Annotated in this window: 48 protein-coding genes, 2 rRNA genes and 1 pseudogene (2 of these 51 running past the window's edge); 16 read left to right on the top strand and 35 right to left on the bottom strand. The window is 59.1% G+C overall.

The window, feature by feature from the left end:
* Positions 1 to 291, bottom strand: the 5' portion of a protein-coding gene (pgeF, locus tag MME58_RS03310; RefSeq protein WP_055005189.1) for a peptidoglycan editing factor PgeF. The gene continues 438 nt to the left of window position 1, outside the view; 291 of the gene's 729 nt are visible here — the first part of the coding sequence; it begins with the start codon at positions 289 to 291; its stop codon lies off the left edge, out of view.
* Positions 288 to 1,250 carry a 23S rRNA pseudouridine(1911/1915/1917) synthase RluD gene (gene rluD, locus MME58_RS03305; protein WP_054987670.1) on the bottom strand — a complete coding sequence of 321 codons (963 nt, stop codon included), beginning with the start codon at positions 1,248 to 1,250 and terminating at the stop codon, positions 288 to 290. The genes pgeF and rluD overlap by 4 nt, the downstream gene beginning before the upstream one ends.
* 149 nt (positions 1,251 to 1,399) lie before the next feature.
* On the opposite strand from rluD, the gene MME58_RS03300 reads away from it, so the two are divergent.
* The 4 genes from MME58_RS03300 (at position 1,400) to MME58_RS03285 (ending at position 5,713) form a co-directional block, all read left to right on the top strand.
* Positions 1,400 to 2,422 carry an outer membrane protein assembly factor BamD gene (locus MME58_RS03300; RefSeq protein WP_054987671.1) on the top strand — a complete coding sequence of 341 codons (1,023 nt, stop codon included), beginning with the start codon at positions 1,400 to 1,402 and terminating at the stop codon, positions 2,420 to 2,422.
* A gap of 129 nt (positions 2,423 to 2,551) precedes the next feature.
* Positions 2,552 to 2,791 carry a PP0621 family protein gene (locus MME58_RS03295; protein ID WP_055005191.1) on the top strand — a complete coding sequence of 80 codons (240 nt, stop codon included), beginning with the start codon at positions 2,552 to 2,554 and terminating at the stop codon, positions 2,789 to 2,791.
* On the top strand, positions 2,781 to 4,373 hold the full coding sequence (locus MME58_RS03290) for a sensor histidine kinase (protein WP_055005188.1): 1,593 nt from the start codon (positions 2,781 to 2,783) through the stop codon (positions 4,371 to 4,373). The genes MME58_RS03295 and MME58_RS03290 overlap by 11 nt, the downstream gene beginning before the upstream one ends.
* 2 nt (positions 4,374 to 4,375) lie before the next feature.
* On the top strand, positions 4,376 to 5,713 hold the full coding sequence (locus MME58_RS03285) for a sigma-54-dependent transcriptional regulator (protein WP_055005187.1): 1,338 nt from the start codon (positions 4,376 to 4,378) through the stop codon (positions 5,711 to 5,713).
* 128 nt (positions 5,714 to 5,841) lie between these two features.
* Here MME58_RS03285 and thiO read toward each other — a convergent pair whose 3' ends face one another.
* Genes thiO through MME58_RS03250 form a run of 7 tightly spaced genes read right to left on the bottom strand, consistent with a single transcriptional unit; the run spans position 5,842 to position 12,782 of the window.
* Positions 5,842 to 6,945, bottom strand: coding sequence for a glycine oxidase ThiO (thiO, locus tag MME58_RS03280; RefSeq protein WP_055005186.1), 1,104 nt, complete (start codon positions 6,943 to 6,945; stop codon positions 5,842 to 5,844).
* Between the two features lie 27 nt (positions 6,946 to 6,972).
* Positions 6,973 to 7,377, bottom strand: a complete 405-nt coding sequence (locus tag MME58_RS03275) for a type IV pilin protein (RefSeq protein ID WP_054987675.1) — start codon at positions 7,375 to 7,377, stop codon at positions 6,973 to 6,975.
* 11 nt (positions 7,378 to 7,388) lie between these two features.
* Complete coding sequence (locus MME58_RS03270) at positions 7,389 to 10,595, bottom strand: pilus assembly protein (protein WP_054987676.1); 3,207 nt, start codon at positions 10,593 to 10,595, stop codon at positions 7,389 to 7,391.
* The gene (locus MME58_RS03265) at positions 10,579 to 11,085 is read right to left on the bottom strand and encodes a pilus assembly PilX family protein (RefSeq protein WP_055005185.1); all 507 of its coding nucleotides are present in this window, start codon (positions 11,083 to 11,085) and stop codon (positions 10,579 to 10,581) included. Before MME58_RS03265 ends, MME58_RS03270 begins: the two co-directional genes overlap by 17 nt.
* Positions 11,086 to 11,096: 11 nt before the next feature.
* Positions 11,097 to 11,804 (bottom strand): prepilin-type N-terminal cleavage/methylation domain-containing protein, encoded by a 708-nt coding sequence (locus tag MME58_RS03260; RefSeq protein ID WP_055005184.1) that lies wholly within the window; start codon positions 11,802 to 11,804, stop codon positions 11,097 to 11,099.
* Entirely contained in the window at positions 11,801 to 12,316 is a 516-nt protein-coding gene (pilV, locus tag MME58_RS03255; protein WP_055005183.1) for a type IV pilus modification protein PilV, read from the bottom strand. Before pilV ends, MME58_RS03260 begins: the two co-directional genes overlap by 4 nt.
* On the bottom strand, positions 12,306 to 12,782 hold the full coding sequence (locus MME58_RS03250) for a GspH/FimT family pseudopilin (protein ID WP_055005182.1): 477 nt from the start codon (positions 12,780 to 12,782) through the stop codon (positions 12,306 to 12,308). The genes pilV and MME58_RS03250 overlap by 11 nt, the downstream gene beginning before the upstream one ends.
* A gap of 131 nt (positions 12,783 to 12,913) precedes the next feature.
* Between MME58_RS03250 and MME58_RS03245 the strand changes: the two genes are divergently transcribed.
* Positions 12,914 to 13,414, top strand: coding sequence for a GspH/FimT family pseudopilin (locus tag MME58_RS03245; RefSeq protein WP_054987681.1), 501 nt, complete (start codon positions 12,914 to 12,916; stop codon positions 13,412 to 13,414).
* A gap of 6 nt (positions 13,415 to 13,420) precedes the next feature.
* On the opposite strand, the gene ispH is transcribed toward MME58_RS03245, so the two are convergent.
* The 6 genes from ispH to murJ all read right to left on the bottom strand — a co-directional run bounded on the left by ispH (position 13,421) and on the right by murJ (position 20,845).
* Positions 13,421 to 14,368, bottom strand: coding sequence for a 4-hydroxy-3-methylbut-2-enyl diphosphate reductase (ispH, locus tag MME58_RS03240; RefSeq protein ID WP_054987682.1), 948 nt, complete (start codon positions 14,366 to 14,368; stop codon positions 13,421 to 13,423).
* 59 nt (positions 14,369 to 14,427) lie between these two features.
* Complete coding sequence (locus tag MME58_RS03235; protein ID WP_002551981.1) at positions 14,428 to 14,904, bottom strand: FKBP-type peptidyl-prolyl cis-trans isomerase; 477 nt, start codon at positions 14,902 to 14,904, stop codon at positions 14,428 to 14,430.
* Complete coding sequence (gene lspA / locus MME58_RS03230; RefSeq protein ID WP_054987683.1) at positions 14,897 to 15,403, bottom strand: signal peptidase II; 507 nt, start codon at positions 15,401 to 15,403, stop codon at positions 14,897 to 14,899. Before lspA ends, MME58_RS03235 begins: the two co-directional genes overlap by 8 nt.
* Entirely contained in the window at positions 15,396 to 18,227 is a 2,832-nt protein-coding gene (ileS, locus tag MME58_RS03225; protein WP_055005181.1) for an isoleucine--tRNA ligase, read from the bottom strand. The genes lspA and ileS overlap by 8 nt, the downstream gene beginning before the upstream one ends.
* Before the next feature lie 20 nt (positions 18,228 to 18,247).
* Positions 18,248 to 19,174 (bottom strand): bifunctional riboflavin kinase/FAD synthetase, encoded by a 927-nt coding sequence (gene ribF, locus MME58_RS03220; RefSeq protein ID WP_054987685.1) that lies wholly within the window; start codon positions 19,172 to 19,174, stop codon positions 18,248 to 18,250.
* A gap of 132 nt (positions 19,175 to 19,306) precedes the next feature.
* On the bottom strand, positions 19,307 to 20,845 hold the full coding sequence (murJ, locus tag MME58_RS03215; RefSeq protein ID WP_054987686.1) for a murein biosynthesis integral membrane protein MurJ: 1,539 nt from the start codon (positions 20,843 to 20,845) through the stop codon (positions 19,307 to 19,309).
* Positions 20,846 to 21,095: 250 nt separating this feature from the next.
* Here murJ and rpsT point away from each other — a divergent pair, with 250 nt between their 5' ends.
* Positions 21,096 to 21,374, top strand: a complete 279-nt coding sequence (rpsT, locus tag MME58_RS03210; protein ID WP_003344603.1) for a 30S ribosomal protein S20 — start codon at positions 21,096 to 21,098, stop codon at positions 21,372 to 21,374.
* A 213-nt stretch (positions 21,375 to 21,587) separates the two neighbouring features.
* Here rpsT and MME58_RS03205 read toward each other — a convergent pair whose 3' ends face one another.
* The 5 genes from MME58_RS03205 to rplU form a co-directional block, all read right to left on the bottom strand.
* Positions 21,588 to 22,058, bottom strand: coding sequence for a CreA family protein (locus MME58_RS03205; RefSeq protein WP_054987687.1), 471 nt, complete (start codon positions 22,056 to 22,058; stop codon positions 21,588 to 21,590).
* Positions 22,059 to 22,083: 25 nt separating this feature from the next.
* Positions 22,084 to 23,202, bottom strand: coding sequence for a glutamate 5-kinase (proB, locus tag MME58_RS03200; protein ID WP_054987688.1), 1,119 nt, complete (start codon positions 23,200 to 23,202; stop codon positions 22,084 to 22,086).
* A gap of 90 nt (positions 23,203 to 23,292) precedes the next feature.
* Positions 23,293 to 24,516: an Obg family GTPase CgtA gene (gene cgtA, locus MME58_RS03195; RefSeq protein ID WP_002551973.1), complete on the bottom strand. Its 1,224-nt coding sequence runs from the start codon at positions 24,514 to 24,516 to the stop codon at positions 23,293 to 23,295.
* A 216-nt stretch (positions 24,517 to 24,732) separates the two neighbouring features.
* Positions 24,733 to 25,008 carry a 50S ribosomal protein L27 gene (gene rpmA / locus MME58_RS03190; RefSeq protein WP_002551972.1) on the bottom strand — a complete coding sequence of 92 codons (276 nt, stop codon included), beginning with the start codon at positions 25,006 to 25,008 and terminating at the stop codon, positions 24,733 to 24,735.
* Positions 25,009 to 25,040: 32 nt separating this feature from the next.
* Positions 25,041 to 25,352 carry a 50S ribosomal protein L21 gene (rplU, locus tag MME58_RS03185; protein ID WP_002551971.1) on the bottom strand — a complete coding sequence of 104 codons (312 nt, stop codon included), beginning with the start codon at positions 25,350 to 25,352 and terminating at the stop codon, positions 25,041 to 25,043.
* Between the two features lie 239 nt (positions 25,353 to 25,591).
* On the opposite strand from rplU, the gene MME58_RS03180 reads away from it, so the two are divergent.
* Entirely contained in the window at positions 25,592 to 26,560 is a 969-nt protein-coding gene (locus tag MME58_RS03180; protein WP_054987689.1) for a polyprenyl synthetase family protein, read from the top strand.
* A 93-nt stretch (positions 26,561 to 26,653) separates the two neighbouring features.
* Here the strand turns inward: MME58_RS03180 and MME58_RS03175 are convergent, their stop codons facing one another.
* The 5 genes from MME58_RS03175 to selD form a co-directional block, all read right to left on the bottom strand.
* Positions 26,654 to 27,550, bottom strand: a complete 897-nt coding sequence (locus MME58_RS03175; protein ID WP_055005180.1) for a LysR family transcriptional regulator — start codon at positions 27,548 to 27,550, stop codon at positions 26,654 to 26,656.
* 74 nt (positions 27,551 to 27,624) lie between these two features.
* Entirely contained in the window at positions 27,625 to 28,212 is a 588-nt protein-coding gene (gene mdaB / locus MME58_RS03170) for an NADPH:quinone oxidoreductase MdaB (RefSeq protein WP_054987691.1), read from the bottom strand.
* Positions 28,213 to 28,409: 197 nt separating this feature from the next.
* Positions 28,410 to 29,174 carry a sulfite exporter TauE/SafE family protein gene (locus tag MME58_RS03165; RefSeq protein WP_054987692.1) on the bottom strand — a complete coding sequence of 255 codons (765 nt, stop codon included), beginning with the start codon at positions 29,172 to 29,174 and terminating at the stop codon, positions 28,410 to 28,412.
* 35 nt (positions 29,175 to 29,209) lie between these two features.
* Positions 29,210 to 30,310 carry a tRNA 2-selenouridine(34) synthase MnmH gene (gene mnmH / locus MME58_RS03160; protein WP_055005179.1) on the bottom strand — a complete coding sequence of 367 codons (1,101 nt, stop codon included), beginning with the start codon at positions 30,308 to 30,310 and terminating at the stop codon, positions 29,210 to 29,212.
* A complete protein-coding gene (selD, locus tag MME58_RS03155) occupies positions 30,310 to 31,344 on the bottom strand; it encodes a selenide, water dikinase SelD (RefSeq protein ID WP_054987694.1) in 1,035 nt (344 codons plus the stop codon). Before selD ends, mnmH begins: the two co-directional genes overlap by 1 nt.
* A 235-nt stretch (positions 31,345 to 31,579) precedes the next feature.
* Between selD and MME58_RS03150 the strand changes: the two genes are divergently transcribed.
* The 4 genes from MME58_RS03150 to phnE are packed head-to-tail and all read left to right on the top strand — an operon-like array spanning position 31,580 to position 34,810.
* The gene (locus MME58_RS03150; protein WP_055005178.1) at positions 31,580 to 32,431 is read left to right on the top strand and encodes a putative selenate ABC transporter substrate-binding protein; all 852 of its coding nucleotides are present in this window, start codon (positions 31,580 to 31,582) and stop codon (positions 32,429 to 32,431) included.
* Complete coding sequence (locus MME58_RS03145) at positions 32,428 to 33,225, top strand: phosphonate ABC transporter ATP-binding protein (protein WP_055005177.1); 798 nt, start codon at positions 32,428 to 32,430, stop codon at positions 33,223 to 33,225. The genes MME58_RS03150 and MME58_RS03145 overlap by 4 nt, the downstream gene beginning before the upstream one ends.
* Positions 33,219 to 34,046 (top strand): PhnE/PtxC family ABC transporter permease, encoded by an 828-nt coding sequence (locus MME58_RS03140; protein WP_055005176.1) that lies wholly within the window; start codon positions 33,219 to 33,221, stop codon positions 34,044 to 34,046. The genes MME58_RS03145 and MME58_RS03140 overlap by 7 nt, the downstream gene beginning before the upstream one ends.
* Complete coding sequence (gene phnE / locus MME58_RS03135; RefSeq protein ID WP_055005175.1) at positions 34,043 to 34,810, top strand: phosphonate ABC transporter, permease protein PhnE; 768 nt, start codon at positions 34,043 to 34,045, stop codon at positions 34,808 to 34,810. The genes MME58_RS03140 and phnE overlap by 4 nt, the downstream gene beginning before the upstream one ends.
* A 67-nt stretch (positions 34,811 to 34,877) precedes the next feature.
* Here the strand turns inward: phnE and ggt are convergent, their stop codons facing one another.
* Positions 34,878 to 36,605: a gamma-glutamyltransferase gene (gene ggt, locus MME58_RS03130; protein WP_055005174.1), complete on the bottom strand. Its 1,728-nt coding sequence runs from the start codon at positions 36,603 to 36,605 to the stop codon at positions 34,878 to 34,880.
* Between the two features lie 292 nt (positions 36,606 to 36,897).
* Here ggt and MME58_RS03125 point away from each other — a divergent pair, with 292 nt between their 5' ends.
* On the top strand, positions 36,898 to 37,662 hold the full coding sequence (locus MME58_RS03125) for a response regulator transcription factor (protein ID WP_055005173.1): 765 nt from the start codon (positions 36,898 to 36,900) through the stop codon (positions 37,660 to 37,662).
* Positions 37,663 to 37,691: 29 nt separating this feature from the next.
* Positions 37,692 to 39,026: an ATP-binding protein gene (locus MME58_RS03120; protein ID WP_055005172.1), complete on the top strand. Its 1,335-nt coding sequence runs from the start codon at positions 37,692 to 37,694 to the stop codon at positions 39,024 to 39,026.
* Positions 39,027 to 39,178: 152 nt separating this feature from the next.
* Here MME58_RS03120 and MME58_RS03115 read toward each other — a convergent pair whose 3' ends face one another.
* From MME58_RS03115 to MME58_RS03105, 3 genes are all read right to left on the bottom strand, one after another.
* A complete protein-coding gene (locus MME58_RS03115; protein ID WP_055005171.1) occupies positions 39,179 to 41,149 on the bottom strand; it encodes a TonB-dependent receptor domain-containing protein in 1,971 nt (656 codons plus the stop codon).
* A 114-nt stretch (positions 41,150 to 41,263) separates the two neighbouring features.
* On the bottom strand, positions 41,264 to 42,154 hold the full coding sequence (mmsB, locus tag MME58_RS03110; protein ID WP_055005170.1) for a 3-hydroxyisobutyrate dehydrogenase: 891 nt from the start codon (positions 42,152 to 42,154) through the stop codon (positions 41,264 to 41,266).
* 29 nt (positions 42,155 to 42,183) lie between these two features.
* Positions 42,184 to 43,710 (bottom strand): CoA-acylating methylmalonate-semialdehyde dehydrogenase, encoded by a 1,527-nt coding sequence (locus tag MME58_RS03105; protein ID WP_055005169.1) that lies wholly within the window; start codon positions 43,708 to 43,710, stop codon positions 42,184 to 42,186.
* Between the two features lie 158 nt (positions 43,711 to 43,868).
* Here MME58_RS03105 and MME58_RS03100 point away from each other — a divergent pair, with 158 nt between their 5' ends.
* From MME58_RS03100 to MME58_RS03090, 3 genes are all read left to right on the top strand, one after another.
* Complete coding sequence (locus MME58_RS03100) at positions 43,869 to 44,813, top strand: LysR family transcriptional regulator (protein ID WP_055005168.1); 945 nt, start codon at positions 43,869 to 43,871, stop codon at positions 44,811 to 44,813.
* A 247-nt stretch (positions 44,814 to 45,060) separates the two neighbouring features.
* Positions 45,061 to 46,230 (top strand): polymorphic toxin type 44 domain-containing protein, encoded by a 1,170-nt coding sequence (locus tag MME58_RS03095; RefSeq protein ID WP_055005167.1) that lies wholly within the window; start codon positions 45,061 to 45,063, stop codon positions 46,228 to 46,230.
* Entirely contained in the window at positions 46,205 to 46,633 is a 429-nt protein-coding gene (locus MME58_RS03090) for a hypothetical protein (RefSeq protein WP_233590916.1), read from the top strand. Before MME58_RS03095 ends, MME58_RS03090 begins: the two co-directional genes overlap by 26 nt.
* Positions 46,634 to 46,828: 195 nt before the next feature.
* Here MME58_RS03090 and MME58_RS03085 read toward each other — a convergent pair.
* From MME58_RS03085 to MME58_RS03060, 6 genes and pseudogenes are all read right to left on the bottom strand, one after another.
* Positions 46,829 to 47,083: pseudogene (locus tag MME58_RS03085) on the bottom strand (NUDIX hydrolase); the annotation flags it as partial.
* Positions 47,084 to 47,223: 140 nt separating this feature from the next.
* The gene (gene recD, locus MME58_RS03080) at positions 47,224 to 49,317 is read right to left on the bottom strand and encodes an exodeoxyribonuclease V subunit alpha (protein ID WP_055005166.1); all 2,094 of its coding nucleotides are present in this window, start codon (positions 49,315 to 49,317) and stop codon (positions 47,224 to 47,226) included.
* Entirely contained in the window at positions 49,314 to 53,006 is a 3,693-nt protein-coding gene (gene recB / locus MME58_RS03075; protein WP_055005165.1) for an exodeoxyribonuclease V subunit beta, read from the bottom strand. The genes recD and recB overlap by 4 nt, the downstream gene beginning before the upstream one ends.
* Positions 53,003 to 56,479 (bottom strand): exodeoxyribonuclease V subunit gamma, encoded by a 3,477-nt coding sequence (gene recC / locus MME58_RS03070; RefSeq protein WP_055005164.1) that lies wholly within the window; start codon positions 56,477 to 56,479, stop codon positions 53,003 to 53,005. The genes recB and recC overlap by 4 nt, the downstream gene beginning before the upstream one ends.
* Positions 56,480 to 56,674: 195 nt before the next feature.
* Positions 56,675 to 56,790 (bottom strand): 5S ribosomal RNA (gene rrf, locus MME58_RS03065).
* Between the two features lie 149 nt (positions 56,791 to 56,939).
* Positions 56,940 to 57,671, bottom strand: a 23S ribosomal RNA gene (locus MME58_RS03060); it runs 2,162 nt beyond the window's last position.

The raw sequence follows: 57,671 nt of genomic DNA, 5'->3' as shown, positions 1-57,671 counted from the left end.
GGTGCAGGCGACGCCGTGGTTGCCGGTCCAGCTGGCATCCGCTTCGACAACCCGGGACGGGTCGGCAGGCACGACGCCTATGCCGTGCACCTGCTTCAGCCATGCAGGTTGAACATTGAGGCTGGAGGTCAGGCGCAGGCGATTGGTCGCCACGGCCTCGGGGCTGTCGTCGACGTGATCGCCCAGATTGAAGCTCTCGAACGGAGCCAGGCTGACCCCGCCCGAGCGAGTGGTAACGCAAGACTTGATCTGTGCTGGCGCAGGCCAGTCAGGTATCAGCCAGTCATTCACCCGATGAACGCCTCGCGATCCTGCTTGAGCAACGACAGCAGCCAGACAAAATCATCCGGCAGTGGCGACTCCCAGCTCATGCGCTTGCCGGTGACCGGATGGTCGAGCTCCAGGAAGCGGGCATGCAGCGCCTGGCGCGGAAAGGTCTTGAGCGAATCGACCATGGTCAGGCTGGCCGCTGGCGGAATGCGGAAACGACCGCCATAGGCCGGATCGCCGACCAACGGGTAGTTGATGTGCGCCATGTGCACGCGGATCTGGTGCGTCCGGCCGGTTTCCAGCTTGACGCGTACATGGGTGTGCGAACGGAAGCGTTCCAGCACGCGGTAATGACTGACGGCCTGCTTGCCGCCCTCCATGACGGCCATGCGTTGACGCTGCTGGCCGTGACGACCGATCGGTGCGTCGATCTTGCCGCCAGCAGTCACCACGCCGATCACGATGCACTCGTAGATGCGGCTGACACTGCGACTCTGCAACTGTGTCACCAGTTGCGTCTGTGCCTGGATGGTCTTGGCGACCACCATCAGACCGGTGGTGTCCTTGTCCAGGCGATGCACGATACCCGCACGCGGAACATTGATGATGTCCGGCACGTGGTGCAGCAAGGCATTGAGCAGCGTGCCGTCGGCATGACCGGCAGCCGGATGCACCACAAGCCCCGCAGGTTTGTTGATGACGAGGATCTGGTCGTCTTCGTAGATGATGTCGAGCTCGATATCCTGAGCGACCCATTCACCCTGGGCCTCCTGCTCGGCAATCAGTTCGAGAACAGCGCCACCATGCACGATGTCGCGAGGGCGCAGTACGCCTCCGTCCACAGTCAGGCGGCCGTCCTTGATCCAGGCGGAAAGGCGCGAGCGCGAGTGCTCAGCGAATAATTGTGCGGCGACTTGATCGAGGCGTTGACCGCCCAATTCGGACGGCACCTCTGCGCGGAGTTCTATATTTTCGGACATGACCAGACTAGGTGGCGGCTAGCCTTTGGTTTCGGCAGCGCGCTTGTGGTTAAATACGGCGTCTTTTGTCCCGCCGGTATCGCGGGGCGCTCATCATAACAGGACGGCCCCGCCCAAGACAGCAGGCCGTTATAGGGACGCAAGCCGCCATGCAAGTGAAACACCTGCTGCTGATCGCCATCCTCGCATTGACTGCGGCCTGTTCGTCGAAGGAAGTCATCGACGAAAACCTCAGCGAAGTCGAGCTGTACCAGCAGGCGCAGGCCGACCTGGGAAATAACAGCTATAACAGTGCCACCGAGAAGCTCAAGGCGCTGGAATCACGCTACCCGTTCGGTCGCTACGCCGATCAGGCCCAGCTCGAGTTGATCTACTCGAACTACAAGAACGGTGAACCCGAAGCAGCCAAATCCGCTGCCGAACGCTTCATCCGCCTGCATCCGCAGCACCCGAACGTCGATTACGCGTATTACATGAAGGGCCTGACCTCCTTCGACCAGGACGTAGGCCTGCTGGCGCGTTTCCTGCCGCTGGACCAGACCAAACGTGACCCGGGGGCTGCCCGCGACTCGTTCAACGAGTTCGCTCAGTTGACCAGCCGCTTCCCGAACAGCCGCTATTCGCCTGATGCCAAACAGCGCATGATCTACCTGCGCAACCTGCTGGCCTCCTACGAAATCCACGTGGCCGATTACTACCTGACTCGTCAGGCCTATGTTGCCGCCGCCAATCGTGGCCGCTATGTAGTGGAAAACTTCCAGGAGACGCCATCGGTCGGTGACGGTCTGGCCGTGATGGTCGAATCCTATCAGCGCCTGCACCTTGACGACCTGGCAGCCACCAGCCTTGAAGTGCTCAAGACCAACTACCCGAACCACCCGCAGTTGGCTGACGGCAAGTTCACACCGCGTCAGGCCGAAGCCGACAACCGCTCGTGGCTGTCGAAAGCGACGTTGGGGCTGATCGACGGTAGCGCACCGCTGCCACCGGGCCAGACCCGCGCCGATCAGGACATGAAGAAGCAGTATCAGGACGCCAAGGACGCCATCCCGAAAGAGCTGCTGCCGGAAAATCAGGCAGAGCTGGACGAACAGGCAGAAAAAGAAGCCGAAGCGAAAGGCACCAAGAGCCGTTCATGGTTCAGCTACATGACGCTGGGTCTGTTCGACTGATCTGCACTGCATGAACAAAGAGGCCTGCGGGCCTCTTTTTTTATGCATCACATTTATGAGCAGCAGCCTCTGTGCGCCCGCCTGTGGCTTGGCTACACTGCGCCATCGTCAATCACCAAGCTGGTAATCATGATTCGCCTATTAATGTGGGTCGCGTTGATCGCGGCGGTGATCTGGTTCATCAAGCGCCTGATCAATCCTCCTAAACCGAAATCCCGCGCCGAGCCGCCGGAAATAGCAGCTACCCCGATGGTGCGTTGCGCACACTGCGGCGTTCATCTGCCTCAGGATCGTGCGTTGAGCCAGGCGCAGCAATGGTATTGCAGCGAGGCACATCGCCTGGAAGGCCCCGCGGCACGTGACCGCTGATACGCCCTCCCTTGCCAGCCCGCAGGCGCAGCGGATTCTGCGGCTGTACCACCTTTACCGACTGACCATTGGCGTCGTACTGGTCTTGCTGATCTCCAGCAGCCTGGAAACCGAACTGCTGCAACTGGCCAACCCGAATCTGTTCCGTTCGGGCTGCTGGTTGTATCTGGTGTTCAACATTCTGGTGGTGGTGCTGCTGGAACGCCCGAGCCGTCAGGCACAGCTGTTCAGCCTGGCAATGACCGACGCAATCATGCTTTCCGCGCTGTTCTACGCAGCGGGCGGCCCTTCCAGCGGCATCGGCAATCTGCTGATTGCTTCAGTGGCGATCAGCAATGTGCTGCTGCGTGGCCGTATCGGTCTGCTGATCGCCGCTGTTTCTGCCATTGGCATCATCTACCTGACGTTCTACATCAGCTTCGGCACACCGTCGGTCTCCAATGACTACGTGCAGGCCGGCTCGCTGGGTGCCCTGTGCTTCGCCGCAGCATTGCTGGTGCAGGCTCTGACGGCACGCATGCAGGTCAGTGAAGTGCTGGCCGAACAGCGCGCTGCGGATGTCGACAGCCTTGAAGAACTCAACGCACTGATCCTGCAACGCATGCGCACCGGGATTCTGGTACTGGATGCCCGCCGCCAGGTATTGCTGGCCAATCAGGGTGCCCTGACCCTGCTGGGCCACGAGCGACTGGTCGGGCAAATTATCGACGCCTACTCGCCGCAACTGGTAGAACGTCTGCGCCAGTGGCTCGTCAATCCGATCATGGTACCGCGCAGCATCACGACTTCCCCCATCGGGCCCGTGCTGCAACCGAGCTTTGTCGCACTCAATCGTGGTGATCAACGCCAGACGCTGATCTTTCTCGAAGACCTGTCGCAGATTGCCCATCAGGCGCAGCAGCTCAAACTCGCCGCACTGGGACGCCTGACCGCCGGGATTGCCCATGAGATACGCAACCCACTGGGCGCGGTCAGTCATGCTGCACAACTGCTCAACGAGTCGGAAGAGCTCAGCACGGAAGATAGACGCCTCGGGCAGATCATCCATGAGCAGTCTGGACGAATTGATCAGGTCATTGAAAACGTTCTGCAACTGTCACGTCGGCGCGAGGCGCAACCCGAGCTGCTGGATCTGAAAACCTGGCTGGAACAGTTTGTGACCGAGTTTCGCAGCGCCGCCTCGGCCAATCAGTCGATTCATGTCGATATCAGCCCCGGCACGCTGACGACGCGCATGGATTCTGGACAACTGACCCAAATCATGACCAACCTGTTACAGAACGGCCTGCGCTACAGCGGCAAACATCATCCATCAGCGCAGGTCTGGCTGAAGCTGCATCACGACCGGAAAAGCGATTTACCCATCCTGGAAGTACTGGACGACGGGCCGGGGGTCAGCGAACAACACCTGAGCAAGATGTTCGAGCCGTTTTTCACCACAGAGAGCAAAGGCACCGGTCTTGGTCTATATCTGTCACGCGAGCTGTGCGAAAGCAATCAGGCGCACCTGGAATATGTCCCGCGACAAGGTGGCGGCAGTTGCTTGCGCATCACCTTCGCCCACCCGTTCAAAACGAGCTGAGCATGAGCCAACGGCAAAAAATCCTGATAGTCGATGATGAGCCGGATATTCGTGAGCTTCTGGAGATCACGCTGGGGCGCATGAAACTCGATACTCGCAGCGCCCGTAACGTTGCCGAGGCGCACGAATTGCTGGCCCGCGAGCCGTTCGACATGTGCCTGACCGACATGCGTCTGCCCGACGGTAACGGCCTGGAACTGGTACAACACATCCAGCACGGTTACCCCCAGGTGCCGGTGGCAATGATAACCGCCCACGGCAATCTGGATACCGCAATTAACGCACTCAAGGCCGGGGCTTTCGATTTTGTGACCAAACCGGTCGACCTCGGCAGGCTGCGCGAGCTGGTCAACAGCGCGCTGAGCCTGCCTTGCGCCCAGCCAGCACGTAGCATCGACAGCCGTCTGCTGGGCGATTCGCTGGCGATGCGCACCTTGCGCAATCAGATCGGCAAACTGGCGCGCAGTCAGGCCCCCATCTATATCAGCGGCGAGTCGGGCAGCGGCAAGGAGCTTGTCGCACGGTTGATCCACGAACAGGGCCCGCGTATTGACAGGCCGTTCATACCGGTCAACTGCGGGGCAATTCCTTCCGAACTGATGGAGAGCGAATTCTTTGGTCACCGCAAAGGCAGTTTCAGCGGTGCCCACGAAGACAAGCCCGGTCTGTTTCAGGCGGCGCATACCGGGACGCTGTTTCTCGACGAGGTCGCCGACCTGCCGCTGGCGATGCAGGTGAAACTGCTACGAGCCATCCAGGAAAAGTCCATCCGCAGCGTCGGCGGCCAGCAAGAACAGGTCGTGGACGTGCGCATTCTGTGTGCCACCCACAAGAACCTGAATACCGAGGTTGTAGAAGGTCGCTTCCGTCAGGACCTGTATTACCGCCTGAACGTGATCGAAGTGCGCGTGCCCTCATTGCGCGAGCGGCGTGAGGATATCGATCAACTGGCAGCCAGCGTTCTCAAGCGCCTTGCAGGAAACGGCGCACAACCCGCCGCGCGCCTGAACGCGCAGGCGCTGGAAACGCTGAAGAGCTACCGCTTCCCCGGTAACGTGCGCGAACTGGAAAACATGCTGGAGCGCGCTTACACGCTTTGTGAAAACGATGAAATCCACGCCAGCGACCTGCGCCTGACAGAATCCGCCAGCCCTCAGGAGGGCGACGGCCCGAGCCTGGCCGACATCGACAACCTTGAAGATTACCTCGAAAGCATCGAGCGCAAGCTCATCCTGCAGGCACTGGAAGAAACCCGCTGGAACCGCACCGCAGCGGCAGAAAGACTCAGTTTGTCCTTCAGGTCACTGCGCTACCGGCTGAAGAAGCTGGGCCTGGATTGAATGCGTTGCGTGGCAAAAAACGTGTGACGCAGAGCGTCACGAAAGACATTCCCACGCTGGAGCGTGCAAAACGTCAGGTGCGCGTGAGTACACATCGCGCCCTACGCTCCGCGTGACCGTGAGAATGGCTAGCCTGTCAGACGCCCAGTCGGCGCGTAAGGTGCCGGGTCGATGATCGGCTCGCGGTCCAGCAGCAGGTCAGTGATTAACTGGCAGGAAGCAGGCGCAAGCACCAGTCCATTGCGGTAGTGACCACAGTTGAGCCAGAGCCCGTCAAAACCGTCCAGCGCTCCGATAAAAGGGATGCCCTCAGGCGAACCAGGGCGCAAACCTGCCCACTGGGCGACCGGCTCTAGATGGGCCAATTGCGGAAGCAATTCGACGGCCGACGCCTTCAAACTCTCCAATGCAGCCTGCGTGGTGGTTTTGTCGAAACCTTCATGCTCAAGGGTGCTGCCAATCAGGATATGCCCGTCACGACGCGGTATCGCATAACGCCCTTTCGCCAGCACCATGCTCGACAGAAAGTCCGATGCACACTTGTAGAGAATCATCTGGCCTTTTACCGGCTCGACCGGCAATTCCAGACCCAGGGTCTTGAGCAGTTCACCGCTCCATGCGCCTGCCGCCAGGATGATCCGATCACCGGTGATGTTCCCTGACGGTGTCTGCACACCCGAAATCCTGCCGCCCTCATGCACAAAGCCGCTCACTTCACACTGCTCGCGAATCTCGACATCGGGCATTGCCAGCAAGGCCGCCTTGAGCGATTTGACCAGCCGAGGATTGCGTACATTGGCCACATCGGCCATGTAGATCGCCCGCGAATAGCCCTCCCCCAGCACCGGCACGGCATCATTCACCGCCGAGATATCCACGCGGTTCAACGAGCGTTTTTGGCGCACCGCCCATTCAAGCGCAGCCGGTTCGTCGTCAAGGTCGAGCCAGTACAGGCCCGTCCTGTGGACTTCGGGATCGATACCGCTCAGTGTGAGCAAACGCTCGGCAAGGTGTGGGTAAAAATCCTGCGACCAGTGCGCCAGCGCGGTGACTGCCGGGCTGTAGCGCCACGGATAAAGCGGCGAGACAATTCCGCCGCCCGCCCAGGAGGACTCCTGGCCAACGCCCGAACGGTCCAGCAACACTACGCTGACCTGCTCGGACGCCAGATTGAAGGCGGTCAGCAGCCCTATGACGCCACCGCCGACAATGACTGTTTTTTGCTTGGACATCTCGGTCTCAGGACAAGAAAAGCGGTTTTAGCGGCCCCAACAGTCTTTGGCCGTTACGCCGCCTGTCGTGCCCGTATTGGTACGCGCCCCGGTGTTAGTGATCACGAAGCTGCCGCACTTGTCGCCAGCCATCAGCGTACCTGCAATAGGGTCAGCTTTCAGGGTGAAGTCGGTGGCGGTAAGGGTCGGCGTTATATTGTAGTACGTATTGCCGCCGCTCACGGTGGCCCCCATGTAGGTGGGCTGGTTTGCTCGTGAATAAAAGCGCTCCAGCGCCTGGCTCTGCTCCGACAACAGGCTGGCAATTGCCGACCGTTGGGTGCGCTTCACGTATTCGGTGTAACTGGGGTACGCGATGGCGGCCAGAATACCGACAATCGCCACGACGATCATGAGTTCGATCAGCGTAAAGCCCCTGGATGTCGCTCGCATGATTAGTTTCCCTATTGGATTTGTCGCCACATGATGCGTTGGTTTGCACCTTTTTCCGGCAAGACCTGCTTATTGCCAGTCGAGTTATTTACAATTTTATTTTCGACGCCGCCGCTGCCTGGAGAGCCGCTGAAAATAGCAGATATGACCGGCATACCTGATCCGTCAGCAAAGCCTGCGACAGACAGATCGGTATTATTGATGCTGTTATCGCCATTGGTGTCGAGCACCTTGTAGTTGAGCATGCTTCCAGTGGCAGCGTTGAGTTCGAATACTCGTCCGGTTCCCGTGCTTTCGCAGGGGTCAGTCGAGTTCAAGGAGCCGGTGGAAAAAATTATCCGGTCACTGCTTGTCTGGGCAGGGTAGACAATTCGCTCTCCCAGATAAGGCGATGTTGTGGCGAGCGGCATGAACCAGCCCTTCTTGACGGACCAATCCACATCGTTGGTTGTCGACGTGAAGTAAGTGGTTCCGTTACTGATGACACTGCCATTGACCGCTTGAGCCTGCAAGTTCGCCTCAACGATACTGCCTGATCCGCTATCGGCATCCCATATGGCGTAGAAGTCCTGCTGAGCGGTTGTTTGCTTGTCTGCCACTTCAAGGAATTTACCGGTTCCGAAATAGACAATCTTACCGTTGAGAGGGTGATTCAGCACAAAGGGCTGCACCGTTATCGGCTGATTAGCGCCACGGGGAGCGGTAAATAAAGGCGCGCCACCAAATGCCAACTTCCAGCTGGAGGCGGCAGCGCCACTCATATCGAACTTCCAGAGCCGCCCTTTCAGGTCGCCAGCGTAAGCGGCCTGAACCACATTCTGGGAGTTGACGCGCAACTTGACCGACGACAGCCCGTTGTCGGTTTCGTTATTGAGGACAGGCGTCTGAATTTCGGCAATGAACGCCCCGGTATTGGCATTCAGTACATAAAGCGACGCCCTGCCGGTAAAACTGCCATAACCGTTACCGACCACCACGATCCCGGTACCGTCGGCCATCCGCGCGACATCCGGCTCTGAATAGGTATACCCAAGGTTGTTGAATTTATTATTGGCGTCAGAGGTATCAGGTGCCTTGACTTCCCACAACGCACTGATGGTATTGCTGGCACCTTCAAACAGCTTTATCGCAAAGAATGCTTTGCCACCGGCTCCAGTCCCCCCATAAGCGACAGTACGCCATGCCGACCCAGCGGACACCTGTGTGTCGAACACCGCAATCTGTCCATCTACGGTGAATTTATGAACGCCTGATCCATAAGTGGTCGATGCGATCGTCGCCAGCGAGGTCAGAGCAGTCGATGGCATATAGGCATATCGCCTGGAACCGTCAGCAGGATTGACTACATTAAAAAAACCATCGTTGGCATTGGCCAGGATGTTGTAATTCATGCTGCTCAATTTGTTGGAAAGATAGGTAATGTAGCTGGTATCCCCCAACAGACTGACCGCTGTTTTTTGTGTCGGCAACGCCACGGCAAGCGATGAGTTGACGATATCGCCCAACAACCGCGTGCGTGTTCTGAGTTTCGTATTGGAACCGCCTTTGGCCCAGGCAATAATCTCTGCTCCGGTAATATTGGTCGGCAATGTGGCATTCAACGCACTTTGCTGGGCAGCGCTGAAATTTGCATAATCCAGGGCGATTTTAACTGGCGTGGACGCAGTGCTCCACGACTCGAATACCGGCGCGGCTGATCCACTGACTATAGCCGTGTCAGTACTCCAGACAGGCGCACTCAGGATCCGAGTTGTCGGATCCAGGTTGAAAGCGGTGATGGTGCCGTGCCAGTCGGTCGGATCGTAAAATGCCTGGTAAAACTGCGCTCCTACCTGAAGCGCCGAGGCGTTCCCGGCCCCGGCCGCACCTGAACCTACTCTGGAGTAGATATCGCTAAGCGCCAGATTCAACGCCGTGTTCAATCCTGAGCTGTCGTTGGCCTGGAAGTATTTGCCATGACCGTGATTACCGTCGGCCGCATCGATCAGCATCTGATTTGAAAGCGTAAAACCAACGGTGTAGGTACTTATATTCTGCTTGGCGAAGCCTGCCGTATCCCAACTCTTGCCGGTCAGATCCCCGCCGCTGGTCACTGCGTCCCGACGCAGGTCGATGTCGTAGGCGAACTTGGCAAGATCGTCCAGATAAAGCGTATCTCCCTCACCGTCGCCAGCGAGATTGTCACCATCATTGGCTGCATTCAAATCCCAATTGGGTAACGAGCGGGTAGTGTCCAGAACATCATCGGGATCAGTCGTTGGAAAGGTTCGATCATACGTTGGCAAGCCGTCGGTAATCACGACGCCATAATTTCTCTGGCAACGGTACTGGATCGGGCTGACATAGGTCGAACCGGTTTGATAGAACGGCGTCATGCCGCGAAAGTATCGGGTAATCTCGTAATAGGTTTCAGCAAGCGGCGTATTGGTAGAGGGCGTCAGGTTGGCAATTGCCTGTTTCAGAGCATTGACGTTGGCCGTTGCCTGCGCTTGGGTAACACCTGTGGGCTGATAAGTGGTGGCCGTCACGGGAGAAAGATCCGTAACCGCCCGTGCAATTCTCCCCCCAGGACCTGGATCGCCGTTAACAGGCTCGTTGTAGGAAGCCAGTCCGATCCTGAGTGTCAGGTTATTGGAAACCAGGCTGGTCGCCACGGTTTTCGCAACGTTCATCCGGTAATCGTTGGGTATGACACCGTTGGTGTAGTTGCGAACCCCAAACAGATTGGGGCTGACCAGGTCGATCAGATAGGAAAGATAACTAGCGGTGTAACGCGTGAGTCCGTTCCCGGCAGGATCGGGCAGGTTGAGGCAATACTGGATGCCGTTGCGAAAAACCGCGCGTCCGCCGAACAAACACATTAATGACAGATTGACCACGCTGGTAGAGTTGATATCGCCCAGCGTCAGGGTATCGTCTCCTGAAATCGTGCTCATGAAAGGGCAAACAACGGTAATCAGGCCACTCAGGCATTGAGTGGAGTAATAACCGATGCTGGGACGATTGACCGTCGAGTCAAAACCCGACGCCCAGATAATGTTGTACATGCTCCCGGAGTTATCGACGAGCAGCATGAGGTTCGGCGGCACGGCAGAGGCACTGAGCAATGGCACTTGCGCCGGCGTAAAGGCATAGGCAGGCGCGGTCAGATACAGCGCAAGAAAAATGCCGTAGAGGTATTTCGAGAGAGAGCGGAACGCCTTAGCAACCGGTAACATAAATGCTCTCCAGAACGGTCCGCGAAGGGCCTTGAATGGCGACCGCTGTCACCCGGTACACAGTCATCTTGCTTAAATCCGGATTGACACACTTGGTAAGGGGGCCGTAAGGACGCCCCAGATTCTGTATGCCATACAACGCAACGGGCGTTCCAATCCATTTCACACCGGAAGCGCCTGTACCGGCAGCCACCACCGTGGTGGACTCTGCAGGCGGAGCGCAGCTCGAAGGAGTACTGCAGGCCGCAAGCGAAAACCCGGAAAGCATGATCGACGACTCCCCTTGGCGCAGCAGAGCTTCGGCCGACTGAAATGACTGATTTCGAACGGTTACGCTACCTGCCATCTTTTCCTGCAACGTGGCATTTTGCATTGAAGAGATTCCCAGCAATGTAAGCAGTAGCAGGAATACCAGACTAACCAGCAATACCATGCCGCGCTGCCCGTTCGGGAACGCTTGATTCGAATTGAATAGCACAGTTCTGTTCATGCTCGGCTCGTTCAAAAGCGGTTACGCAAATAGGCGACAACGTTGTATTGCTGATTCTTGACGATGCCATTCTGGCCATCCCGCAGCGTCAAGCCGATACGGACACTGCGAATATCAGCGGCGTTGGCAGCGGTGATTACAGAGGTGTACGACATCGGATTTCCCACTACGCCAAAGGAAACATCAAAGTTCACGACGTTTTGCAGCAGCGGCTGCACATCTCCCGCCGTACCGTATTTGATAGTCAGATCTGTTCCAGTGAGCGTGTAGACCAACTGCCGCAGCGGGAAGGCTGTCTGGGCCGCCGCCGGTGCCTTCGCACCGCTGTAAAGCTGAGTGTCGGTCATGCAATCCGACAAGATTGTCCAGGTAGGTGAACTGCCTGCTGTACCCACATCGCTGGTTATCAAGGTCAGCGTTTTGTTCGCGTTATCCCAGAGGATGGGATTATCAAGCGCGAGAGGCCAGTTGATCGCAGGCGGCGTAGGCGCATAGTCTTTGAAACTCAGGCAACCATACATTCCGGTCATCCTGATTTCCTGAATAAGCTTGCTCAATATGAAACGTGCGTCCTCTTGCATCCGTGCTGCAGCATTCTGGCTTTGATAGGTGCCTCTGGCAGCCGTGAATATCTGCACGATACCGAGGCTGACGACCAGCCCCAGCACCAGCGCCACCATGATTTCGACCAGACCGAAGCCTCTGGAAGGTTTCCTCATGGGTTGACCCCGATCCTGGAGACCAGTTTGAAGCTCTGAGTGGTCGGGCTGCCGGTCGTATTCCCTGTTGCCTGATTGCTCGAGCTCGCAGCGCGCGTGTCGCTCCAGCCAATGATGATGGTCACCTCCGGAGCCTTGCTGACATCAATGCTGCCCGTGCCGCTCGTGCCTGCAAAATTAATGATGTTGTTCTTGAAATCGAACAGATCCTGAACCCTGGCATCGTTCAGGTTGGCAACTTGCGTCGCCGCCAGACTTGCCAGGGCATAGTTGGCCAGGACATTGGTCGACCCATTGGCAGACGAGTTGCCATCAACATTGGCGCGGATACGATCCATCGTGTCGTAGGCAATGAAGCTCGCCTGGCTGGTCATCGCCGAGCTGTCGGTGTACTTGAGCGCGTTGAGCTGGATAGCGGCTGCGCCCAGCAGGCCTATTGCCAGGATGAGTACCGAAACCAGCACCTCGATCAGGGTCATGCCGGTCTGGCGATGTGGGGGATCATTGAGCATTGCAGCTTCCATTGAGAACGATTCGGCCAGTCAGGCAAATACTCATGGTTTTGGTCGTGCTGCCTCGGGTGTAAGTCATGGTCACCGCCGCAGCCGGGGCAATGAGGGCACCCAGGTTGTTGAAATCAATTGCCGTGGCATTGTTGTCTGCCACCAGCGTGCCGCCGCTGCCGATTGCCGCCACTTTACGAAGCGCCTTCTTGTTGGCATCGGAAACCAGATAAACCTGCAGTTCGCTGGTCCAGGCCGTTCCGCTGGTGGGTGCGATGCGCACCGCCACTCCCCTGTTTATCGCCTCAAGTCGCGCATAGTTGAGCGCGCGCTGCAAATCACTGAGCTCGGTGTCGGCCTTGTTGCTCTGAATGGAGCTGGTGAAACTCGGGATAGCGATAGCCGCCAGGATGCCCACCAGGGACACAGTGACTAACAATTCGATGAGGCTGAATCCCTTGGCTATATGACGCATTGAGTGTCTCCTAGACGTTACGACTATAAGGCAGCAATGCCGCTGAAAAATCCATGGCGGGACGTACGGTTGTTTTGCGACGACGAACGTCCGCAAGGTGCTGAAACAGCGGTTTCCAGGGAGGAAGGCATATGAAGCATGCAGGATTCACACTGATCGAATTATTGATCGTCGTTGCACTGATCGGCATTCTCGCCAACATCGCAACACCCTCTTTCAAGGAATTGATCGATTCAAGTCGCGGGCTTGCAACCGCTCGTGAACTGGCCAGCGGCATACGCTCGGCGAGAGCGGCTGCCGTTACACGCAATCAGATCGTTACCATTCACGCCATTGAAGAAGACTGGAGTAACGGCTGGCGGATCATACTCGACGTGGATGGCAAAGGTCCCGACGAAAACGATACGGTACTGATAGAACGCGCCAATGGCGGCACAGCGCGGGTGGTCGATAACCGCAAGCGTGTCGAGGACATCAGTTTCAACGGTTTGGGCACGTTGCGGCGCAGAACCGCCAGGACGTTGCACGTTTGCGCCGCAGACCAGCCGGTCAGCAACTATCGAGTGATAGTCGCACCGGCTGGACGCGTGAGGGTCGAGGACACGAAAATCGATGCAGCGCTGTGTGGCTGAATAGCCTCAGAGCAGCGATTTGACCCGCAGTTCCTTGGGCATGGAGAACGTGATGTTCTCTTCGCGGCCGGCAAGTTCATCTGCGCCGGTAGCGCCCCAAGCCTGCAATTGCTGGATAACACCGCGCACCAGGACCTCAGGGGCGGACGCACCGGCGGTGATGCCGATACGCTCGACACCGTCGAACCAGCCTTGCTGCATGTCTTCGGCACCGTCGATGAGGTACGCCGGAGTCGCCATGCGTTCGGCCAGCTCGCGCAGGCGGTTCGAATTGGAGCTGTTCGGGCTGCCCACCACCAAGACCACATCGCACTCGTCGGCCAGTTGCTTGACCGCGTCCTGACGGTTTTGCGTGGCGTAGCAGATATCGTCCTTGCGCGGCCCGCCAATGGCTGGAAAACGCTTGCGCAAGGCGTCGATCACCCGACTGGTGTCGTCCATGGACAACGTGGTCTGGGTCACGAATGCCAGAGAATCCGGGTTACGCACCTGCAGGCTGGCAACGTCGTCTTCGTCTTCGACCAGATAGATCGCACCGCCATTGCTGGCGTCGTACTGGCCCATGGTGCCTTCGACTTCCGGGTGACCGGCATGGCCGATCAGAATGCACTCGCGACCGTCACGGCTGTAACGGGCAACCTCGATATGCACCTTGGTGACCAGCGGACAGGTGGCATCGAAGACTTTCAGGCCACGACCGGCTGCCTCGGTACGCACCGCCTGAGAAACACCGTGGGCGCTAAATATGACGATGACGTCGTCCGGCACCTGATCCAGCTCTTCGACGAAGATCGCACCACGAGAGCGCAGGTCTTCGACGACGAATTTGTTGTGAACGACTTCATGGCGCACATAAATCGGCGGACCAAACACTTCCAGAGCGCGATTGACGATTTCGATCGCGCGGTCCACTCCGGCACAGAAGCCGCGGGGGTTGGCGAGTTTGATTTGCATGCTGTGCCTCATGGTTGCGTGCGGTGCAGCCCGGCCGAAGCCGGGCTTGATGGCGAATATCAGGAAGCCAGAATCGCCTTCACTTCGAAAATTTCCACTTCGAAGCTCAGTGTCTTGCCTGCCAGCGGGTGATTGAAGTCGATGGTGACCTGATCATCATCGAAAGCCTTCACCACGCCGGGCAATTCGGTATTGGCGGCGTCGTTGAAGATCACCAGCAACCCTTCGGACAGTTCCATTCCCACAAACTGCGAGCGTGGCATGATCTGCACGTTTTGTGGGTTGGGCTGACCAAAGGCGTTTTCCGGCGGAATTTCCACGGTCTTACGATCGCCCGCCTTGAAGCCGAAAATCGCCATTTCGAAACCGGGCAACAGATTGCCGTCACCGACCTTGAAAGTGGCCGGGGCCTTTTCGAAGGTGCTGTCGACGGTATCGCCGTTTTCCAGGCGCAGGGCGAAGTGCAAGGTGACCTGGGTATTCTGACCGATGCGCAGCTCGCCAGACGAGCCTTGAGTCGACGACTGCTCAGTCATTGACGGTTTCTCCGGTTTTCTTGCTCTTGAACATGTCCAGCGCCAGCATGATTGCGCCGACAGTGATTGCACTGTCCGCGACGTTGAACGCCGGAAAATACCAGCGGTTTTCCCAGTGGACCAGAATGAAGTCGATCACATGACCCAGCACGATACGGTCGTACAGGTTGCCCAGCGCGCCGCCGAGCACTAGCGCCAGCGCAACGGCCAGCCACGTATCGTCGCGCCCCAGACGTTTGAGCCAGACGACCAGCACGGCACTGACCACAATGGCGATCAGGGCAAACAACCAGCGCTGCCAGCCGGCACCGTCTGCCAGAAAACTGAAGGCAGCACCGGTGTTATAGGCCAGGGTCCAGCTGAAGAGGTCTGGAATCACAATGATTTGTTGATACAGGCTCAACGTGTTTTCGAAGTAATACTTGCTGGCCTGGTCGATGACCAGAACCAGCACGCTCAACCATAGCCAGGCCAGTCGGCCATATGCGGCGTTAGGCATAATGACGGACCTCGCCGGTGCCGCTGATGTTGTCTACGCAACGGCCGCAGATTTCCGGATGTTCAGGGTTTACACCCACATCCTCGCGGTGGTGCCAGCAACGGGCACACTTGGCGTGGCTAGACTTGAGCACCTTGAGCTTCAAGCCCGCGACCTCGGTAACCACCGCATCAGCCGGAGCCGACACAAGCGGAGCAACGCTGGCCGTCGAGGTGATCAGCACGAAGCGTAGTTCGTTGCTCAGCTTCGACAGGTCGGCGACCAGCGAATCTTCAGCGTACAGAGTCACTTCGGCCTGCAGGTTGCCGCCAATGGCCTTGGCCGCGCGCAGGTTTTCCATTTCCTTGTTGACCGACGTCTTCACCGCCATGATCCGCTCCCAGTAGGCGCGGTCCATGTCGAAATCGGCAGGCATTTCGGTCAGGCCTTCGTACCAGGTGTTGAGCATCACCGATTCGTTGCGCTCGCCCGGCAGGAACTGCCACAGCTCGTCGGCGGTAAAGGCCAGGATCGGAGCGATCCAGCGCACCAGCGCTTCGGAGATGTGGAACAGTGCCGTCTGGCAGGAACGCCGTGCAGTGCTGTCGGCCGCTGTTGTGTACTGACGATCCTTGATGATGTCCAGATAGAAACCACCCAGCTCCTGCACGCAGAAGTTGTGGATCTTGGAGTACACGTTCCAGAAGCGGTATTCGCCGTAATGCTCTTGCAGCTCGCGTTGCAGCAGCAGCGTGCGATCCACGGCCCAACGGTCCAGCGCGAGCATTTCCTCGGCAGGCAGGATGTCGGTCGCCGGGTTGAAACCCGACAGGTTGGAGAGCAGAAAACGGGCCGTGTTGCGGATACGACGATAAGCGTCGGCGCTGCGCTGCAGGATCTGATCGGAAACCGCCATCTCGCCCGAATAATCAGTCGCCGATACCCACAGGCGCATGATGTCCGCGCCCAGTGAATCGTTGACCTTCTGCGGTGCCACGACGTTATTCAGCGACTTGGACATCTTGCGACCGTTCTCGTCGACCACAAACCCGTGAGTCAGCAACTCGCGATACGGCGCGTGATCGTCCAGCATGCAACCGGTCAGCAGCGAAGAATGGAACCAGCCGCGATGCTGGTCGGAACCCTCAAGATACAGGTCGGCACGCGGACCGCTTTCATGGCCCATCGGATGCGAACCGCGCAACACGTGCCAGTGCGTGGTACCCGAGTCGAACCAGACGTCCAGGGTGTCGGAGATCTTGTCGTATTTGGCTGCCTCGTCACCCAGCAGCTCGCTGGCGTCCAGCTTGAACCAGGCTTCGATACCCTCTTTCTCGACACGTAGAGCCACTTCTTCCATCAGTTCGACGGTGCGCGGATGCAGGTCGCCGCTTTCCTTGTGCAGGAAGAACGGAATCGGCACGCCCCAGTTGCGTTGACGCGAGATGCACCAGTCAGGTCGGTTGGCGATCATCGAGTGCAGGCGCGCCTGCCCCCAGGCCGGTACGAACTGCGTATCTTCGATGGCCTTGACCGCACGCTCGCGCAGGGTCTCGCCGCTCTTAGGCTGCTTGTCCATGCCCACGAACCACTGCGCGGTAGCGCGGTAGATCAGTGGTGACTTGTGGCGCCAGCAATGCATGTAGCTGTGGCTGATGGTTTCGGTGTTCATCAGGCTGTCGACTTCGACCAGCTTGTCGATGATGTTCTGATTGGCCTTGAAGATGAACTGGCCACCAAAGAACTCCAGCGACTCGACATACACGCCGTTGCTCTGCACCGGGCTGATAATGTCGTCGTTGCTCAGGCCGTACTGTTTGCAGATGTTGAAGTCATCTACGCCATAGGCAGGCGAGGAGTGAACGATACCCGTGCCCGCCCCCAACTCGACGTAGTCAGCCAGATAGACGGGCGACAGGCGATCATAGAACGGGTGGCGGAAGTTGATCAGCTCCAGCGCCTGTCCGGTGGTGGTAGCGATGACGGTGCCTTCCAGCTTGTAACGGGCCAGGCAGCTTTCGACCAGTTCGGAAGCCAGCACCAGCAGTTTGTCGCCGACATCGACCAGCGCGTACTCGAATTCAGGGTGGACGTTCAGCGCCTGGTTGGCGGGGATCGTCCACGGTGTGGTTGTCCAGATGACGATGGACGCAGGCTTGCCCAGCGAGGAAACGCCGAACGCGGCTGCGAGTTTTGCTTCGTCAGCGATCGGGAACGCGACGTCGATGGTTGAAGACTTCTTGTCCTGATACTCGACTTCGGCTTCAGCCAGTGCCGAGCCGCAGTCGAAGCACCAGTTGACCGGCTTGAGCCCCTTGAAGACGAAACCGCCCTTGACCATCTCGGCCAGCGCGCGGATTTCTCCGGCTTCGTTGGCGAAGTTCATGGTCAGGTACGGATTGCTCCAGTCACCCAGCACACCCAGACGGATGAACTCGGACTTCTGGCCTTCGATCTGCTCGGCTGCATAGGCGCGGCACAGCTCACGCGTACGATCTGCGGAGAGGTTCTTGCCGTGAGTCACTTCGACCTTGTGCTCGATCGGCAGACCGTGGCAATCCCAGCCCGGCACATAAGGCGCGTCGAAACCCGCCAGGGTCTTGGAGCGCAGGATCATGTCCTTGAGAATCTTGTTGACCGCATGACCGATGTGAATATTGCCGTTGGCGTATGGAGGACCGTCGTGCAGGACGAACTTGGGACGATCCTTGCCAATCTCGCGCAGCTTCTGGTACAGGCCAATACTGTCCCAGCGCTGCAGAGTTTGCGGCTCGCGCTGGGGCAGGCCGGCCTTCATAGGGAAGGCGGTGTCCGGAAGGTTTAGCGTGGCTTTATAGTCAGTCATTTCAGGCTCTTGTTTAGCGGTTAGCCATGCCAATGGGCACGGGCGGCGGCGACGTCCGCATTGATCGCCGTCTTGAGCGCCTCCAGTGAGGCGAAACGCTGCTCATCACGCAGCTTGTGGTGGAAAGCCACCGTCAAACGCCGGTCGTAAAGATCGCCGGCAAAATCCAGAAGATGCACTTCAAGGTGGGCACTGCCATCACCCGTTACCGTCGGGCGAACGCCGATGTTGGCGACACCCGGCCAGGCTTTGCCATCGATGTCCGTGCTGACCAGGTAAACCCCGCTCAACGGCACACGACGACGCTTGAGCTGCACGTTGGCGGTAGGTGTACCCAACTGGCGCGCCAGCTTCTGACCATGCAATACCCGTCCGGTTATCTGAAACGGACGACCGAGCATACGCTCGGCCAAGGCAAAGTCCGATGCAGCCAGGGCCTTGCGCACTTTGGTACTGCTGACCCGGATGCCATCTATTTCAACGGTCTGCGCCGCTTCTACGGTAAACCCATACGTCGTACCGGCCTGTTGCAGGAAGTCAAAGTCGCCGACTCGGTCAAAACCGAAACGAAAATCGTCGCCGACCTCAAGGTGCTGAACACCAAGCCCCTCGATCAGAACCGTTTCTACAAAACTTGCCGCGCTGAGCTTGCACAGGCGCTGATTGAAGGACAGGCAAAGTACCCGGTCGACACCCTCGGCGCTCAGCAGCTCAAGCTTGTCACGCAAGCGGGCAAGGCGTGCAGGAGCCGTCTCGGGGGCGAAGAACTCACGCGGCTGAGGTTCGAAAATCACCACACAGCTGGGCACACCCAATTCGACGGCGCGTTCGCGCAGACGCGCCAGGATAGCCTGGTGGCCGCGGTGAACGCCGTCGAAATTGCCAATCGTGGCGACGCAGCCCCGATGCTCGGGGCGCAGGTTGTGAAGGCCTCTAACCAGCTGCATAACGCACTTCTTGCTCATAAAGTGGCCGATTATAACCACACACGGCCGTGGACGACAGGCAACACTCCAAGACCGGATGAAGGTTCTCGGCGTGCGGCGACAAAAAACGGCGGTCAACCCTTGCGATGCACCCTACATAATGGCCTTGCGGGCAAAATCCCTGAGGCGAAAGCCTAATAGCAGAAGCATGGCGAAATAGGTCACGACCCCGGCGGCAACCAGCGCCCCCAGACGCAGAAAACGCTCCAGCATGTGCCCTTCATCCCACGCCGGCATGACCTGCATCAGCCCTAGCAGCACCGCCGACATCACGGCAACGGCGATCACCAGTTTGAACAGGAATTTCGTCCAGCCAGGCTGCGGTTGAAACAGATCCTGTTTGCGCAATTGCCAGAACAGCAACCCGGCATTGATACACGCCCCCACGCTGATGGCCAGTGCCAGACCGGCATGCTGCAAGGGCACGATAAATGCCAGGTTGAGCAGTTGAGTCACTATGAGGGTGAAGATCGCGATTTTCACCGGGGTGCGGATATTTTGTTGCGCATAAAAGCCGGGAGCCAGCACCTTGATCAGAATGATCCCCAGCAAGCCGATCGAATAGGCGACCAGAGCACGCTGGGTCATGGCCGAATCAAGCGCATCGAATTTACCATACTGGAACAGCGAAACGGTCAACGGCTCGGCGAGCAACCCCAGTGCAAGGGTACAGGGCAGGACCAGCACAAAGCACAACCGTAGCCCCCAGTCGAGAATGCGCGAGTACTCCTGACGGTCCCGTTGCGCGTAGGTTTTGGACAGGATCGGCAGCAGGATCGTGCCCAGCGCCACACCCAGCACACCGGAGGGCAACTCCATCAGACGGTCGGCGTAGTACATCCATGACACCGAGCCGGCGACTAGGAACGAGGCAAATATCGTATTGATGATCAGAGATATCTGACTGACAGAGACGCCAAGTATGGCGGGCAGCATCTGCTTCATCACTCGCCAGACGCCGGTATCGCGCAGGTTCAGACGCGGCAGCACCAGCATGCCGATCTTTTTCAGATGGGGCAGTTGGTAAAGCAACTGCAACAGACCGCCGACCAGAACTGCCCAACCCAGCGCCATGACCGGAGGATCGAAATACGGGGTCAGGAACAGCGCGAAAAAGATCATGCTTACGTTGAGCAGCGTCGGCACGAACGCCGGCACCGAGAAACGGTTCCAAGTATTGAGGATCGCTCCGGCCATCGATGACAGAGAGATCAGCAATATATAAGGAAAGGTCACGCGCAGCAGATCCGAGGTCAGCGCGAATTTCTCCGGGGTATCGACGAAGCCGGGCGCAGTGGCCCAGATCACCCAGGGCGCAAAGATCACTCCAAGCAGCGTCACCAGTGCCAGCGCCAGGGTCAGCAGCCCGGTGACATAGGCGACAAACGTCCGAGTCGCCTCCTCCCCCTGCTGGCTCTTGTATTCCGCAAGAATGGGTACAAATGCCTGGGAGAAGGCGCCCTCCGCGAAAATCCTGCGCAGCAGATTGGGCAGCTTGAAGGCGATGAAAAATGCGTCCGTGGCCATTCCGGCTCCGAAAGTGCGCGCGATAATAGTGTCGCGAACAAAGCCCAGAACCCGGGAAACCATGGTGATAGAGCTGACGGCGGCGAGTGACTTGAGTAGATTCATTGAAAGAGTTGTGCGCCATGGCAAAGGATGGGCGATTAAGCAAGCCATTTATGCGATACTTCGCGCCGCAAAAACGCCCGAAGCAAAGGCCGCGAGTTTACAGGTCACAGCCCGGAAATAAATCCTCCGGTCAAATGTAGCAACCACTCGGCGGAACACCTTAACTGCCCTTGACAAGACTTCAACTCATCGGCATGATTCGCGGCCTATTTTGTTTGCTATTTCACAAAGTCTTTCGAGGAGCTCGACGGTGGCCAACACACCTTCCGCCAAAAAACGTGCAAAACAGGCTGAGAAGCGTCGCAGCCACAACGCCAGCCTGCGTTCCATGGTTCGTACCTACATCAAGAATGTAGTTAAAGCCATCGACGCAAAAGACGCAGAAAAAGCGCAAGCCGCTTATGTTCTGGCTGTACCTGTTATCGACCGCATGGCCGACAAAGGTATCATCCACAAGAACAAGGCTGCTCGCCACAAAGGTCGTCTGAACGGCCACATCAAGGCTCTGAGCCTTGCTGCTGCAGCCTAAGCGACAAGCTTGTTAAAAAACCGACCTCAGGGTCGGTTTTTTATTGCCTGCTGGAAAGTAGCGGGGAACGCAAATGTGCGGCGCTGCACAGATCTGTGACGCAGATCGTCACGAAAGGCATTCCCACGCTGGAGCGCTAGGAACGACAGCCCTGTAACTATCGCACCCATGCTGGAGCGTGAGGAACGAGAAGCGTCCGATCCCTCTACAGGCTCAAGGCGCAGGCGCAGTTGTCCAAGGCAGGATCGGAATTGCAGTCACGGCATTCTGCGGACTGCCCTCGATGACCCGGTCGCTGTAAACCAGGTACACCAGCGCATTGCGCTTCTTGTCGAAGAAGCGCACCACTTGCATCGTCTTGAAGACCAGCGAAGTACGCTCCTTGAATACCTCATCACCGTCCTTGAGCGTTTCCTTGAAGCGGATTGGCCCGACCTGACGGCAGGCGATGGACGCCTCGGCACGATCCTCGGCCAACCCCAGGCCACCCCTTACTCCGCCTGTCTTGGCTCGCGAGAGGTAACACGTCACCCCGTCCACCTTGGGATCATCAAACGCCTCGACCACGATGCGATCGTTTGGCCCCACCATCTTGAACACAGTCGACACCTGACCAATCTCTTCCGCCGAGGCCAGCACCGGCAGCAGCAACGCGACGGCCAACACACTTTTCATGAAACGCATCAAATCTTCCTTCTGCAGCCTTGAGTCAGACAAGGATCAGGTTGTCCCGATGAATCAGCTCAGGCTCGGCCATATAGCCTAGCTCGCGCACAATGGATTCGGATGAATGACCAATGATTTTCTGGGCCTCGATAGCACTGTAGTTACTCAGCCCGCGAGCGATTTCGCGACCATCCGGAGCGACACAAACAACCATTTCGCCACGTCGGAAGCTGCCCTGCACCAGCTTGACCCCCACCGGCAGCAAGCTCTTCTGATCCTTGGCCAGCGCCACCACCGCACCATCATCCAGCACCAGCGTGCCACGAGTCTGCAGATGACCTGCAAGCCACTGCTTGCGTGCGGCAAGCATGCCACGCTCGGGAGACAGCAGCGTCCCCAGCCGCTCTCCACCCTTCAGGCGCGCCAGAACACGCTCGATACGCCCACCGACAATAACGGTATGCGCACCGGAGCGCGCTGCCAAACGCGCGGCGCGCAACTTGGTCTGCATACCACCACGCCCCAGAGCACCACCCGTGCCGCCAGCCACCGCATCCAGCGCAGGATCATCGGCACGCGCCTCGTAAATGAGTTGTGCATCCGGATTGTTGCGCGGATCAGCGTCGAACATGCCATCGCGATCGGTCAGGATGACCAGCAGATCGGCCTCGACCAGATTGGCAACCAGCGCCGCCAGCGTGTCGTTGTCGCCGAAACGAATTTCGTCAGTGACCACCGTGTCGTTTTCGTTGATGACCGGGACTACTCCCAGCTCGACCAGCGTACGCAGGGTGCTGCGGGCATTCAGGTAGCGCTTGCGATCCGACAGGTCGTCATGAGTCAGAAGAATCTGCGCGGTATGCCGGCCATGCTCGGCAAAGCTCGACTCCCACGCCTGCACCAACCCCATCTGGCCAATGGCCGCAGCAGCCTGGAGTTCATGCATGGCACTGGGTCGGGACGTCCAGCCAAGACGGCTCATACCGGCAGCCACCGCCCCGGAAGACACCAGCACCAGCTCGACACCTGCTTCATGCAGCGCCACCATCTGCTCCACCCAAACACCCATGGCGTTGCGATCCAGTCCCTTGCCGTCCGCGGTCAGCAAGGCACTGCCAATCTTCACAACCCAGCGCTGGGCGCCCGTCACTTTGCTGCGCATCTTCTTCCAACCTTAGCCAGAGAGTTTTCAAATTCGGGATACAAAAACGCCGCTAACAATCGTAGCGGCGTTCAAGTTTACTTCAAGCGATCAGTCACGGACGTAAATGATTTCCGGACCATCTTCATCGTCCACATCTTCTTCATCCCAGTCATCGTCACCGATGTCATGCACGCTCTTCACGCCACTGCGACGCAGGGCACGCTGATCGTCCAGCGCCTGCAACTGGGCACGGGCTTCGTCTTCGATGCGCTGATCCAGCTCGGCCAGCTCTTCGGCGTAGCCAGGCTCCTCGGCAATGCGCTGACTGCGCTCTTCGAGGTAACGCATGATGTCGCGGGTCAGCTGTTCGGTGCCTTCTTTGGCAATTGCAGAGATCACGTAAACCGGACCGGTCCACTCCAGACGATCAACAATTTCCTGCTTACGCGCCTCCTGCTCTTCTTCAAGAATCTGGTCGCACTTGTTCAGGACCAGCCAGCGATCACGCTCAGCCAGCGACGGGCTGAATTTTTCCAGCTCATTGACGATCACTTCGGCAGCATCCGGAGCGCTGCTTTCATCCAGCGGCGCCATATCAACGAGGTGCAGCAACAGGCGGGTACGCGCCAGATGCTTGAGGAAGCGAATCCCCAGACCAGCACCATCGGACGCACCCTCGATCAGGCCCGGAATGTCGGCAACGACAAAGCTCTTCCAGCGATCGACACTGACCACACCCAGGTTCGGCACCAGCGTGGTGAACGGATAGTCGGCGACTTTTGGCTTGGCAGCCGATACCGAACGAATGAAGGTGCTCTTGCCAGCATTTGGCAAGCCCAGCAGGCCCACATCAGCCAGCACTTTAAGCTCAAGCTTGAGATCACGCTGATCACCCGGCTTGCCCGGCGTGGTCTGACGCGGGGCGCGGTTGGTACTGGATTTGAATCGGGTGTTACCCAGACCGTGCCAGCCGCCCTGGGCGACCATCAGACGCTGACCGTCCTTGGTCAGGTCACCGATGATTTCCTGGGTGGTTGCGTCGATGATGGTGGTGCCGACCGGCACACGCAGCACCAGCTCTTCACCCTTGCGACCCGTGCAGTCGGCGCTGCCGCCATTGGAGCCGCGCTCGGCGTCGAAGTGACGGGTATAACGGTAGTCGACCAGCGTGTTCAGGTTGACGTCGGCAACCATGAAGATCGAACCGCCATCACCACCATCGCCACCGTTGGGACCACCGTTCTCGATGAACTTCTCGCGACGGAAGCTCATGCAACCGTTGCCGCCATCACCGGCCTTTACTCGAATGGATACTTCATCTACAAATTTCATAACGCACGCCTCCCGCCACAGGGACGAGCAGAACCACATAAATTACATAAGACTCTTGCAAAAATGAGCGTTGCGATACCGATCAGAAACCAGCGACCCCAAGGGTCAACATCACAACAGCCCGCACAAACAGTTTTGCAAGAGACTCACCTGCCTCTCTACCTCTACAAACAAAAAAGCCCCGTCGCAAGACAGGGCTTTTAAGCAACTGCGTGATTACGCTGCGGAGACTTCAGTCTTCGGAACGATGCTCACGTAGCGGCGACCGAAGGCGCCCTTGACCTGAAACTTGATCACGCCTTCCACTTTCGCGAACAGGGTGTGATCCTTACCCATGCCAACGCCGTAGCCAGCGTGGAATTGGGTACCGCGCTGACGCACGATGATGTTGCCAGGGATGATAGCCTGGCCGCCATACATCTTCACGCCAAGGCGTTTGGCTTCTGAGTCGCGCCCGTTACGGGTACTACCACCAGCTTTTTTGTGTGCCATGAGTCAATTCTCCAAATGAGGATTAGGCTGAATTAAGCCTGAATACCTGTGATTTTGATCTCGGTGTACCACTGGCGGTGGCCCATACGCTTCATGTGGTGCTTACGACGACGGAACTTGATGATACGAACCTTATCGTGACGACCTTGCGAAACCACTTCAGCCACAACGGTAGCGCCAGCAACAACAGGAGCACCGATATTGACGTCGTCGCCATTGCCAACCAGCAGAACGCGGTCAAACGTGACGGATTCGCCAGTAGCGATTTCCAGTTTTTCAATTTTCAGGTATTCACCTGGGGCGACTTTGTACTGCTTGCCACCGGTAACAATTACTGCGTACATGGTATTTCTCCGAAAATCCTGCTCACCCAGCTCTTTATAAGAAGAGTATCGGCTGGCATGGCTGCATGGGGCTGGAACGGCCCGTTTGCATTGCGTAAGGCAGGTGCTGCCCAGGAAAGTTAGGGTGCGCGATTGTACGCAAGGCATCCGTGTGTTGCAAGAGGCCGCTCGTCATACCTTGACACGCTCTACCCCGCGACCTAGCATGCGGCGCAACCTATCCGGAGCACCTGTCGCTGATGCAACCCCAAGCCTTCTATCGCGCGGTGGCGGACGACTTTAGTGCCGTTGACCTTATCATCAAAAAGCAACTGACGTCGCGCGTACCGCTGGTCTCGAAAATCGGTGATTACATTACGTCGGCAGGCGGCAAACGTCTGCGCCCGTTGCTGGTGCTGTTGTGTGGCAAGGCTCTGGGCCGCGAAGGCGACGACATCCGCCTGCTGGCCGCCACCATCGAATTCCTGCACACCGCGACCCTGCTGCACGACGACGTCGTCGACATGTCCGGCATGCGTCGCGGACGTTCCACCGCCAATGCACTCTGGGGTAACGCGCCCAGCGTGCTGGTGGGTGACTTCCTCTATTCCCGGTCATTCGAAATGATGGTCGAACTGGGCTCGATGGAGGTGATGCAGATCCTCTCCAAGGCGACCCGTATCATTGCCGAAGGCGAAGTGCTGCAGCTCTCGAAGATTCGCGACGCCAGCACCACCGAAGAAACCTACATGGAAGTTATTCGCGGCAAGACGGCCATGTTGTTCGAAGCCTCGACTCACAGTGCTGCGGCCCTGTGCAATGCCTCCGATGTACAGAGCGAGGCATTGCGCACGTTCGGCGACCACCTGGGTGTGGCCTTCCAGCTGGTCGACGACCTGCTGGACTACCGTGGCGATGCAGAGACTCTGGGCAAGAACGTCGGTGACGACCTCGCGGAAGGTAAACCGACCCTGCCGCTTATCTACACCATGCGCGAAGGCAGCCCGGAACAGGCCGCCCTGGTTCGTCAGGCGATCCAGAAGGGTGGCCTGGAAGATCTGGAAAGCATCCGCAATGCCGTAGAAAGCGCTGGAGCCCTGGATTACACTGCGCAGTTGGCCCGCGACTATGCGGCCCGCGCGATTGCTTGCCTGGACGCACTGCCGCCCAGCGAGTATCGAGACGCACTGGTTGAACTGAGCGAATTTGCAGTCGCCCGCACGCACTGACCGCCAGCCTGGTCAAAAGCCCGTCCAGCGCGACGGGCTTTTTATTGTCTGCTTACAGCACCAATCGCCAGCTGCTAACGCACTCAGGTGCCGTCAGTGTGCGTAGTTGGCAAGCTTGTCCTGCATGAAATCCAGAAAGCATTGAATCCTCAACGCCAGTTGGGAATTGCGGTAGTACACCGCATGGATCGGCTGGCGATAACCGCTATTGGCCTCGCGCAACAGACTGACCATCCGCCCCTCACGCAGGTCCTCTCGGGTCATGAAGTCGGACAGGCAGGCAATCCCGACACCCTCAAGCACCAGATGACGCAAGGTGTCTCCGCTGGAGGCCGATATGGCAGGCTTGATCGGCAGGCGATCACCGTCTGCATGGCGCAGGGGCCATTGATTGAGGGCCTCCACCTGCGTGAAACCCACCAACACATGCTGCGCCAGGTCTTCCGCAGTTTTGGGAGCACCATGACGCTTCAGATAGGCCGGGCTGGCGACGATATTCAGCAGGCAACTGCCCAGCGGGCGGGCGTGCAGGGTGGAATCAGGCAGCACACCGATACGAATGGCAATATCCGTGCTCTGCTCGAGCAGGTCGATGAACCAGTCATCGCTGTTGAGCTCCAGCTCGATACCCGGATAACGCTGCCGAAACTCCGCCACATGCGGCACGATGGAATGCAGCATGAACGGTGATGCAGCGTTGATACGCAAGCGTCCGGCGGGCGTCTGTCGGGATGACGAGAGCCTTTCCTCCAGGCTTTCCATCTGCTCGAGGATATGACGGGCCCGCTCCAGAAAGAACCTGCCCTCCTCGGTCAGGTCCATGCGCCGCGTCGTTCGGTTGATCAGCGTGGTTTCAAGCTTGGCTTCCAGACGCGACAAAGTACGGCTGACGCCTGAGGGCGTCTGGCCCATTTTCTCGGCTGCAGCGGAAATCGAACCACTTTCGACGACCGAGACAAACACCTGCAATTCATCGGATCGGGCTTTCACTGTTGTCCCCTGCTCAACACTCAGGGGATATTAGCGCTGTTCAGTGCAAAAGTTCTGCGTACTGCACGTTTTGCTCACTGCACAGCAAACACAGCGCCCAGGTGCGCTTCATAACGCTGTACGTCCGCTTCGATAGTCGGCACTTTCATCACGTCCACGGCAAGAAACGTGGGCAGCCCGGTCATGCCCAGAAACTCGTTGGCCTTGTGAAACGGGAAGTACACCGCATCGACGCCCTTGGCCTCGAAGAAATCGGACGGATCGTCGAAAGCTTTCTGCGGCGCATTCCAGGTTGCGGAGATCATGTACTGCTTGCCGTGCAGCAAGCCGCCACTGCCGTAAGTCTGCGATGCATCCGAACGGGTGCGGCCGTCGTTGGCGTAGAGGCTGCCGTGACCTTCGGTAAACACTTCATCAATGTATTTCTTGACTGTCCAGGGCGCGCCCATCCACCAGCCAGGCATTTGCCAAACGATGACATCGGCCCAAAGAAACTTCTGCACTTCCTCGGCCACGTCGTAGCCACCGTCGATGAAAGTTTGCTGCACATCAAAACCGGCACGGTCCATGAACGCTACACCAGCCTCATGCAGGGTTGCGTTGTAGCGGCCATCGGAATGCGCAAACTGTTTACCGCCGTTGAGGAACAATACTTTTTTCATGGCTGATCTCTCGCTGCTCGCCCCGGCAAATCTTGAAACCGGGGGAAGGTCATTAATGGATGAGCCGAGGATAGAGGGATGTGCATGCATGAGTAAGGTAGCAACGGTCAAAATACTCTTGCTGCCAAGTCACGAATAGCGTTACGACTGTTGAGCCGAACGGATGAACCCTCGCCCAAGCGCACAGCGGATCGAGATCAGCCTTTTATCAGCAGATGCAGCCCCAACAGCCCCATGCCGATGAAAAACACCCGTTTGAACAGCACAGCGCTGATCCGCTGTCGCAGCCATTGTCCGAGCAGCATGCCCAGCAGGGCCGGGATCAGCGCCAGTGTCGACGCGCCCAGTTCTGCGCCGCCCAGCGCACCATTCCACGACAGACCAGCCGCCAGTGCCAGCGTAGAGACGGTAAACGACAACCCCAGCGCCTGAACCAGTTGATCACGCTCAAGCCCCAGCGCCTGGAGATAGGGCACCACGGGAATCACGAACACACCGGTGGCCGAAGCGATAACCCCGGTCACCAGGCCGCACAACGGCCCCAGCCAGCGCTCGGCTGCGGCCGCAACCCTGAAGGTCGGCAGGAACAGTCCGCTCAACGCATACAGAAACAACGCTCCGCCTAATGCTCGCGTCATCGAATGACTGCCGCTCATGCCAAGCCAGAAGGCTCCGGCCAGGGTGCCGATGAAAATCATGCTCAGCATCGGCCATAACCGTTTCAACAGAGGCCGCAGATTCCCCCCCGTCGCCAGTTGCCAGACGTTGGTGAAGGTCGATGGAATAATCAGTAACGCGGCGGCCTGTGCCGGCAGCATGGCCAGTCCCAGCAAACCCATCGCCACGGTGGGCAAACCAAGACCGATGACACCCTTGACGGTACCGGCCAGGAGGAACGTGCCGATCACCAGCGCCGAAAGCTCCCAGCCGAGGGCCTGATAGAAATCGAGGACTGAGTGCATGGCATCCCTGGCCAGATTTATGGGTGGGTTAGGGCTTAGCGTTTGTCAGACCGCTCGCGCAAATAGGCCTGCACGTCCACCTGATTGCCTGCGAATTCGATACGCGCCGCTTTGTGTTCGCGCTGATAAGCGTACATCGGATCGTAATATTCGCCGAGCAGGCCTTCGATCCAGACTCTGTGCAGGTCAACCGTACCGTTACGCTGTTGCGCTTCCAACGCCGTCTGCATCAGGCCCGAAAGTCGCTGATGACGCTCGCCGCCCAGGCGTTTGTGAATATTTGCCAGACTTTGCAGCAAACGCTCAGCGAACAGACCAAACCCCTGCTCTTCTCCCTTGACGCTGATGAACTCGGCGCACAGGTTGACGACATAATCATCCAGAATGCGCTCGACACGGTTCTCGAAGCTGTCTTCCAGCCAGACCATGGCGCAGCCCTGCATTGCCTGGTGCAGTTCCAGAGGTACGTTGCAGCTGCCGACCAGACGGCTTTCATCCTCCACAACGAACTGTTCGATACCGGCTGCACGCTTCTTGAGCAGGTCGATGGCCAGACGATTTTCGAAGTCGATCTGCGCGGGCTGACCGGTTGCACGCTTGCCGAAGCTGGAACCGCGATGATTGGCGATACCTTCCAGATCCAGGCTATTGGGCAACTGTGTCAGTACCTCGGTCTTGCCCGTCCCGGTCATGCCGCCCAGCACGACAAGATCGCACTCGGTCACGGCATCGTGAAGAGTATCCAGCAGGAAGGTGCGCATTGCCTTGTAGCCGCCAAGAATGCGCGGATAGTCGACTCCGGCCTCCTTCAGCCAGCGCTGGACCGTCTGTGAACGCAGACCGCCGCGGAAGCAATACAGGTAGCCGTCCGGGTTCGCTCTGGCAAATTCGATCCACGCGCTGACCCGTGCGTCCTTGACCTGACCGCACACCAGTTGATGCCCGAGCTGGATGGCGGCGTCCTGACCGTGTTGTTTGTAACAGGTGCCGACCTTCTGTCGCTCGATGTCATTCATTAGCGGCAGGTTGATCACTCCGGGAAAAGCGCCCTTGGAAAACTCGACCGGTGCGCGAGCGTCCATCATCGGCACGTCGTCGAGAAAAAGCCTGCGGTAGTCGCTGCTGTTGTCGGCCATCAGAACACCTCGACGGCGTGGGTCTGTCGCTCACGCAGGGTGCCGATAGGATTGAGCAGCAGGCCCAGTTCGGCAGCCACTATCAGAAACTCCGCTTCGCCTTCAGGGCTGACCGCGACCAGCAAACCACCGCTGGTCTGCGGGTCGCACAGCAGGTCGCGTTGCGCATCGCTGAGCGACGCAATCCTGTCGCCATAACTGTCGAAATTGCGCAATGTGCCCCCCGGCACACAGCCCTCGGCAATGTAATGCTCGACGCCGGGCAGCCGCGGTACGGCGGCGTAGTCCAGGCGGGCAGTCAAACCTGCGCCGTCAGCCATTTCCACCAAATGCCCGAGCAGACCGAAACCGGTGACATCGGTCATTGCTGCCACGCCTGCCAGTTTGCCAAAACGGCTACCCGGCTTGTTCAGGGTACACATCCAGTCGCGCGCGAGACCGATGTCTTCATCGCGCAACTTCGACTTTTTTTCGGCGGTCGTGAGGATGCCGATGCCCAGGGGTTTGGTCAGGTAAAGCGTGCACCCCGCCTGCGCAGTGTCGTTGCGTTTCATGTGCTTTTTCTGCACCACGCCCGTTACAGCCAGACCGAAGATCGGCTCCGGCGCATCGATGGAGTGCCCGCCAGCCAGCGGAATACCGGCAGCATCACAGACTGCACGGCCACCGCGAATGACCTCGCGCGCGACTTCGGGGGGCAGCACGTTGACCGGCCAGCCGAGAATGGCGATGGCCATCAGCGGGTCGCCGCCCATCGCGTAGATATCGCTGATGGCGTTGGTGGCAGCGATGCGCCCGAAGTCGAACGGATCATCGACGATGGGCATGAAAAAGTCAGTGGTCGATACCACGCCGCGTTCGTCATCCAGCGCATAGACCGCAGCATCGTCACGCGAGGCGTTGCCAACCCAGAGGTTAGGGTCGAGGTTCTGAGCGCCACTGCCCGCGAGGATCACGTCCAGCACTTTGGGGGAAATCTTGCAGCCACACCCTGCTCCGTGACTGTACTGGGTCAGGCGGATTGGCTCGTTCATCGCAACACTCTCGGTTACCGGGAAACAGGCTGCGGAGTCTAGGGGCTGTGCCCTTATCAGCGCAAACCGCGTCGCCCGCCGGTTGTGCATCCGGGCGAAGAATCTGCCGAACTGGCCTTTCTCGCCATGCCTCTTATAATCCCCGCGCATCACCATCGAATCCTGTGAAGCACCGCCTGCTCATGCTCGCGGGCCTCGCTCAATCCTTTTTCCGCTATTGAACCGGAGAACCTCCATGCTCAAGCGTACCCTGGCGCTCGCCGCCGGCCTTGCCCTGTCCTTCTCCGCACTGACCAGCCATGCTGCCGACACCCTGCGCGTTTCGGCCATTCCCGATGAAGCGCCTACCGAACTGCTGCGCAAGTTCAAACCGCTGGGAGCCTATCTGGAACAGCGCCTGGGCATGAAAGTCGAGTTCGTTCCGGTTGCGGATTACCCGGCAGTGGTCGAGGCACTGGCCACTGACCGGCTCGACATGGCGTGGCTGGGCGGCTTCACCTTCGTCCAGGTCAACCTCAAGACCGGTAATGCGGTGCCACTGGTACAGCGTGAACAGGACGCCAGATTCACCAGCAAATTCATCACTTCCGATCCGAAAGTGAAAACCCTGGCGGACCTCAAAGGCAAGACGTTTGCCTTTGGCTCGGTGTCGTCGACATCCGGCAGCCTGATGCCGCGCTATTTCATGCTCAAGGAAAACATCAAGCCGGAAACATTCTTCAGCCGTGTCGCTTATTCCGGCGCGCATGACGCAACCGCTGCCTGGGTTCAGGCGGGCAAGGTCGATGCAGGCGTGCTCAACGCCAGCGTGTGGGACAAACTGGTTGCCAGCGGTAAGGTCGACACGAGCAAGGTGCACGTTTTTGAAACCACACCGGCTTATTTCGACTACAACTGGACCGTACGTGGCAGCCTCGACCCGGCGCTGGCGGCGAAGATCAAGCAGGCGTTCCTTGACCTCGACCCGGCCAACCCGGAGCAGAAGGCAATTCTTGATCTTCAGGCTGCCAGCCGTTTCATCGAGACCAAACCAGAAAACTACAAAGGCATCGAAGAAGCCGCACGCGCTGCCGACCTGCTGAAATGACCCTGCGTCTGTCCGGCATCGAGCTGCGCCACAACGACGGCACACTGGCGTTGCGCGGCCTGGACCTGAGCATCGCTCGCGGCGAGCGGGTGGCGATCATCGGGCCGTCCGGTGCGGGCAAGACAACGCTGCTCAATCTGCTGGCCAGCGCGCTGCCACCCAGTGCCGGTCAACTTGAGGTGCTGGGGGCAAATCCCTGGCAACTCTCCAGCAAACACCGCCAACGCCTGCGCAGCCGCATTGCGCTGATCCATCAGGCACCGCCGTTGCCTGCGCGTCAGCGGGTCATCACGGCGGTGTCTGCGGGCCGACTGAGTCAATGGGGGCTGGGCAAAAGCCTGCTGAACCTGCTGCATCCACTGGACATCCGCGGTGCCCGCGAGGTGCTGGCACGCCTGGACCTGGCGGACAAACTGTTCGAGCGCTGCCAGCAATTGTCTGGCGGGCAGTTGCAACGCGTCGGCATCGCCCGCGCCTTGTATCAGACGCCTGAACTGCTGCTGGCCGACGAGCCGGTTTCTGCGATGGACCCGCGTCTGGCCGATCACACCCTTGCGCTGTTATGCCAGCACGCCGTCGAGCACAACGTGACGCTGGTCGCCAGCCTGCATGCGGTAGAGCTGGCGCTGGCCCACTTCCCGCGAGTCATAGGGGTGCGTGACGGGAAAATCCACTTTGACCTCACTGCAAACGAGGTCGACAAGCAGCATCTGGACACGCTGTATGCCAATGAACAGCTGAGCCCTCGGCCCGTCATTGATGCGCCTGAAACACACTGGACGCCGCGATGCTGACCCGGGATCAGCGCGATCCGGCAGCAATGCCACGACTGTTGCTGACGCTGTTGGCTGTCGTCCTGCTCTGGCCGGGCATTCGTCTGGCCGAGCTGAACCCGCTGGTCCTGCTGCACGCCGACAATGCCCGGACAATGGGCAGCTTCCTCGCCGGGTTCTGGCCTGCAGCGCACTCAGCAGAATTTCTCGAACTGCTGCTGGATGCGACCTTGCAAACGCTGGCTATCGCCACTGCGGGCATCGCGCTCGCTCTGCTGCTGGCCATACCGGCAGGTCTGCTCGCCAGCAAGGCCTTGTCCCTGTCAGCCGCCTCGCGCGGCGGACGGCCCGGCTGGCTCGGCCAATGCCTGCGCTGGCCGGTGCGCGGCGTGCTGATTTTCCTGCGCAGCGTGCCGGAAATCGTCTGGGCGCTGTTGTTTGTGCGTGCGGTCGGGCTGGGTCCCACCGCAGGCGTGCTGGCCATCGCCATCACCTATGCAGGCATGCTCGGCAAGGTGTACGCCGAGATTTTCGAATCGGTGGACCAACGCCCCGCCCACGCGCTGCTCCAGTCAGGCAGCGGACGGCTGGCCGCGCTCGCCTACGGCATCCTGCCCAATGCGGCCGCAGAGTTGACGTCCTATACCGTGTATCGCTGGGAGTGCGCCGTGCGCGCCTCGGTGGTCATGGGCTTTGTCGGCGCGGGCGGACTGGGTCAGCAGATTGACCTTTCGATGCGCATGTTCGCCGGTGACGAAGTGGCGAGCATGCTGCTGACTTTTCTGCTGCTGGTCCTGCTTGCCGACCAGCTCAGCCGTCTATTGCGCAGGCGCTTCACATGAAGCGCATGGGCAACCTGCTGTTGTTGTTGGCGATGATTGCGGCTGTGGTCGCCTCGTTTGCATATCTCGGCCTGGACCTGTTTACGCTGGGCAGTCATGACAATCTGACGCAGATGAGCCGTTACGCGTCGCGCTTCCTGAACCCGGACCTGAGCAGCGACCACCTGCAGGCGATCGGTAAAGGTGCCCTGGAAACCCTGGCCATGTCTGCGCTTGGCACGTTGCTGGCGGCCATTGCAGGTTTGCTCCTGGCATTGCCCGCTGCCGGGCGCTTCGGTTGGCTCCTGCGCAGCATGAGTCGCCTGCTGCTCAATGCGCTGCGCGCCATTCCGGAACTGGTGTGGGCCGTGTTGATGGTGCTGGCTGCCGGGCTCGGCCCCAATGCCGGCACGCTGGCACTGGCACTGCACACCACGGGCGTTCTGGGCCGCCTGTTTGCCGAGGCACTGGAAAATACCGCGCCGCAACCCGCTGCAGCGATTCGCCTGCAGGGCGGCAGCGCCTGGCAGGCGTTCAGCTATGGCACCCTGCCCAACCTCTGGCCGCAGTTGCTGGCCTACACGCTGTATCGCTGGGAAAACAACATTCGCATGGCCAGCGTGCTGGGTTTTGTCGGGGCGGGAGGCTTGGGCCAGATGCTCTACATCAGTCTCAGCCTGTTCCAGGAAGCACAGGCCAGCACGGTCATTCTGGCGATGCTGATACTGGTGTTTGCCGTCGACGCATTGAGCGGCTGGAGCAGACAGCGCTGGGTGCGCAGTTGAAACCACAGCAGATACAAAAACGCCACAGTCCTGACGTACAGAACCGTGGCGTGATCAGTGGCGTGACTCAGTAACCCAGCGACAAACCGGTGTTACGGCGCGGGTCGTTGGCACCGTAGAAACGGTTGTTACCGACCGGTTTACCAACCAGCGAAGGCGCGCCCACCAGAATTGCCGCCACGTGATTAAGTGGCTGAGGACCGGCGAATTTGTGGCCCCAGCTCTCGAGAATCTTCAGCGTGTCGGGGCTGACCGCAAAGGTGTCGATGTTGGTTGCCTCGGGCTGCCATTGCTGATGGAAACGCGGCGCATCCACCGCTTCCTGAATGTTCATGCCGTAGTCGATGACGTTGAGCATGGTCAGCAGGGTCGCGGTAATGATGCGACTGCCACCCGGCGTGCCGACGACCATGACAGCCTTGCCATCCTTGGTGACGATGGTCGGGCTCATGGACGACAGCGGCGTCTTGCCCGGCGCAATGGCGTTGGCCTCACCCTGCACCAGGCCGTACATATTGGGCACGCCGACCTTGACGGTAAAGTCATCCATTTCGTCGTTGAGAATCACACCGGTCTTGCTGGCCATCACGCCCGCGCCGAACCAATTGTTCAGGGTGTAAGTCACCGAAACCGCATTGCCCCATTTGTCGACAATCGAATAGTGGGTGGTGTTGCTGCCTTCATGAGGCGCGACACCCGGTTTGATCTTGTTCGAATCACCGGCCTTTTGCGGTTCGATGGCGGCACGCAGTTTGGCCGCGTACTTGACGTCCAGCAGATGCTCGACCGGGTTCTTGACGAAATCCGGGTCGCCCAGGTAGCTGTTGCGGTCCGCGTAGGCGTGACGCATGGCTTCGATCTGATAGTGCATACCCTGCGCCGAGCGGAAGCCCAGCTCTTTCATCGGGTAGCCTTCGAGGATGTTCAGAATCTGGCAGATGACCACACCGCCGGAGCTTGGCGGTGGCGCTGACACTACGTGATAGCCACGGTAGTCACATTCGACGGGGGCCAGCTCGCGGGTCTTGTAGTGATCGAGGTCCGCCTGGGTAATGATGCCCTTGCCGGCCTGACTGGAATCGACCAGCGCCTTGGCGACCCAGCCCTTGTAGAAGCCGTCGCTGCCCTTGTCGGAGATTTCCTGAAGGGTCTTGGCGAGGTCTTTCTGCACCAGTTTCTGACCGACCTGCATCGGCTCGCCCTTGTCGAGGAAGATAGAGCCGGAGTCGGCCATGTCTGCCTTGAACACATCCGTGGCGCTCGACAACATGTCCACATCGCCCTGACCCAGCACAAATCCTTCTTCGGCGAGTTTGATTGCCGGTGCGATGACCTCCTGGCGTTTGCGAGTACCGTACTTGCTCAGCGCCATTTCCATGCCGGATACCGTGCCCGGCACGCCAACGGCCAGATGGCCTTTGGCGCTGAGGTCAGGGATGACCTTGCCGTCCTTGTCCAGGTACATGTTGGCGGTGGCTGCCAGCGGTGCTTTCTCACGGAAGTCGAGGAAGGTCTTGCGCCCGTCCGCCAGCTGGATGGTCATGAAACCACCACCACCGAGGTTACCGGCGGCAGGATAGACCACCGCCAGTGCGTAACCGACGGCTACGGCCGCATCGACAGCGTTGCCGCCAGCCTTGAGCACATCGACACCCACATGCGTGGCCAGGTGCTGAGCCGTGACGACCATGCCGTTTTCGGCAGCAACCGGGGCTTGTGACGCAGCGAATGTGGGGGAATACGCGACAATCAGTGCCGTCGCGATCAGCGATCTGGCGAGGGGTTCGAACTTCATGATCGATCTCTTCTTTTTCTGAGTCAGGGACGTTTGATGATGAAAGCATTGCCACCCTGCCGGGGACACCGCACCTCTCATCGAAGCGTACCGGGTATCCCTGCGCCGGTGTGACCGGGTCAAAGTAGCCGGTTCCTGCGCGTTTACCTAGTGTAAAAATCCACAGCCAGGTCGGGTAGCGCCCGTTCGAATAATGGCTTTTCGCCCCCGGCGGCGACTTGCCAGTCACAAATGGGATAAAATCTCAGAAACCAATGAGAATCATCCCCACGCGCAGTCCAGGAACATCATGATGTGCACTACACCCCAGTCTCGCCCTGCTCCGCGCGTGCTTGTCGTGGACGATCACCGCAAGATCCGTGATCCGCTGGCTGTTTACTTGCGTCGCCATTTGTTCGATGTGCGCACCGCTGAAGATGCAGCGGGCATGTGGCAGTTGCTCAGGCAGCAGGCGTTCGATGTGGTGGTGCTGGATGTAATGCTGCCGGACGGTGACGGGTTTGAACTGTGCAGCCGCTTGCATCGCCGCGAGAATATCCCGGTGATCCTGCTGACCGCACGCGACACCCCTGCCGACCGGGTTCACGGGCTGGATATCGGGGCCGACGATTACATCACCAAGCCATTCGAACCGCGGGAACTGGTGGCACGCATCAACAGCGTATTGCGCAGGCGTGGGCCGGGCCGCAGCGAAATCGGCGCTGCACCTGTCAACGATCTGCCCACGGTAACGCAGCGCTATGCGTTCGCGGGTCTGAGTTTCACCACCCGAACCGGGACGCTGCTGCGCAGCGACGGCTCGGAGGTCAGGCTCAGCACCGTGGAAAGCCGCCTGCTGAACGTGTTGCTAAGCCACCCCAATACCATTCTCAGTCGCCAGCGACTGATCGACCTGACGGCGCGACCGGGCAATGAAGTCTATGACCGCGCCATCGACCGGCAGATCAGCCGCTTGCGCCGCAAACTCTGTGACAACCCGGTCGAGCCGGAACTGCTGCGTACCGTCTGGGGTGATGGTTACATGTTGGCGGCCACCGTCGACACGCTCGACGCATGAACAGGTTGAGCCGTTTCTGGCCCAGGCGCATGACCCACCAGCTGGCGCTATTATTGCTGCTGGCTTTGCTGGCCTCCAATGCCATCGCCATGCTCTATCTGCAACGCACCGGCGCGTTGATTCATCCGCTGTCGCGCACGCTGGCCATCGAACGGCTGATCACCGCTTACCACGCTACGCAGGGAATGCCGGCCGAGGACGCTTCGCGCTTGCTGGCCGCGTTGCAGACGTCCGATTCGGAGCTGTGGGTGTCTGCTTATCCCGTCGCCAATACGCTGGACATGCGCGCTGAAGAACACCGGTTGATCGCCGACCTTGGCAAGCGTCTGACGCTGCCCGTCGACACTAGCATCGGCATGCAGCTTGAGCGGATCAGTGGCGGTCCGGCGCGCGAGCATGTGTTCGTTGCCGCCGGGTGGGCACCGTTGCGTCTGCGCACCAGCATCGACCTGCTCAACGGCGCGTACCTCAATGCGATTCAATACCCGGCAGGCGGCTACGAATGGGGGCGCATGCTTGCTTACACACTGCCGGTAACCACCATTCCGGTATTGCTGATCGTGGTGTTTTTCATGCGCCGCATCGTGCAGCCGGTCAAGACACTGGCGAAGGCGACCGAGCGTGTCAGTCGCGGCGAATGGATACCGCCTCTGCCGCTGTCCGGCCCGCAGGAAGCCCGTGATCTGACCATGGCCTTCAACATCATGCAGGAACGCATCGCCCGTCATGTCGAAGGCCGCACGCGCATGCTGGCCGCCATCAGCCATGACCTGAACACACCGATCACCGAATTGCGCCTGCAGATGGAGCTGCTCGAAGACAGCCCGGCACGCGATGACATGCTGGAAAGTCTCGATGAGCTGCGTGCGATGGTGCGCGAGACATTGAATTTCGTACGTGGTGATGCGGTGCAGGAAGCCACTGTCGACATATCGTTGACTGCCCTGCTTGATGATCTGGCGAGGCGTTACGCGGCGATGGGACAACCGATCACCCGCGACAGCGCAGTTGAGGTTCGCTACAGCTGCAGGCCTCTGGCGCTGAAACGTGCGCTGACCAACCTGATCGATAACGCACTGAAGCATGCAGGGGACGCTACGATCAGCCTCGGCAAAGAGCCTGACGGGCAGATCCGGCTGGAGATTCTTGATCACGGCCCAGGCATCGAACAGGCCTGGCTGACTCAGGTATTCGAACCCTTCGTGCAACTGAGCCAGACCGGCGCAGACCACACACAAGGTGGTGGGCTCGGTCTGGGTCTGGCCATCGCCCGCGCCTGCGTACAGGCCCACGGCGGCGAACTCACCCTGGAAAACCGTCCGCCAGCAGGATTGTGTGCCGTGGTGCGATTGCCGGTGGGCTGAGTCTTCGCGATAGGCTGGCTGACGATTAGCGTGGCAATACTCTACGCTCAGCGCTGTGCCTCAGATTTGTGACGCAGAGCGTCAACCAAGGCGCTCACACGCTGGAGCGCAGGGAACGATAATCTCAACGATGACGAACGATAAGTGCTGCCTCAAAACCGTACGGTCGTGCTCGCCCACAGTGTCCGACCGTAATTGACGGTGCCGTAGGTTTCATCATCCAGGCGCTTGTCCGCCACGTTGTACAGGGCGGCGTTGAGCGAGATGTTTTTGCTCAGTTCATACGAGCCGCCGAAGTCGGCTGTGGTGTAGCCCGGCGCGGCCTCGTCGGTGAGGGTGTTGCCGTATTCCTTGCCGTAGTAATTGGTTGAGGCCCACAGCTGGGTGCGGTCATTGAGGGTCCACTCTGCGCGTACATTGGCTTTCTGCTCCGGGGTCAGTGCCAGCGGTGCCCCTGCGTTGGCACCGCTTTTCTGCTCCGAGTCGGTGTAGGTGTAATTGCCCTTGATCGCAACCGCCGATGTGATGTCCCAACGGCCGTTAAGCTCGACGCCCTTGATGACGGCCTTGTCGACATTGACCCTGTCCATGACGATGAAGCCGTTCCACACTTGGGTGGTGGTGACGGTGGAGAGTTTGTCCTGGAAGTCGTTGTAGAACACCGTCGCGCCTGCCGACAGGTCGTTGCGATTGGACCACAGCGCAGACAACTCGTAGTTGGTGCTGGTTTCCGGCTTGAGGTCCGGGTTGCCGAACATCACGAACCGGTTGCGGCGCAGATACGAATAACCCGGCACTACGGCACGAACTTCAGGTGCCTTGAAGCCGCGCGCGACGCCGCCTTTGATGGTCCAGTCATCGGTGGCACGCCAGACGCCATAAACCCTGGGGCTGAAATGCACGCCATACTGTTCGTGATGGTCCATGCGCAGACCGGTAGTCAGCGCGAAGGTGTCGGTCACAGACCATTCGTTTTCAGCGAACAGCGCCTTTTGCACAACCGAGAACTCATAGTCCTTGCGGTCACCCAGCCCCTGATTCCAGTCGGTCACGGTGGTGTCGTTCCACTGCAGCCCGGTGGTGGTGATGTTGCGTTCGGTGGGCATGACCAGTTTGGCGTCGAGCACCTTGTTTTCGACCTCGGGCTTGCGTCCTAGCACGTCGGTCTGTGTCGCACTGGCCTTACCTTCACGACTGGATTTTTCGTACGCAAAAGACACGTCCGAGGTCGCCCAGCCCCAGCGGCCCTGGTGTGAAACCGACCAGTGATCACGGTTGTTTTCCTGTTCGCGAGTCGCCCAGTTGGCGCTCACGCCATCGCCGTTCTTGAGTCGCGTGGCACCGGCTTCCAGCAGGATGTCGTGGTCAATGGTCGGCGTGAACGACAGTCGAGCGGTCAAATCGCGGTGGTCGGCCTTGCTGAAACCGTTGGTTTGCTCGACATTGTCATCTGCCTGCCGGTCCAGATAGCGTCCCCAGACCTGTAGCCCGAGCATGTCTTCCTTGATCGGGCCACCGAGAAAGAACTGGGTCTGACGTGCATTACCCTGATCACTGTGCTGGCGTGCCGAATAATCGTAAGTGACCGAACCGCCCCACTCCGGCGTGACCTTGCGCGTGATGATGTTGATCACCCCGCCGATTGCATCCGAACCGTACAACGACGACATTGGTCCACGAACGACTTCGACACGTTCGATGGCTTCGGCGGGTGGAATAAAGCTCTGTTCGTAACCACTGTTGCCGTTGACCCGTGATTCGCGAGCACTCTGACGTTTGCCATCGACCAGGATCAGCGTGTAGTCGGCAGGCATGCCGCGGATGGAAATGTCGGTTTCATTGGCACCGCCGTTGACGGTCACACCCTCAACGTCGCGCAGCGCATCGGTGAGATCGCGAAACGATTTCTTGCGCAGTTCGTCGCCGGTAATGACCGTCATCGAGGCGGGTGCATCCTCCAGGTTCTGCTCGAAACCGGAAGCCGTCACCACAACGTCGTCGATTGATAGCACGTTGGCGGGCTCGATCACCTGCTCGGCAGCGTAAACCTGACCTGATGCCATGCAGGTCAGCGCGAGTTTGACCATCACAGCTGCAGGCCGCAAACGAAGAGGAGAATGCATGGAACTTCCTTACGATTCACAAGTAAAAGAGAATCGTATGCATCTGCATTCAGGAAGGTTGGACAAGATGTGACAACATTCTGGGGCGGCATTGCCGCCCCGCAAGCGTCGCGATCAAAGTGCCTTGTGGCGATACCCCTCGATAATCGCCGAGAAGTCCTTGCCGCCATCGCCTTGCAGGCTCATGACTTGGTACAACTGTTGCGCCACCGCACCAAGAATCACCGGCTGACCCGCAACGCGTGCAGCCTCGGTTGCCAGCCCCAGGTCCTTGAGCATCAGTTCGGCACCAAAGCCACCGCTGTAGCCTCGCGAAGCGGGCGCGGTTTCGACAACGCCGGGCCAGGGGTTGTACGCCTCGGAACTCCAGCAGCGGCCAGTCGAGGTATTGATGATGCTGGCCAGCACTTCGGTATCGATACCCAGCGCATTGCCCAAGGCCATGGACTCGGCCACACCGATCATGGAGATCGCCAGCAGCATGTTGTTGCAGATCTTGGCGATCTGGCCGGTGCCCACGTCGCCGCAATGCACGATGTTGCGGCCCATCTGCGCCAGCAGCGGTTTGAGCACGGCAAAGTGCTCAACCGAACCGCCGACCATGAAGGTCAACGTCCCGGCCTGCGCACCACCGGTGCCGCCAGACACCGGCGCATCGCCCAACACCACGTCTTGCTGTGCGGCGATAGCCGCGATGTCGCGAATGGTCTGCGGGTCGATAGTGCTGCAATCAACAGCCGGGACGCCGGGTGAGATGCCTTTCAGCACGCCGTCTTCATTCAGGTAAACGCTGCGCACATGCGCCGCAGCGGGCAGCATGGTGATGACCAGCTCACTGCCTTTGGCCGCCTGTGCGGGCGAGTCGCTGACCTGTGCACCCAGCTCGGCGAATTCAGCCAGTACGCTCTTGTTCAGGTCGAACACCTGCAAGGCGTGACCGGCTCTGATCAGATTGCGGGCCATGGGCGCGCCCATATTGCCCAGACCGATAAATGCGATGTTCATTGTTGTTCTCCTGGCCCGGCTGGCCGTGTTCAGCGCAAATTGATCGTAGTGTTCACACCGGTGTTCACGCTGTCGTCATCGAACCAGCGACTGGTCACAGTCTTGGTCTGAGTATAGAACTGCACCACCTGTTTGCCGTACGGCCCCAGATCGCCCAGTTTGGAACCCCGCGAGCCGGTAAAACTGAAAAACGGCACCGGCACAGGAATCGGAATATTGATCCCGACCTGCCCGACATCAATCTCGCTTTGAAACTTGCGTGCCGCCGCGCCGCTCTGGGTGAACAGCCCGGTGCCGTTGCCGAACGGGTTGGCATTGACCAGTGCGATAGCCTCATCCAGGGTATCGACCTCCAGCACCACGAGCACCGGACCGAAAATTTCCTGAGTGTAGATCTGCATGTCGGTGGTCACGCCCGAGAACAGCGTCGGCCCTACGAAGTTACCTCCCTCGTAACCCGGCACCGAAACCTCTCGACCGTCCAGCTCAAGCGTCGCGCCTTCACGCACACCGCTCTCGATCAGGTCCAGAATGCGCTGCTTTGCTTTTCTGGAAATCACCGGGCCGATATCGGTATCCGGTTCCTGACCGGCATTGACCTTGAGTGCCTGCGCCCGCGCCTTGAGGTCCGGCAGCCACTGTTTCGACGCGCCAACCAGCACCACCACCGAGGTCGCCATGCAGCGCTGGCCCGCCGCACCAAAACCCGCGCCCACCAGCGCATTCAGCGTTTGCTCGCGGTTGGCATCAGGCAGCACGACGGCATGATTCTTCGCCCCCATCATTGCCTGTACACGCTTGCCGTGCCGACCGGCAAGGTCGTAGACATGTGTACCGACTGCAGTCGAGCCGACAAAGGAAACCGCCTTGATGTCCTTGTGAGTGCAGATCGCGTCCACCACTTCCTTGCCGCCATGCACCACATTCAGCACGCCGGCCGGTACGCCCGCCTCAATCGCCAGCTCGACCAGCAACAGGGTCGACAGCGGGTCTTGTTCAGAGGGCTTGAGGACAAAGGTATTTCCGCAGGCAATCGCCATCGGAAACATCCACAGCGGAATCATCGCCGGGAAGTTGAACGGCGTGATCCCAGCGCATACGCCTATGGGCTGGCGCAAAGTATAAGTATCAACGCCACCGGCAACGTTCTCGGCAAACTCGCCCATTTGCAGCGTACCGATAGAACAGGCGTGCTCGACCACTTCAAGACCGCGAAAGATATCGCCCTCGGCATCGGCCAGTGTCTTGCCTTGCTCGGCGCTCAACACTGACGCGATACGTCTGGAGTGCTCGCGAATCAGCGCCTGTAATGTGAGCATGATGCGCATCCGCACACCGATTGGCGTTTCCCGCCAGGTTCGATAAGCCGTGACAGCCGCAGCAACGGCAGCGTCGACTTCAGCGGGCGTGGCGAATGGCACCCGAGCGAGGATCTCCTGAGTCGCCGGGTTGACGATGTCTTGCCATTCGTGGCTTTGCGAGTCAATCCACTCACCGTTGATCAGCAGTTTCGCGCGGGCAATCGAGGTCGTGGTGTCGTTCAGTGAGGCATTCATTTCAACGGTTCTCCCTTCGACAGATCGTGCATCCAGCGCGTATGCCGATGGATAGCCACGGTCTGCCGACAGTCTTGTTTTTGAGTTGGTCAGGGGGCGTGCTTTGGAGTATAGATGTGCAAACTTCTAACAAGAATGCAGATAAAAGCAGGGTCAACATGCAAAAAAACATCACCTCCCTTGGGCTGTTGAACTGGGATGACCTGAAGTTTTTCCTTGAAGTGGCACGCACCCGAAAAGTCAGCAGCGCTGCCCGGCGTCTGGCCGTCGACTACACCACCGTGTCGCGACGCATCAATTCGCTGGAAACCTCGCTCGGCACACTGCTGTTCGAAAAATCGCGCAATAACGGTTTCGTCATGACCGCCGAAGGCCAACGCCTGCTGGGCTACGCCGAGTCCATCGAAAGCACACTGCACATGGCCTGCGAGCAGGTTTCCGGGTCCAGCGTGGCGTTATCCGGGCATATCCGCATAGGCTGCACCGAAGGCTTCGGCAGCTTTTTCATTACCCCGCAACTGAGCCACTTTCTCGACCGTTACCCGAGCATCTCGCTGGACATTCTGCCGCTGCCGCACTTCATCAGCCTGTCGAAACGCGAGGCCGATCTCGTCATCGCTCTGGAACGCCCGGAACATGGCCCCTACGTGTGCTGCAAACTCTGCGATTACAGCCTGCGTGTGTATGCCACCCAGGCATACCTGGACAGCCACCCGCCCATCCAGCACAAAGCGGACCTGAGCGAACACGTCTTCGTCAGCTACGTCGACGACCTGGCGTTCAGCTCCGAGCTGCTGTACCTGATCAACCTGCTGCCCAACGCCCAGGCACAACTGCGCAGCACCAGCGTCATAGCCCAATACACCGCCGCCCTGCAGGGCCGCGCACTGGCGATCCTGCCGTGCTTCCTCGCAGCCCAGGACCCGAGGTTGCTGCCGGTGCTACCGGATGAAGTGAACATCAAACGGCAATTCTGGATGTACTGCCGGGAGGACTTGCGCAAGTTGAAGCGGATTACGTTGCTGTGGGATTACATTCGGGAGGTAACGGAGTTGAACAAGGGGTTTTTGTTGGGGGAAAACCGCGCTATTCGCTTCCTGTAATCACAGTTTTTTCAAGGAATCAGGTGGCCGCATAGTAGTGGGGCAGACCGGAGTTGGCCGACAGTTTGTGACACTGATGCTAGTTCGCTCCCATTGAGGTCACCCCGACCTTTCGATCAGATTCTCAAGGTCCTGCGCAAAATTGAGATTTCCCCTACATATCGACTTTCACGCTTCCGGTAGCCTGCCACGCGTCAACTAAACGCTGGTTGGCGTCTACGTATCAGAAACGCAGGGACGGCATGCAATGATTTCTTCAGCTCGATTGGGCGACAGGCACGCCTGCCCATTGCCGGGTCTCGCTACAACACCTATCGATTCTGCATCCGGTGACGTCAACATCAACGGCATGGGCGCAGCACGTGTGGGTGATACCTGCGGGTGTGGTGCGGTGATCACTACAGGCTTTCCTGCCATTCTGGTGAACGGCCGTCCTATGGCCCACTTGGGGAGCCCCACCAGTCACGGCGGGACGATCATCACGGGCTCAGGCAATGTTGGTGGCGGCTTCGTCATGGGTGATGCTGGTGGCGCGACCATTATCAACGTCATGGCGCTGGGGGCCTTCCGGCCAGACGGTTCCGTGGACAATGAGAAGATGGCGACCTTGCTGGCTGACCCGAAGCTCACGGAGAAAGCTTTGGCAGCGGACGCTTTTGTAGACCCCAAGGCTGCCGGGAAGGCCTCAGATGCGGGGCCTGAGTCAAAAGCGGAACCTGTCGTTTGCAGAGACCCTGACAGGATGGAGGAGCTGGCGACTTATATTGCTGGCGAGATAAACGCGAACATCAATAGTCCAGAAGTTCGACAGATGAGAGACCTCAATAGCTTCGATGCGGCGGCAAAGATGAAGGAGTATGAGGCGCTTCCATTTTACTTGCGCCTTGGTCCCGGGCCGGATTTCTACAGCATGGCGGCCGGTATGCAAGCAAAGGCTTTTGCTATCTGGGCGGAACGTGTTGGTCAGAATCGCCCGTGGGACCACAAGCCGATACTCGCCACGAAATACAATGGCGTCGTCTACCAAAAACAGGGCGATTACGATTACTTCTATGATATCTGGTCGAACATTCACTATGGATACGTCGGGCGAGCTGGTGGGCTTTCCGAAAGCATCCTTTTGGATGGCGCAGGTGCTGAGCAGATCGTTTCAGACACACTCAGGAAAGCAGTCGAGGTCCTTCAGAAACCGAAAGAGGAAAGAAAACTTCCGGGGCCTAATCGCTCGGCCGACATTGATGGACTCCGTGCATGGGACGACGCCCCAGACCGGATTTCGATTGGCATTGGGATCAAGCTGTTCAGCCAAAATCCCACCGGTGGAATTACGCCACAAATGGTAATGAAGGAAGTTCTTGCAATAGAACCTGAAGCATGGGGAAAAGGCATCCGTGAACACAAATGCAAGCAAAACTAAAACCGGGTATGGCCGTTGGCTGCTTGTTGGCCTATTGGTCGGCCCAATTGCCTTTTGGTACTTGGCTTCTCCAGTCGTGGCAGTAAATTTTTCTCATGAAGGAAAAAACGAGTTTCGGTACATCTGGAACACTCAGCATCAAATCTATAAGGGTAATATTCCCGCAGGTGGCGGCTCAGCGGTGGAGTGGGGCCAAATCTTCCCTGATAAAGACTTCTTCATGAGGTTCGACTGGTGGACCGATAAGGGATTTCAGAGGTGTTTCTACGTAACGCCGAAATGGGGGCGGATGATAGACATTTATCTTGATGATAAAGGTCGAATCGACACTGTTGCGACTGACCATGATGTTATCGCTCGTTTAAAACAGTGTGCCGGGGAACCTGACCCTTTTCGGTCCTAAGGTGCCCTACCAGCAGCACCAAAGTACACCCATTACCCCCCCCAAGTAGAACGCGGACGACATCCTGAAGGAAGCGTCCCTGCAAAGATGGTCATGGACGAAGTGCTTGCAGTACCGCCAAGAAGAGCTGATCCATACCCAGATTCAGGCAAGGCTCTCCCTGAGAAAGCTCAAGGCGTCCTTGAAAATCTGGTGTCACCTGTCAGACGGCTCATTCATCAGCGGGTGCCAGAAAAATCTGAAATCGTGTCCTCCATCATCCTATACAAAATGCACCCGGCTATCGGGAAGGTCTTGAGCCACATGACACTCATGAAATGCCCAGATATATCCCGTCATGGTGGAGTGCCACCTACCCAAACTTCGCTTTGCTGTCGCTTGGTTCCCGGCCTCCTCCATTGACTCTGGCACAGCAGCCGCGCACGTTGACTCGCCTGGCTCCACGCTGCCCATTGAAGTCCCGCCGTCATGCAGTTACACCCTGGCCTTTTCAGTTGCCCCTTGAGCCCGGTTGAAGAACATAGGGTTCATGACGCTAGACCTCGTATCTGTACCGCCCGGTAGAGAATCGCCGGACAGCCTGGACATGATCAAAGCCCCAACATCAACCCACTCAGGCGTTTGACCTTGCGGCGCAGGGCTTCTTCGAAGATTCCCTGACGCGGTTCGATCAGGCTGAACCAGTGTTTGGCGCGGGTGATGCCGGTGTAGATGAGCTCTTTGGTCAAGACCGGGTTGAGCGCTTCGGGCAGGATCAGTGCGGTGTGGGCGAATTCCGAGCCCTGGGATTTGTGCACAGTCATGGCGTACACGGTTTCTACCTCATTAAGGCGGCTAGGCAGGACGAAGCGTACGCCATCGCTGCCGTCGTTGCGGGGGAAGGCGACGCGCAATACGTGTTTGCCCTCGCCGTCGCGCTCGGGCAGGCGCAAGGTGATGCCGATGTCGCCGTTCATCAGGCCCAGGCCATAGTCGTTGTGGGTCATTAGCACCGGACGGCCTTCGTACCATTGCTGTTCGCTTTCGATCAGCTTTGCGCTGAACAGCGCGTGAGTGATGCGCTGGTTCAGGCCTTCCACGCCCCACGGACCTTTGCGCACGGCGCACAGCAGTTGAAAGGCGTCGAAGGCGCTGAGTACCGAGCGCGCCCATCGGGTCCAGCACTCGTCATCAAGTGCCGAATCATCGGCGGGCCGCCCGGCGGCCAGTATATTCAGGTAGTGCCGGTAACCCTGCGGGCCTTGCTCGCCTCGGCCAAGACCGTCAAGCACGAGGCGTTCGAATTTGAGGTCCTGCTCGCCCTTCAGCGCCAGGGCGAACAGATCGTCGTGACTCCCCGCCGCAAGCAGTGCGCGGGCCTGTTGCTCTTGCTGCTGGTTAACCAGCCGGGCCAGCCGGCCGATGCCGCTCCCTTCTCCGAAGCGGCGCGAGTGACGCAGCATGACCACTTGCTGCGCCAACGGATGATGCTGCGCGTCGCCTTGGCGCAACATGCCCTTGCTGAGGTCTTCGCCGCTGACCGCTTCAAGCCACGCCTGGGTTTCAGGGCTGTAGAACCCCTCTTCGGCGTCGCGACACAAATCGCCCAGCACGGCACCTGCTTCGACAGAGGCCAACTGGTCCTTGTCGCCCAGCAGAACCATGCGTGCATGCGGCGGCAATGCGTCGAGCAGGTTGGCCATCATTTCCAGGTCGATCATGGACGCTTCATCGACCACCAATACATCCAGCGGCAGTAAATTGCCTGCATGGTGGCGGAAATGCCGGGTACCGGGGCGACTGCCCAGCAGGCGGTGGACGGTGGTCACTTCGCTGGGGATTTTCTGCCGTACGTCGTTGCTGACCTCCAGGCTCTGCACCTGTTGGCTGATGGACTCGGTCAGGCGTGCGGCTGCCTTGCCGGTGGGTGCGGCCAGGCGGATGCGCAGCGGCTGGCCACTCTGCACCGCCGGGGCTTGCAACAACGCCAGCAGGCGCACCACGGTCGTGGTCTTGCCGGTGCCGGGGCCGCCGGTGATGATGCTGAAACCCTTACGGGTCGCCAGTGCACAGGCAAGTTTCTGCCAGTCGATGACGGCTTGCGGCGCGGCGTCGGCCAAGCCGAACAATGCGTCGAGTCGCTGAGGCAGATCCTCCGGCGTTGCTTCGCTGCGGGCCAGTCGTTGACGCAAGGACGCGGCAATACGCCGCTCGTAAGTCCAGTAGCGGCGCAGGTACAGACGCCGCTCGGCCAGCACCAACGGTTTTTGCTGCGCCTCGGCACTCGAGTCTCCGACCTCGGCGACCAGCACGCTGCGTGCCAGCGCCTGGCACCACACAGCACCATCCAGCGCGGCCAGCAGTTGCGAGGGCAGCAGCATCGGAGCGCTTTGCTGATCGCCTTCGGGCGGGAGTGACAGCGCAAAGTCCGGCTCTTTCAGGGTCTCGTACAGATCAAGACAGACATGGCCGTGACCGAGTTGATGACTGGTCAACGCCGCAGCCACCAGCACCAAGGGATCGGCCTGTGGGTCGAGATCACTGAGAAACGCAACGAATGCCTTGTCCAGCGCACGCAACCAGCCGCGCTCGACCCAGCGCTCCAGCAGAATCAACAGGTCGCCAACACGCGTCAGCGGGCTTGAATCGGCGAGACTGATGTCGTCCAGCGCAGTCGGCAACAGATCATCGAACGAGCGGCTCATGCCGATGCTCCCGGCAAGTCATGCGCGAACGGTTTGCCCTGAAACAGCAGATCCAGGCTCTCGATCAGTTCGCGTGGCGGACGGGTGAAGTACGCGCCTTGAGACGCCGAGCGACTGCCGCGCAGGAACAGGTACAGCGCGCCGCCCATGTGCTGATCGTAATCATAGTCGGCCATCCGCGCCTTGAGTTGACGATGCAACGCCAGCAGGTACAGGACGTATTGCAGGTCGTAGCGGTTGTCGAGAATGGCGGCTTCCATCGCCTGCCCGGTATACGCAGTGTCATCAGTACCCAGCCAGTTGGACTTGTAATCGGCCACGTAATAACGGCCCTCATGCTCAAACGTAAGGTCGATGAAGCCTTTGAACATGCCGTTGAGCGAGATCGTCTCGGTCGCAGCACGCGGCGCGTTGTCGTGGGTGAAACGGCGCACGAGGGCATCCATGTGTGCCACGTTGACGTTGTTGCTGGCGAACCAGAACTCCATCTCCACACGGTACTGATTGGGCTGATCCAGTTCGCCTAGCGCAACCGGCGTGGCATCCGCTGACAGACGCAGCGGCATGTTCAGCATGTGTTGCAGCCACTCGCTCAGGGTTTCGATCCAGCCCGACCAGCCACGACGGTTACAGCGACGTGCAACGGCGTCTCTTATCAGTTCAGGGTTGTGTGCGGTTAGTGCAAAACCGTCGTTGCCCGCCCACTCCAGCAGCCCGTGCAGAAAGGTACCCGGGTTTGGTCCCCGAGGAAAACGATGGATATCGCCGCCGCTGGTCAGGAGGTCACGCGGGGCATCAGGGTCCAGACGCTCATCGTCGAACAGTTTCTGTGCCTGCGGGCTGTCAGGTGATTCATCGGCACCTGTCGTTAGCGTGTCGCCGATACGCAGGGCACTGTAGGACGCGATCCACCAGTTCTCGGCAGCGCGGCGCTTGGGCACCAGCAGCTTGACCAGTGCGGCTTCGTTGCGTGGCGCGCTGAAGCGTTCGTCAGTGGGCTCGGGAACAGGCTGCAAGGCAATCGCGCCACAATTGTGGGCCAGCTCACGCAGCCAGACTTTCAGCTCTGCAGACTCGTTCAGCGCTAGGCCGCCACCCAGTAAGTAACCCAGCGCCGAACGGTGCAGCATCGAGCTGTTGGCATTGCCGCGCTTGAGGTCGGCGACGCCCAGCCAGCAGGCATGTTCCGAACGGGTCAGGGCGACATAGAGCAAACGCAGGTCTTCGGCCAGACGTTCGTCATCGGCTTGCTGGATCAGCGCTTCGGTGGGCTGCAGGCTGATCTGGGACTTGCCGTCGGCGTCATGAAACTGCAGTGGCAGGCGACTGCCATCCACGGGCTTCGAGGAGCAAATGAACGGCAGGAAAACCAGCGGATATTGCAGGCCCTTGGACTTGTGGATGGTCACCACTTTGACCAATTGCTCATCGCTTTCCAGACGCAGGATCTGTTCTTCGCCAGCCTGCCCCGAGAGTGCCAGGTGGTCACCCAGATGACGAATCAGCGCCTGTTCGCCGTCCAGTTCGGCGGCGGCCTGTTGCAGCAGCTCAGACAGGTGCAGCAGGTTGGTCAGGACTCGCTCGCCGTCGGTGCGCGTCATCAATGTCTGTGGCAGGGCAAAGTCGTGCAGCAAGCGGCGCAGCATCGGCAGCACACCCTGGCTGCGCCATATGGCACGGTAGCCACGAAACTGCATGACGCGCTGCTCCCACGCCAGTTCGTCCTGATTCAGACGCTCCAGCTCGGCCAACGGCAGGTCCAGAGTGATGCAGGCCAGTGCGGCACGCAGCGTGCGCTCTGAGTCCGGCTCGGCACAGGCTTTTAGCCAGGCCAACAGGTCATGGGCTTCCTGAGCGGCGAACACCGAATCCTTGTCCGACAGGTAAACGCTGCGCACTCCACGCGCGGTCAGTTGCTGGCGCACCGCCTGCGCTTCCTTGCCGTCGCGTACCAGAATCGCAATGTCGGCCGGACGCAGCCCCCGCAGTGGTTTGTCGGGCGTGACGAAACCGGCGCGGCCCCGTTGACCGGCGTTGAGCAGGCGCACAATCTCGCTGGCGCAACTGGCCGCCAATTGTTGCCGATAAATGACGCCTGACACCGGCTGGTCGCTCTCCAGATGCCAGACCGTCAGCGCAGTCAGTGGCGCGCCATCGACTTCCAGTGTCTCTTTGCGCCCCTGAGCCAGCGCATCGGAAAACGGCACCTGATTGCCTTGGTCATCACGAAACAGGAACGCTCCGCGCCCTTGCTCACGCTGCTCTGCCTGCGTAAACACATGGTTGACCGACTCGACCATCGCATGACTGGAACGATAGTTGGTGTCCAGCGTGTGCCAACGACCGTGGGTGGCCTGCCGGGCGCGCAGGTAGGTGTAGATATCGGCACCGCGAAATGCATAGATTGCCTGCTTCGGGTCGCCGATCAGGAACAGCCCGGTCTGCTCGTCATTGCATTCAAGGCGATAGATGCTGTCGAAGATCCGGTACTGCACAGGATCGGTGTCCTGAAATTCGTCGATCAACGCCACCGGAAACTGCTCGCGAATCAGCGTGGCCAGACGCTCGCCGCCAGCGCCATGCAGGGCCGCGTCAAGCCTGAGCAGCATGTCATCAAAGCCCATCTCGGCGCGACGACGCTTCTCTTCTTCAAAACGGGCGCTGACCCACTGCGCCGCATGTTGCAACACGGCAGCGTCCGGTTCAGGCAAGCCGTCGAGCGCAGTTTTCAGCTGTGCCATGGCCTCGAAAGCCGGGTGCACAGGCGGGTCGCCTTTCCAGGCTTCGGCAACGCCTTCCGGGGTCAGGCGAGTGAAGCCGGTGCCCAAGTCCAGTGCTTCCTGAGTGTCGTCAGCGGCCCAGGCGGCAAGCTTTTCAAACCAGGGTTTGAAGTAGCGCTCCTGCATTTTCCGGCCATCGACCGCTTTACGGGCTACAGCGTCCAGGCAGATGGCATACAGCTCGTCAGCCCAGACGACCCAAGGTGCTTTCAGGGCTGCAAGCGCAGCTCGGCGCTCCTGCAGTGACGCCTCGATCAGTTCCGCCGGCTCTTGGCCAAGTGGGCTGCGATCGCGCCCGAACAACCCTCGCACACGCGGTAACAAAGCTGCCGGACCGCTGAGATTTTCCCGCACCCAGGTCAACGCATCGCCGCTCATGGGATAGCAGAAGCGTCGCCAGTAATCGCGCAGGACTTCACCGAGCAAGTCGCTGTGATCGGTTTCCAGCGTCTGAGTGAACAGGCTGCCGCTGTCGAATGCGTGCTCGCGCAACATGCGCTGGCACCAACTGTGGATGGTCGAAACCGCGGCCTCGTCCATCCACTGTGCGGCGATGTCCAGACGGCTGGCACAGGCCGGCCATAGCGACGCTTCGAACTGTTCGCGCAGCTCGGCGATCAGACTATCGGGTGCAGCGACCTCGTCACGAAAGAACCGCGCAGCCTCCGCCAGCCGGGTACGAATCCTGTCACGCAATTCCTTGGTGGCAGCGTCGGTAAAGGTCACCACGAGGATCTGCGGCGGCAGAAGTTCGCGACCGAAGCCCGACCGCTCGGTGCCGTGGCCGAGCACCAGACGCAGGTACAAGGCGGAGATGGTGAAGGTCTTTCCGGTCCCGGCGCTGGCCTCGATCAACTGGCTGCCGCGCAGCGGAAAGCGTAGCGCGAGAGGAAGGGATTGTTCGTTCATGCACTGCCCTCCCCGCCCGACAGCGATTGCCAGGGAGCGTCGTAAATCGGCTTGTAGAGGGTCTCGCACCAGCCTGCAAATTCTTCACTGTCCAGCAGTGCGTCGAAGTCCGGAAACTGTCGGGCCAGTGCCGTGCTTTCGCGACGCTCGCCATCGGTGGTCTGCCCGTCACCTTCATAAGCCTTGCGGGCCGCCGCCTCGGCTTTGTCGGCGGGCTGGCCCAGCCAGGCAAATGCGGTTTTGACAGCGACGGGCAGCGGCTCCTGCATGCCGCGCAGCCAGGCCATCAGCACGTGATTCAGTGTGGTAATGGCTGCATCCTTGTCCAATGGATCAAGCATCAGGGTTTCATCACTGGCGACCAGCGCCGTGTGCAACGGCAGTTCACAGGCGCAGGCCACCAGATGATTCACCCAGGGCCGAATCAGTCGATGCCACTTACGGGTCTTTTTCGAACCGATGCTGTTTGGAATCGCCGTGACCAGCAGTAGCTCACCATCGGCGTTGCGGTGCAGCCCGCCCAGCCAGCCGTCAATGCTCACACCGGCATGACTAAAGCTGATCGGCAATGCGCTGCTCAGTGTGTCGGGCCACAGCGTCAGCAGATCGTGGTAGCGCTTGAGTACGTCCGGCAACGGTTCGATCAGTTCGTTCTGCATCAGAGTGCCGAATCCCGCAAGCGGCAGCAGCCCGCTGGCTTGGAGTTTCAATGCCTGAGTTTGCAGGGCAGTCTCAATATCGTCAGGGCACACCATGGCTGCGCTGAGCAGGCTTTCACTGAGACCGTAACGCTCAAGCGCATCAAGCACGAAGGGTTCTTCATCGGCGAGCGGGGCTTCGGCAACTTCGAAATAGATCTTCAGGCGCTGACTGAAAAAATGCTTTACCGGGTTCCTCAGGAAATCCTGCAATTGTGCAATGGACAAGGGCTCTTCCTGTTGATGAGGAAGAAGCGCTTGAGGCACGGGCACCTGGAGATCCGTTTCATGCAGCAGGCGCCACTCGCGGGCGAAGCTGAAATAACCTGTGCCTGCGTGGAAGTAATTGGCGCTGAAGGGCTGTAACGGGTGATCCACGGTCAAGGCTTGCAACAAGCGCTCGCCACTATCCTGGCTGTCGTCCGGACCGGTCTCGCTCGCAAGCCGCCAACCACTGGCCAGGTGATCGCGCAGTTGGCCAATGAGCACCGACGCAGGGCGTTCGCTGTTGTCGCGAATGCTGTGGCCAACCCAACTGATATAGAGCTGATCTCTGGCCGAGAGCAGTGCTTCAAGCAACAGGTAGCGATCGTCCTCACGCCGGGAACGGTCTCCGGGGCGATAGTCACTGCCCATCAGGTCGAAATCCAGCGGCGGCTGCGCGCGCGGGTAATCGCCGTCGTTCATGCCCAGCAGGCAGACCACTTTAAAGGGGATGGCACGCATGGGCATCAGCGTGCAGAAGTTGACCGAGCCCGCCAGAAAGCGCTGGGACAGTCGGCCTTGATCAAGCCCGGCCAGCCAGGCCTCACGCACGACGGTCAGTGGCAGCTCATCGATCAACGTGACCGTTGCACAGGTATCCAGCCAGTTCTCGCGCAGCGTTTCGAGCTGTGCAAGCAGGTAGTCATCATGCTCGCTGTCCGCAAGAAAGAACAATTGCAACAGCGATTGCAGACGTGCTCCCCAGACTTCCGGCGTTGCAGGTGTCGATAACTCCGTATGGGCGACCTGAAGCGCATCAATCAACGCTACCAGCGGGCCTATCAGCGCGGCATCGAGCCCGCCAATCTCGTCGTAAGGCTCGATGCCGTCGTAAGCTGCGCCTGCCCCCACGGCATACCCCAGCAACATTCGACGCAGACCGAAATGCCAGCTGTTCTGCTCCAGAGCATCAGGCAGCCCCAGGCCAGCACGCTGTTGCGCGTTGAGCCCCCAGCGGATGCCCGCCCCTTCTATCCAGCGGTGCAGCGTAGGCAAATCGCGCTCTTGAATCCTGAAGCGCGCTCGCAAGGCAGGGACGTCCAGCAGGTCAAGAATTTCGCTGACCGGAAAGCGGCTGTCCGGGAGTTTGAGCAGGTGTTCGACGGCAATCAGCAGCGGTTCGCGGCCACGTTGGCCCTGATCAGCCAGGGTGAAAGGAATGAACCGGCGGTCCTCGCGCTCGATCTGTCCGAAAACCGCCCGTATATGCGGGGCGTAGCTGTCGATATCCGGGACCATGACGATCACGTCACGCGGGCGCAGGTCAGGGTCTTTGCTGAATCTCGCCAATAGCTGGTCATGAAGCACTTCCACTTCGCGTTGCGCACTGTGCGCGACATGGAAGCGGACAGATCGGTCTTCAAGCGGATCGACCGCAGGCCAGAGCTCACGGGTTTCATCAAGCGGGCGCAGCTCAAGAATATCGTCCTGCAACTGGTTCAGCAGATTGGTGGGCTCGGCTTCGCTGAACAGATCAATTCGCTCGTCCTTGAATGAGGAGCGGTAGCTGCGCGGATCATCATGGCTGTCCAGCAGATTGATGTAATCGCGGCCCTGCTTGCCCCAGGCAGCGAGTAGCGGGTGAGCATGCTGATGAAGCGCTTGAGGGTCGAGGACAATCGGCATTCCGGTCTTGCGCGCCTGGCGTTTGTACTGGTGACGCAGCAGGTCTTTGTCGGCGACGATGTCAGCCCAGTGGTGGCGGCACGGGTTGTGAACACAGAGCAATACCTGACTGAATTTCGCCAGACCCGCCAATGCCTCGAGTGCTTGTGCTGGCAGCGACGAAATACCGAAGACGATGACGCGCGCTGGCAAGCCGGCAGGCGCTTCGGTCATGTTGGCGATACGCTCGATGAAGCGCTGATGCACACCGGCCCGGCTCTGCGACATGCCTTTGGCACCGACATCCTCCAACAGCGCACGCCACAGTTCAGCTTGCCAGCAATTGGCAGCTGACAGCGGCCTGGACTGGCCACGTCCGTCGCGCAGTTGATGGCGACCGGCAGCCCAGTCTTCCAGCCAGTCGGCACGGTAAACCTGGTACTGATCGAACAGGTCGGACAGACGTTCGGACAATTGATAGCGTTTGCGCAGATCAGTGTCGTCAGTCAGGAAGCGCTGCAAAGGCTCGAAGTGCGGCTGATTGATCAGCGAAGGCAGCAGGCGCATCAGACGCCAGGTCAGTGGAGTCTTGTCGAGTAAGGAGGTCTGAGGAATCTCATCTGCACCCAGCACCATGCGATACAGCGTCCACATGAAGCTACCGGGCAACTGGACATCTATGGCAGCAGCGATACCACAGCCGCCGCTATCTTCATCTTGAGCATCTTCGGCCAATGCCAGTTTCAACCATTGCGCAATCCCATTGCTCTGGACAAGCGCAATCTCGTTTTCCAGGGGAGACAATGGATAACGTCGCATCCACGACACAACCAGGCTACGCAGTTCATCCGGGCGGTTGCCTTGAACCACCATGAAACCTGCGCTCAGAGAGGTTGTAACGGACATGCTTGCTTCCTTGACGGGTACGTGGAACCTGATGCCGAACCATAAGGGCAAGCGCGCTGGATTGCCATAAGCATGTTGGTTTGAATGACTGCCGGAGATGTACGGCGTTAGCCGTTCAGGAGAATACAGGCATGTATTGAAACCCCAGAAAGACAAAACCCCATCTGCGTGAGCAGATGGGGTTTTGGAATTCAATCTTGACGATGACCTACTCTCACATGGGGAAACCCCACACTACCATCGGCGATACATCGTTTCACTACTGAGTTCGGGATGGGATCAGGTGGTTCCAATGCTCTATGGTCGTCAAGAAATTCGGGTACCGAATCGTGCCTTGCGGCGCGCTTCAGCAAATCGGGTATGTGATAGCTCGGTGCGTTCGTGATCGCAAACCTTCGGTTCGTGTCATCTTCACAGTCACCGCAATCTGCTCATCTCACGCAGATTGCTTGGGTGTTATATGGTCAAGCCTCACGGGCAATTAGTATTGGTTAGCTCAACGCCTCACAGCGCTTACACACCCAACCTATCAACGTCGTAGTCTTCGACGGCCCTTCAGGGAACTCAAGGTTCCAGTGAGATCTCATCTTGAGGCAAGTTTCCCGCTTAGATGCTTTCAGCGGTTATCTTTTCCGAACATAGCTACCCGGCAATGCCACTGGCGTGACAACCGGAACACCAGAGGTTCGTCCACTCCGGTCCTCTCGTACTAGGAGCAGCCCCTCTCAAATCTCAAACGTCCACGGCAGATAGGGACCGAACTGTCTCACGACGTTCTAAACCCAGCTCGCGTACCACTTTAAATGGCGAACAGCCATACCCTTGGGACCGGCTTCAGCCCCAGGATGTGATGAGCCGACATCGAGGTGCCAAACACCGCCGTCGATATGAACTCTTGGGCGGTATCAGCCTGTTATCCCCGGAGTACCTTTTATCCGTTGAGCGATGGCCCTTCCATACAGAACCACCGGATCACTAAGACCTACTTTCGTACCTGCTCGACGTGTCTGTCTCGCAGTCAAGCGCGCTTTTGCCTTTATACTCTACGACCGATTTCCGACCGGTCTGAGCGCACCTTCGTACTCCTCCGTTACTCTTTAGGAGGAGACCGCCCCAGTCAAACTACCCACCATACACTGTCCTCGATCCGGATAACGGACCTGAGTTAGAACCTCAAAGTTGCCAGGGTGGT

The sequence above is a fragment of the Pseudomonas syringae pv. tagetis genome, assembly GCF_022557255.1.
Taxonomy (GTDB): domain Bacteria; phylum Pseudomonadota; class Gammaproteobacteria; order Pseudomonadales; family Pseudomonadaceae; genus Aquipseudomonas; species Aquipseudomonas caricapapayae.
This window is presented reverse-complemented; position numbering and strand designations above follow the sequence as displayed.

Bases quoted from the DNA above. Each gene is read 5' to 3' on its own strand.
- mdaB (WP_054987691.1), bottom strand. From the start codon at position 28,212: ATGAAAAAAGTATTGTTCCTCAACGGCGGTAAACAGTTTGCGCATTCC.
- MME58_RS03100 (WP_055005168.1), top strand. From the start codon at position 43,869: ATGCAAAAAAACATCACCTCCCTTGGGCTGTTGAACTGGGATGACCTG.
- recC (WP_055005164.1), bottom strand. From the start codon at position 56,479: ATGTCCGTTACAACCTCTCTGAGCGCAGGTTTCATGGTGGTTCAAGGC.
- MME58_RS03140 (WP_055005176.1), top strand. From the start codon at position 33,219: ATGCTGACCCGGGATCAGCGCGATCCGGCAGCAATGCCACGACTGTTG.
- cgtA (WP_002551973.1), bottom strand. From the start codon at position 24,516: ATGAAATTTGTAGATGAAGTATCCATTCGAGTAAAGGCCGGTGATGGC.
- MME58_RS03245 (WP_054987681.1), top strand. From the start codon at position 12,914: ATGAAGCATGCAGGATTCACACTGATCGAATTATTGATCGTCGTTGCA.
- ileS (WP_055005181.1), bottom strand. From the start codon at position 18,227: ATGACTGACTATAAAGCCACGCTAAACCTTCCGGACACCGCCTTCCCT.
- mnmH (WP_055005179.1), bottom strand. From the start codon at position 30,310: ATGGCCGACAACAGCAGCGACTACCGCAGGCTTTTTCTCGACGACGTG.
- murJ (WP_054987686.1), bottom strand. From the start codon at position 20,845: ATGAATCTACTCAAGTCACTCGCCGCCGTCAGCTCTATCACCATGGTT.
- MME58_RS03125 (WP_055005173.1), top strand. From the start codon at position 36,898: ATGTGCACTACACCCCAGTCTCGCCCTGCTCCGCGCGTGCTTGTCGTG.
- recB (WP_055005165.1), bottom strand. From the start codon at position 53,006: ATGAACGAACAATCCCTTCCTCTCGCGCTACGCTTTCCGCTGCGCGGC.
- MME58_RS03235 (WP_002551981.1), bottom strand. From the start codon at position 14,904: ATGACTGAGCAGTCGTCGACTCAAGGCTCGTCTGGCGAGCTGCGCATC.
- ispH (WP_054987682.1), bottom strand. From the start codon at position 14,368: ATGCAAATCAAACTCGCCAACCCCCGCGGCTTCTGTGCCGGAGTGGAC.
- rpmA (WP_002551972.1), bottom strand. From the start codon at position 25,008: ATGGCACACAAAAAAGCTGGTGGTAGTACCCGTAACGGGCGCGACTCA.
- MME58_RS03180 (WP_054987689.1), top strand. From the start codon at position 25,592: ATGCAACCCCAAGCCTTCTATCGCGCGGTGGCGGACGACTTTAGTGCC.
- MME58_RS03300 (WP_054987671.1), top strand. From the start codon at position 1,400: ATGCAAGTGAAACACCTGCTGCTGATCGCCATCCTCGCATTGACTGCG.
- MME58_RS03270 (WP_054987676.1), bottom strand. From the start codon at position 10,595: ATGTTACCGGTTGCTAAGGCGTTCCGCTCTCTCTCGAAATACCTCTAC.
- MME58_RS03165 (WP_054987692.1), bottom strand. From the start codon at position 29,174: ATGCACTCAGTCCTCGATTTCTATCAGGCCCTCGGCTGGGAGCTTTCG.
- MME58_RS03275 (WP_054987675.1), bottom strand. From the start codon at position 7,377: ATGCGAGCGACATCCAGGGGCTTTACGCTGATCGAACTCATGATCGTC.
- rluD (WP_054987670.1), bottom strand. From the start codon at position 1,250: ATGTCCGAAAATATAGAACTCCGCGCAGAGGTGCCGTCCGAATTGGGC.
- MME58_RS03150 (WP_055005178.1), top strand. From the start codon at position 31,580: ATGCTCAAGCGTACCCTGGCGCTCGCCGCCGGCCTTGCCCTGTCCTTC.
- lspA (WP_054987683.1), bottom strand. From the start codon at position 15,403: ATGCCTAACGCCGCATATGGCCGACTGGCCTGGCTATGGTTGAGCGTG.
- proB (WP_054987688.1), bottom strand. From the start codon at position 23,202: ATGCGCAGCAAAGTGACGGGCGCCCAGCGCTGGGTTGTGAAGATTGGC.
- MME58_RS03250 (WP_055005182.1), bottom strand. From the start codon at position 12,782: ATGCGTCATATAGCCAAGGGATTCAGCCTCATCGAATTGTTAGTCACT.
- selD (WP_054987694.1), bottom strand. From the start codon at position 31,344: ATGAACGAGCCAATCCGCCTGACCCAGTACAGTCACGGAGCAGGGTGT.
- MME58_RS03285 (WP_055005187.1), top strand. From the start codon at position 4,376: ATGAGCCAACGGCAAAAAATCCTGATAGTCGATGATGAGCCGGATATT.
- MME58_RS03145 (WP_055005177.1), top strand. From the start codon at position 32,428: ATGACCCTGCGTCTGTCCGGCATCGAGCTGCGCCACAACGACGGCACA.
- mmsB (WP_055005170.1), bottom strand. From the start codon at position 42,154: ATGAACATCGCATTTATCGGTCTGGGCAATATGGGCGCGCCCATGGCC.
- MME58_RS03295 (WP_055005191.1), top strand. From the start codon at position 2,552: ATGATTCGCCTATTAATGTGGGTCGCGTTGATCGCGGCGGTGATCTGG.
- MME58_RS03260 (WP_055005184.1), bottom strand. From the start codon at position 11,804: ATGAGGAAACCTTCCAGAGGCTTCGGTCTGGTCGAAATCATGGTGGCG.
- MME58_RS03120 (WP_055005172.1), top strand. From the start codon at position 37,692: ATGACCCACCAGCTGGCGCTATTATTGCTGCTGGCTTTGCTGGCCTCC.
- pilV (WP_055005183.1), bottom strand. From the start codon at position 12,316: ATGCTCAATGATCCCCCACATCGCCAGACCGGCATGACCCTGATCGAG.
- MME58_RS03095 (WP_055005167.1), top strand. From the start codon at position 45,061: ATGATTTCTTCAGCTCGATTGGGCGACAGGCACGCCTGCCCATTGCCG.
- ggt (WP_055005174.1), bottom strand. From the start codon at position 36,605: ATGAAGTTCGAACCCCTCGCCAGATCGCTGATCGCGACGGCACTGATT.
- recD (WP_055005166.1), bottom strand. From the start codon at position 49,317: ATGAGCCGCTCGTTCGATGATCTGTTGCCGACTGCGCTGGACGACATC.
- rplU (WP_002551971.1), bottom strand. From the start codon at position 25,352: ATGTACGCAGTAATTGTTACCGGTGGCAAGCAGTACAAAGTCGCCCCA.
- phnE (WP_055005175.1), top strand. From the start codon at position 34,043: ATGAAGCGCATGGGCAACCTGCTGTTGTTGTTGGCGATGATTGCGGCT.
- MME58_RS03265 (WP_055005185.1), bottom strand. From the start codon at position 11,085: ATGAACAGAACTGTGCTATTCAATTCGAATCAAGCGTTCCCGAACGGG.
- thiO (WP_055005186.1), bottom strand. From the start codon at position 6,945: ATGTCCAAGCAAAAAACAGTCATTGTCGGCGGTGGCGTCATAGGGCTG.
- MME58_RS03205 (WP_054987687.1), bottom strand. From the start codon at position 22,058: ATGCGTTTCATGAAAAGTGTGTTGGCCGTCGCGTTGCTGCTGCCGGTG.
- ribF (WP_054987685.1), bottom strand. From the start codon at position 19,174: ATGCAGCTGGTTAGAGGCCTTCACAACCTGCGCCCCGAGCATCGGGGC.
- MME58_RS03115 (WP_055005171.1), bottom strand. From the start codon at position 41,149: ATGCATTCTCCTCTTCGTTTGCGGCCTGCAGCTGTGATGGTCAAACTC.
- MME58_RS03105 (WP_055005169.1), bottom strand. From the start codon at position 43,710: ATGAATGCCTCACTGAACGACACCACGACCTCGATTGCCCGCGCGAAA.